Below are 56025 nucleotides of genomic sequence, written 5' to 3' on the forward strand. Positions count from 1 at the left end.
CTACGTTGCGTGTTATACCGCCATCGCGAGCAGGCTCGCTCCCACAGTTGTTTTGTGTACTAGCCGAAATTTAGCGGCGATCCGCCACAACGCCGATCAACACCAGCACCACCAACAACACCGGCGCCAGGCTGTAGTTGTTGAACTGGCTCAGGCCGCGCACGATCCACGGTGTTGCGTAGATCAATGCCGCACCGCTGCCGATCATGCACAGCAGGGCCATCAACGGGACGCGCAAGGCGCCGGCGATGCTGCCCAGGCGTTGCTCGACCCAACCTTTGATATCCGCGCCAAACAGCACCAGCAGGCAGCCCACCAACGCCAGGGCGATTTCCGACAGGTTGCTGCGGCTCCAGCGGGACACGGTGGCGAGCAGATCCAGTACCAAATCCATTCGAATTCCTTATGTCAGAAAATTCTGTAGCAAGTCATTGAGGAACAGCTGTCCGCGCATCGTCGCCGCCAGACGTGACGGTTCGACCTGCAGCAAGCCACTTTGTTCGGCCTCGCGACGGCCTTGTGCAAGGCTTTCCAGGGTCAAGCCGGTGCGCTCCGGATACAGGCGCGCTTCGACACCCTCAGTCAGGCGCAGGGCATTCATCAGGAATTCAAACGGCAGCTCTTCGTTGGTCAGGGCTTTCTCGCCAGCCTGAAAGCTCTTTGCCGGGTTGAGGTAGTCCTTCGGCAGGCGAGTCTTCCAGGTGCGGACAATACGCCCATCCGGATGGCTGAGCTTGCCGTGCGCCCCGGCACCGATGCCGATGAAGTCACCGAAACTCCAGTAATTGAGGTTATGCCGCGCCGGGCGCCCGTGTTGGGCATACGCCGAGACTTCATACTGGGCGTAACCGTGTTCGGCCAACAGCGCCTGACCCGCCTCCTGAATGTCCCACAGGGTGTCGTCTTCCGGCAGGGTCGGCGGCTGATTCCAGAATACGGTGTTCGGCTCCAGCGTCAGCTGATACCAGGACAGATGAGTCGGCTTCAGTGCAATGGCCTGACGCAGGTCGTCCAGTGCATCGTCCAGGGACTGATCGGGCAAGCCGTGCATCAGGTCCAGGTTGAAATTGTCGAACCCGGCCTGCCGGGCCATGCCAGCGGCGCGAATTGCTTCATCGCCGTTATGAATCCGCCCCAGGGCCTTGAGCTTCTCTTGCTGGAAGCTCTGGATGCCGATCGACAGTCGATTGATGCCCAATGCCCGGTAAGCGACGAATTTTTCCTGCTCGAAGGTCCCGGGGTTGGCTTCCAGGGTGATTTCGATGTCGCTGGCAAACGGGATTCGCTGCTCCACGCCTTTGAGCAAACGGCCCAACGCTTGCGCACTGAACAGGCTCGGCGTGCCGCCACCGAAGAAGATCGAGCTCAGTTCACGGCCGTAAACCGCGTGCAGGTCTTGATCAAGGTCCGCCAGCAGGGCGTCCACATACTCTTCTTCCGGCAGCACGGGGCTGGCCGTGTGGGAGTTGAAGTCGCAATAGGGGCATTTGCGTACGCACCACGGAATGTGGATGTACAACGCCAGCGGCGGCAACTGAGGCAGGGCCGCGCGGGGCGATTGCGCGCCGCCGAAGATCAGCGGCGACGCCGATGAGTCGTGGGTCATTTCAGGCTCAGACGTTGGCGCAGCAAATCCATTGCACGGGCGCGGTGGCTGAGCTGGTTTTTCTCGGCCGGGCTCAATACTGCGCTGGAGCAGTCACGCTCCGGCACCCAGAACAGCGGATCGTAGCCAAAACCGTGCTCGCCGCTGGCCTCGGTCAGGATCCGCCCGTGCCACAAGCCTTCGCAGAGAATGGGCAGTGGATCGTCGGCGTGACGCACCAGTGCCAGCACGCAGACGAACTGTGCGCCGCGTTCGGCTTCAGGTACGTCTTTGAGCGCATCAAGCAGCTTGGCGTTGTTCGCTGCGTCGCCCTGGCCGTCGGCGTAGCGCGCCGAGTAGATACCTGGCGCACCGCCAAGGAAGTCCACCGCCAACCCCGAATCATCGGCCAGCGCCGGCAAACCGGAGATGCGCGCGGCGTTGCGGGCTTTGAGGATGGCGTTTTCGACGAACGACAGGCCGGTTTCTTCGGGCTCGACGCTGCTGAACTCGCCAATCGAACGCAAGTGCACCGATTCGCCGAGCATGGCCTGGAGTTCCTTGAGTTTGCCGGCGTTATGGCTGGCCAATACGAGTTGCGTGAAGTTGATCATTCGCCGGGGAAGAGCTCTTGGTTGAAATTGATGGTGTTGATTTTGTCGCCGGTTTGCACATTGATTTCGAAGGTGCGGACTTCCTGCTGATCCACCGGGAACTGGGCGATATAGTAGACCGCTCCTGTTTCGGTGATCTGTTTGAATTTCAGCGGGACGCTTTGGCTGGTCAGGTCTTTCACTGTGCCTGTGACATTGGCGATCAGCGGTTGGCCGGCCTTGATCACTGACACATTGATCACGCCCTGATTCTTGCTGCGAATCAGCGCCGCTGCTTTGGCGATGTCCGGTTGCAGATAGGTGGAATTGAAGGTGTTGTAGTGCACCGTCACGTCACCGAAGGTTTCCTGGCGCTCGCCTTTGATGGCTTCGGCGGCCATCGCGCTGACGCTCAGGCAGGCCGTTAATAGAAACAGGGCTAGACGACCCATGATCGTTCTCCTCAAAATTACCCGGTTAGACCGCTACCTGGTGATCCTGCAGGCCAGGACTGCTGACGCGGTAGATGCCAATCTCACCTAATAGATTAGGCCATAGCTTACTGGCCCACCCGTGTCGGTGTTGTTGATCGACGGCAAGCCGATCGATGACCTTGGCTTCACGTTCGCGGCACAGCGCCTCAAAGTCTTCAAAAGTGCAGAAGTGGATGTTCGGCGTGTTGTACCAGGTGTATGGCAAAAATTCCGAAACCGGCATCCGGCCCTTGCTCGCCAGGTACCAGCGGCAGCGCCAGTGACCGAAGTTGGGGAAGGTGATAATGCACTGACGACCGACCCGCAGCATTTCGTCGAGGATCTTGTCCGGGTAATGCACGGCTTGCAGGGCCTGGGTCATCACCACGATGTCGAAACTGTTACTGGCAAAGTTGCCCAGGCCCTTATCCAGGTCCTGCTCGATGACGTTGATGCCCTTGGCCACGCATTCGGCGATATTGTCCGCATCGTTTTCCAGCCCGTAGCCGGTCACTTGCTTGTTGTCGCGCAGCCAGGTCAGCAGCTCGCCATCACCGCAACCGAGGTCGAGCACGCGGCTGCCGGCGGGGATCCATTCCTGGATGATTTCCAGATCGGCTCTCATGTCTTCCTCAAAGCGATATACGGTTCATGTAGTTGCTGAACGCCTGCAAGTAACGCGGGATCGGAATCAGGAAGGCGTCGTGGCCTTGCGGAGCGTCGATCTCCAGGTAGCAAACGTCTTTTTTGGCCGCCATCAGCGCGTCCACCAGTTCCCGTGAGCGGGCAGGGGAGAAGCGCCAGTCGGTGGTGAAGGACATCACGCAGAACTTGGCTTTGGCACCGGCGAAGGTTTTCGCCAGGTTATCGTCGAAGTTCGCCGCCGGATCGAAGTAGTCCAGCGCTTTGGTCATCAGCAGGTAAGTGTTGGCATCGAAGCGCCCGGAGAACTCCTCGCCCTGATAACGCAGGTAGCTTTCGACCTGGAACTCGACGCTGTGGAAGTCGTAGTTGAGCTTTTCACTCTTCAGGCCACGGCCGAATTTCTCGCCCATGGAGTCGTCCGACAGGTAGGTGATGTGTCCGACCATTCGCGCCAGCATCAGCCCGCGCTTGGGGATCACGCCCAGTTCCTGGAACGAACCGCCATGGAACTCTGGATCGGTGAGAATCGCCTGACGCGCCACTTCGTTGAACGCGATGTTCTGCGCCGACAGTTTGGGCGCCGAGGCAATGGCGAGGCAGTGACGGATGCGATCAGGGTAAGTGATGCTCCACTGCATCGCTTGCATACCGCCCAGACTCCCGCCGATCACGGCGGCCCACTGGTTGATGCCGATCCGGTCCGCCAGACGCGCCTGGCTGTGGACCCAGTCTTCGACGGTCAGCACCGGGAAATCAGCGCCGAACGGTTTGCCGGTGTCCGGGTTGATGCTGCTTGGGCCGGTGGAGCCGTTGCAGCCACCGAGGTTGTTCAGGCTGACGACGAAAAATTTGTTGGTATCGATCGGTTTGCCCGGGCCGATGCAGCTGTCCCACCAACCGGGTTTGCGGTCGTCAAGGCTGTGAAAACCGGCGGCGTGATGGTGACCGGACAAGGCATGGCAAATCAGCACGGCGTTACTCGCCGTGGCATTCAGCGTGCCGTAGGTTTCATAGATCAGGTCATAGGCTGGCAAAGAGCGGCCGCAGGCAAGGGCCAGGGGCTCGCTGAAGTGCGCCACTTGCGGCGTCACCAGACCAACAGAATCGGCGGGAAAGGCAGTTGGCATCGACCCTGCTCTCGTTGAAATGAGGCGTAAGTCTAATGAGCAGGGACCCCAGCGGCAAGCAAAGGCCGGGCCTGATTTCATTCAGCTGGACCGAGGCGTTGCAATCGCGAGCAGGCTCGCTCCCACAGGGGATTGCATTCCAAATGTGGGAGCGAGCTTGCTCGCGATGAACGATGACGCGGTCAGCCTGCCGGGCGCACCAGATCCGGCAACTCCGGGAGCTTTTTCGGCGAGCTGATCCGAACCCGCTTCTGCCGGTTCAGCTCACCGCTGATCAGGCTCACTTGGCTCTTGGACACCCCAAACGCCTTGGCCAGAAACGCCATCAGGTAGGCGTTGGCCTTGCCCTCGACTGGCGGTGCGGTCAGGCGGATTTTCAGCCGGTCCCCATGCAGCCCGCAGAAATCATCGCTGCGGGCCGCCGGTTGCAGGTGACACTCCAGAATCAGATCGTCACCGTCCCAGCGAAAATAGCTCATCAGATCAGACCGAGCAGCCCGTTTGGCATGAAGGCATAGTACGCAAGGCGTGGGATCACCCAGCTTTGCAGCAACTGGATCAAGATAAACGCGAAGATCGGCGAGATGTCGAGGCCGCCCAGGTTCGGAATCATGCGGCGGAACGGGGCCAGGACCGGTTCAGTAATCTGAGCGACCAGTTCAGCGCCCGGATTATGGCTCCCCGGGGCAACCCAGGACAGAATCACGCTGATGATCATCGCGTAGAACAGAATATTCAAAAACAGCGAGAAGATCGCGATCAGTGCCCATGGCACCAAAAACAGCCAGTCAACCTGGAAGCCTTTGAGAAACAGGATGATCGCGATCAGTAGCATCTGCACGATCAGGGCCAGTACCAGCGACGACATGTCCAGCCCGAACATGCTCGGGATGACCCGGCGCAGAGGCTTGAGCAGAGGTTGAGTGGCTTTCACGATGAACTGGCAGAGCGGGTTGTAAAAGTTCGCCCGAACCAATTGCAGGATGAAGCGCAGCAGCACGATCAGCAGGTACAGGCTGCCCAAGGTTTTAATGATGAAAATGGCAGCGTCATTGAGTCCGAGCATTATTGATTCCTTTGTAAGAGCTGATTAGCGACCCAGTTGTTCGGCCATTTCGGCCGAGCGGTGCGCGGCGGCACCCAGTGCTTTTTCGACCAGGGCTTCGAAGCCGCCGGCCTGGAAGGTCTTGATCGCGGCTTCGGTGGTGCCCGCAGGCGACGTCACGCGACGGCGCAACTCAGCCGCGTCGACATCACTGGCGACCGCCATGTGTGCGGCGCCCAGCGCTGTTTGCAGCGTCAACTGGGCCGCGATATCCCGTGGCAGTCCAAGTTTTTCGCCCGCAGCAGTCATGGCTTCGATCAGCAGGAAGAAGTACGCAGGGCCGCTACCGGAAACAGCGGTGACCGCGTCCAGTTGCTGCTCTTCGTTCAGCCACAGGGCGATGCCAACGGCTGACAGCAGCTCTTGAGCTTGCTGACGCTGTTCGGCAGTCACTTGGGTCGTGGCGAACAAACCGCTCACGCCCTGACGCAGCAGCGCCGGGGTGTTGGGCATGCAACGCACGATCGGCTGAGCGCCGAGCCAGTTGTTCATGCTGGCGCAGGTGATCCCGGCGGCAATCGACACCACCAGTTGATTCGGTGCAAGGCTTGGACGCAGTGCTTCGCACACGGCTTTCATCGCCTGGGGTTTGACTGCCAGTACGACTACGTCTGCGCCTTGAACGGCGTCAGCGTTATCGGCGAACACTTCGATACCGTGTTCGGCGCTTACCCGTGCACGGGTTTCAGCACCCGGATCGCTGGCGCGGATCTGCGCGGCTTCCAGGCCTTTGGCCCGCAGGCCGCCGATCAGGCTGGCGGCCATGTTTCCGGCACCGATAAAGGCAATACGTGTCTTGCTCATGTCAGGTCCTTATAGAGAGGTGTGTCAGCCACGTCAGGGCTGGCCGGCTATTGATGACCAGGGGCTCGGGCGCCAAACAGGGCCGTACCGATACGAACCCAAGTAGCGCCCATGGCGATGGCCGACTCGAGGTCGTGGCTCATGCCCATGGAAAGTGTGTCGAGTGGCAGATTCAGGCTGGCTTGTACGCTCTTGCTCAAGTCGCGCACGGTCGCAAAGGCTGCGTCTTGTGCGGCGCGATCTTCGGTCGGCTCGGGAATTGCCATCAAACCGCGCAGTTTCAACCGTGGCAACGCACTGATGGCACTGACCAGCGCCGGCAGATCGGCCGGAGTGCAGCCGGATTTGCTGGCTTCACCGCTTACATTGACCTGAATGCAGATGTTCAGTGGCGGCAGTTCGGCCGGGCGCTGTTCGGACAGCCGTTGTGCGATTTTCAAGCGATCCACGGAATGCACCCAAGCGAAGTTCTCGGCGATAGCGCGCGTCTTGTTCGATTGAATGGGGCCGATGAAGTGCCAACTCAAGGGCAGGTCGGCCAACTCGAGCTGTTTGCCCAGGGCCTCCTGCAGATAGTTCTCACCGAAGTCGTGCACACCGGCGGCGTAGGCTTCACGCACGGCGTCGCTGGGTTTGGTCTTGCTCACGGCCAGCAGCCGGACGCTGTGTTCGGCACGTTGCGCAGCCTGTTCCGCAGCGCGGATGCGCGCAGCTACCTGTGCAATGTTGTCTGCTATCGTGGACATTAAAGGGACGCCGGCAGTCTGAGGTTCGCGGCATTCTACTGGAATTGGGGAGTGCTATGGATATCACTGAACTGCTGGCTTTCTGCGCCAAACAGGGGGCTTCCGACTTGCACCTGTCGGCGGGGCTGCCGCCGATGATCCGGGTGGATGGCGATGTGCGGCGGATTAACCTGCCAGCGCTGGACGACAAGCAGGTACGCGAGTTGATCTACGCAATCATGAACGACAAGCAGCGGGTGGAGTTCGAGCAGGCACTGGAGACCGACTTTTCCTTTGAAGCGCCGGGTGTGGCGCGTTTTCGGGTCAATGCGTTCAATCAGTTTCGCGGCCCGGGTGCGGTGTTCCGCACCATCCCGTCGAAAATCCAGAGCATGGAGACGCTCGGTATGGGGGATGTGTTTCGCCGTATTACCGACGCCACTCGCGGACTGGTGCTGGTCACCGGGCCCACTGGCTCCGGCAAGTCGACCACCCTGGCGACGATGATCGATTACCTGAACAGCCACCGGCATCACCATATTCTCACCATTGAAGACCCCATCGAATTCGTCCATGAGTCGCGCAAATGCCTGATCAACCAGCGTGAGGTGCACCGCGACACGCTCAGTTTCTCGACCGCTCTGCGCTCGGCGCTGCGCGAAGATCCGGACGTGATTATGGTGGGCGAGATGCGTGACCTTGAAACCATTCGCCTTGCGCTGACGGCGGCGGAGACCGGGCATCTGGTCTTTGGCACCTTGCACACCAACTCGGCGGCGAAAACCATTGATCGGGTGGTGGACGTGTTTCCGGGTGAGGAGAAGTCGATGGTGCGCTCGATGCTCTCGGAGTCGTTGCAAGCGGTGATTTCCCAGACGCTGATCAAGAAGATCGGCGGTGGCCGGGTCGCGGCTCACGAAATCATGATTGGCACCTCGGCGATCCGTAACCTGATCCGCGAAGACAAGATTGCGCAGATGTACTCGTCTATTCAGACCGGGAGTTCGCAGGGGATGCAGACGCTGGATATGTGCTTGAAGGACCTGGTGAGCAAAGGCTTGATCAGTCGCGAGCATGCGCGGGAGAAGGCGCGGTCACCGGATAATTTCTGAGGAGATGGAATGCGGACTTGTGGCGAGGGAGCTTGCTCCCGCTGGGTCGCGAAGCGGCCCTAAAAACCTGCTAGCGAGTTTTATCAGGCAAATCGCAGTGCCCGGATTACGACTGCTTCGCAGCCGAACGGGAGCAAGCTCCCTCGCCACAATGATCTTGCTTCGGATCAGCGCTGAGCGATGCGCAGGGTGTGCGGTTCTTTCGTTTGAACCCGCTTGGCAACCACATAGTGGCTTTCCCAGTACGGTTTCTTCAGGGTGTCGATGGTCACCGACTTGCCACGACGCGGTGCGTGGATGAAGCGGTCGTTGCCCAGGTAAATGGCAACGTGATTGACCTTGCGACTCTTGATGTTGAAGAAAATCAGGTCGCCCGGCTTCAGGTCCTTACGCTCGATTTTCTGCCCGTGTCCAGCGGCCATGGCGTTGGAGGTGCGTGGCAGATCAACGGCGGCGACGTCGTTAAAGGCGTATTTCACCAGCCCGCTGCAATCGAACCCTTTACTTGGGCTGCTGCCGCCCCAACGATAAGGAGTGCCGAGCACGTTTACCGCACGGCTCAGTACATTGCTGCTCTGTTTGGCCGCCATCGGCGGGACCAGTTTGCTGTCGGCCTTGCTCAGGTGAGTCAGACCTTTTACAGCGTGCTTGTGTTTGTTGGTAGCAACAGAAACATGAGATTTAGGGGTGTAACCATTAACGTTCGGAAGACGTTGCTCACGATTGGTGGCGTGGGCGGCCAGTGGCATTAATAGGCAAATGGTTAGCCATGTCTTGAAAAATGGACGCATTAGGCAAGGCTCTATATGGGGAAGCGCGCAACTTTATAACAGCTTTTTTGTCCTTTCCGAGGCCGTTGGTCGATTCAACCTGGAGGTCAAATCCGCCAAAAGCGCGGCAAAAAGGATCAATTGTCTGGCACAAGTCAGGCGCTACAAGGCTTTGACGGGAGAGAAGGTAGCATCTGCCATATGTCGGGCGCCTGTAAAAAAGTCACAAAGAATTCAAGAATATTTATCTATCGTGTGAAAAGAGGTCCTCCATGAACACCTATCAGCAACCTGCTCCATACCAGGACACCCACAGCAAGGTGATCGGTTACCTGTTGTGGATTTTCGGTTTTACCGGTGCTCACCGGTTCTACTACGGCAAGCCGGTGACCGGAACGATCTGGTTTTTCACGTTCGGATTGCTGGGGATTGGCTGGCTGATCGACCTGTTCCTGATTCCAGCCATGGACCGTGAAGCAGACCTGCGTTTTACCGCCGGGCCTATCGAGTACAGCGTCGCCTGGATCCTGCTGACGTTCCTCGGCGTATTCGGCATCCATCGCATGTATCAAGGCAAGTGGCTGACGGGTCTGCTGTACCTGGTGACCGGTGGGTTGTTCTTTCTGGGGGTGCTGTATGACTTCTGGACGTTGAACGATCAGATTTCCGTGCGTAACGCTCAGAGCCGTTAAGCCTCCTGTGGCGAAGGGCAAGCCCTTCGCCACATTTTGTGCCCGGTGACCGGTTCACCTATCCGTACAGGTTGTAACGTATCGCTCCCGGCAAGATTTGCCCGAAGATTTCACCTTTGATAGATGTTGTTAGTTAAATATATTATTTTAATAGCTCTATCTGAAAAGCAATGAATGCAAGCATGGTGACAGTGTAGAGTGTTGAAACAATAATATGATTGGGTGCGTACCAATAATCAATGCTGCCTGCTAGAAGGAGGAAGGATAGGGCTCCTGAAATAAATGAAAGTGTTTTTAGTATGGCACCTGCGGGGCGGTTGTTTTTTATTTTTGTGCGATGAAGTAGTTGTAGAAGGTGCAGGGTTACCAAGGCTAGGCATACAAGGATTATTGCGCCGATTGGCAGGCCTATTGAATCTTGGTCTATAGGGTAAACGCCTGCTGAAAGATTATTTATGATAGCGGCTATGCCTATGCCGGATGTTGCCAGGACAAGAGTTGGGTAAGCGTAATTCAAGTGGTTTTGGAGCGTTTTCATTTTAATGGCTTCTTGAGTGCTGGAAGCAAATGACATAGGGGCTGTTTTAAATTAATTGGGCTGGAAACCAGTTCCGCTTAAGCTGATTCTGTGTTCGCCCGGTATTTCAATTTCATAACGTGTTCCTGAAAGTACCCTGCCTGCCGAAGTCAAGGTCTCCAGTAATATTGGTCTGTTGCTCTCGTTGAAATCATAAATATCATTATAAGCTTTCAAAATACCGTCGAATGTCCAGGACCCGTTCGTGTGTCTCGTAAAATTCCCTTCGGCTTTCAGCGTTATTCGGCCTAAGTAAGCACCGGTGATTGCACTGTCGAATCGCGTTTCATAGGCTACCTTGGGAGCTAATAGGTGGTAGCTTCCGGCCTCTCGTGTGCTGACTATCGTGTTGGCTAATAGTGGGATTTCATGGGCTTTTATGTCTAGGCCAATGTTATTGATGTTAACGCTGAGCTTTTCACCGTTTCCCCAAAGGTAGTGAGTGAGAGCCTTTACTGGGGTGAATGTTCCGCCCGAAAGCTCGGGTGTAAGTGCTTCATATTTTAAGCTGTATGGATGGGTCGATGACACTCGGATAAGCGCTTCTTTGCTGTCTAGTTTTTGTTGCACGGCCAACGTATCAGCGAGGCTGAAGTTTACGAGTTTGTTTTTGAAGTAGGCATGGGTGATGATGGGGGCGTTATTTAATAAGTAGTTGTCGCTTTCTGTGAGTTTCCAAAGGTCTTTTATGGCGCCAGACGCGTCATTGTAGTTGATTGCTCTGTCGAGCATTTTTAATTCGTATGTGAACGCCTGGATGCCGCTTTTCATTTCCAGCCATTCATGGAGCATATCCATTTCAGCTGAAGAGATGGCGGAGCCATCACAGAGCGGCAGTGAGTAAGTCATGCCGTCGTTGGTGATGATAGCTTCGCCGACTCCCTGCCAATCAGCTATTGCGTATTTGCCCCATTTAAAACCGGGGTCTATAGTAAACCCGCCTGAATTTCCGGTAGTGCCCATGGTGACGATTGGAGGCAGTGTCAGTCCGTTTCTCATGTGTTACTCCATTTTATAGTTTCTGCTTTCAGGGTCGTATTTAGTTGGCTTTCCTTTTACTGGTTTAATACTAAATGATGGGTTGTAAATCTGCGTCTAATAACCTTGTGGGTTGTTTCTGCTTGTGATGAAGCCCGCTTCAGGCAATCTGCATGGATGCCGAACTTTCCTTGTTGTTGGATGGCCATTTCTTCAGGGTTTAAGGAGGGGGCTTACGGATATGTGTTAGTTGGCAAAGCTATCTGCATCGGCCTGTATCAGGGCGGGGGCTGTACGGGGTGATGGGCGGGTTGGTGATGCTGGGAGGGGGGTATGACTTCTGGACGTTGAATGATCAGATTTCTGTGCGTAACGCTCAGAGTCGCTGAAAATGTGGCGAGGGGGCTTGCCCCCGTTCGACTGCACAGCAGTCGCAAAAGCAGCTAGTGGGTTCTATCTGAAAGAACTCGGCTGCTGATATGGGGCTGCTTCGCAGCCCAACGGGGGCAAGCCCCCTCGCCACAGGTGACGCGTCTTACGCCTGGTGGCTGATCCGTCCATCCACCAGGGTGTAGCGCACCACACCCGGCAGGCTATGGCCGAGGAACGGGCAGTTTTCACCCTTTGATAGCCAGTGTTCACCGGCCACGGTGGACGCGGCTGGATCGAACACCACCAGGTCCGCCGGAGCCCCCACCGCCAGCTTGCCTGCCGGCAGGCGCAGGGCCTCGGCCGGGCCGGCACTCAAGCGCGCCAGCAGCGTCGGCAGATCAAGCAAACCGTCTTCCACAAGCGTCAGGGCCAGCGGCAGCAGCAGTTCAACGCTGCTGATGCCCGGCTCGGTCGCGCCGAACGGGGCCAGCTTGGCGTCGCGTTCATGTGGCTGGTGATGGCTGGAGATGGCCTGGACCACCCCGGACTTCACAGCGGCACGCAGGCCATCGCGGTCAGCGCGGGTGCGCAGCGGCGGCTGGACGTGATACAGGCTATTGAAGTCGATCAGCGCTTCGTCGGTGAGGATCAGCTGATACAGCGCTACATCGGCGGTCACCGGCAGTCCACGAGCCTGAGCCTGAGCAATCAGAGCCACGCCGCGCGCGCTGGTGAGCTGGCTGAAGTGCGCACGCACGCCGGTTTGTTCGACCAGCAGCAGATCACGAGCCAGGGCCACGGTTTCCGCGGTTTCCGGAATCCCCGGCAAGCCGAGGAAGCTTGCGGTCGGGCCTTCGTGAGCCAGGCCACCTTCGGCCAGATCATGATCCTGGGAATGGAAGATCACCGTCAGGTCGAATGTTGCTGCGTATTCCAGCGCCCGGCACAGGGTGCGGGTGTTGCGGAAACTCTCCAGGCCGTTACCGAATGCAATACAACCGGCATCGCGCAGGGCAATGAGTTCGGCCAGTTGTTCGCCGTCCAGACCTTTGCTCAGGGCGCCAATCGGGAAGACCTTGGCATTACCGGCCTCGCGGGCGCGGTCGAGGATCAGTTCGGCCACGGCGGAGGTGTCGAGCACCGGTTTGGTCCGTGGTGGGCAGCACAGGCTGGTGACACCGCCCGCCGCAGCGGCGCGGGTTTCACTGGCAATCGTGCCTTTGCGGCTGTAACCCGGTTCGCGCAGGGCGACGTTCAGGTCAACGAGGCCGGGAGCGACCACCAGACCCTTGGCCTCAATGGTGTCGACGGCGACGAAACCGGCTGGAGCGGCGCCAATGGCGACGATCTTGCAGGCTTCGATGTGGATATCGGTCACTTGATCCAGGCCCGTGCCTGGATCGATGACGCGGGCGCCGAGAATGCTGAGCTTCACTGGGCCTTCTCCTGCTCGAATTGGCGCTGGGCAGTTTGCCCGCTCATGGCCATGGACAACACGGCCATACGAATGGCGATCCCGTAGGTCACCTGATTGAGGATCACCGAATGCGGACCGTCGGCCACCGCCGATTCGATCTCAACGCCTCGGTTGATCGGGCCGGGGTGCATGACGATGGCATCCGGCTTGGCACCGGCCAGGCGTGCGGTGGTCAGGCCGAACAGGCGATAGAACTCGCCTTCGCTCGGCAGCAGGCCGCCGGTCATGCGTTCACGCTGCAAGCGCAGCATGATCACCACGTCGACGTCTTTCAGGCCTTCGGTCATGTCGGTGTAGACCTTTACGCCGTACTGCTCGATACCGATCGGCAGCAGGGTTTTCGGGGCGATCACGCGGATGTCCGGGCAGCCGAGGGTTTTGAGCGCGAGCATGTTCGAGCGTGCGACCCGCGAGTGCAGGATATCGCCGACGATGGCCACGGAAAGGTTTTCGAAACTGCCTTTGTGCCGACGGATGGTCAGCATGTCGAGCATGCCCTGGGTCGGGTGGGCGTGACGGCCGTCACCGCCGTTAATGATCGCCACCTGTGGGCAAACATGTTCGGCGATGAAGTGTGCGGCGCCGGAGTCACCGTGGCGCACGACGAACATGTCGGCGGCCATGGCTTCGAGGTTGCGCAGGGTGTCGAGCAGGGTTTCGCCCTTGCTCGCCGACGACGTCGACACGTTCAGGGTGATCACGTCCGCCGACAGCCGCTGGGCTGCCAGTTCGAAGGTGGTGCGGGTGCGGGTGGAGTTTTCGAAGAACACATTGCACACGGTCTTGCCGCGCAGCAGCGGGACTTTCTTTACGGCCCGGGCACCGACTTCGAGGAACGAGTCAGCAGTGTCGAGGATTTCCGTCAGCAGCTCGCGGCGCAAACCGTCGAGCGAGAGGAAGTGGCGCAGCTGGCCCTGATCATTGAGCTGCAGCGGGCGCTTGGTGTCTAGAGGCGTCATCGCAATGGACTCTTTAAAAGGGCGAATTAAAGGGCGAGGTCTTGAAGTTCGAGTTGCAGCGGGTCGGGGCCGGTCAGTTTGACCCGCTCATGGGCCGCGAGCGACAGAGTTGCACCGACCACGTTCGGGCGGATGGGCAGCTCGCCGGCATCCAGATCGAGCAGGCACACCAGGGTGACGCTGGCCGGGCGGCCGTAATCGAAGAGTTCGTTCATGGCCGCGCGGATGGTCCGGCCGCTCATCAGCACGTCGTCGATCAGCACCAGGTGCTGGCCTTCGATTTCAAACGGCAGCGCCGAAGGACGGACCTGTGGGTGCAGTCCGCTCTGGCTGAAGTCGTCGCGGTAGAAGGAAACATCCAGCGTTCCCAGTGGCGAGTCGCTGCCAAGTTCTTCGAGCAAGGCCTGAGCGACCCATACGCCACCGGTGCGAATGCCGATGTAGCGCGGTTCGCTGATGCCCCGTTTGGCCAGATAGGTGTCAAGACGGGTCGCCATCTGGCTGATCAGTTCGGCAGGATTGGGCAGGCTCATGGTTGCTCCTTCATGGTCCCGAGCACGCTGCGTGCACGGTGCTCGGTTGTAGCTAAGAGAGACGCCGGGCGCCTCTTCAGGATTCGGCTTTCAGGATTCGAACAATGCACCGTTTTCGTCGAGCCAGCCTTGCAGCAGCAGGGCGGCGGCGATGGCGTCGACCGGGTTGTCGCGGTAACTGCCTTTCTGCCCGCCACGGATCAGACGTTCGCCTTTGGCTTCGAAGGTGGTCAGGCGTTCATCGTGGGTATAAAAGGGCAGGTTGTAGCGGCCATTCAGACGACGGGCGAATTTCTCGGCCCGCAAGCACATGTCACTGGGCGTGCCGTCCATGTTCAGCGGCAGGCCAACCACCACGGCGTCGGGTTTCCATTCCTTGATCAGCGCTTCGACCTGATTCCAGTCCGGAATGCCGTTTTGCGCCTTCAAGGTGCAGAGCTCGCGGGCCTGGCCGGTAATCACCTGGCCGACCGCAACGCCGATCTGTTTGGTGCCGTAGTCAAAACCCAGAATCAGACGCAGGGCCATCAGGCGTGTCCCGCCTGGCTGGTCAGCAGGCTGAGGTTGATGCCCAGTCGCTTGGCAGCCGCCTCCAGACGCAGTTCGCTGCTGGTGTTGAACAGAATGTCGGCATCGAACGGGCAGGTCAGCCAGGCGTTATCGGCCAGTTCGACCTCCAGTTGCCCGGCTTCCCAGCCGGCGTAACCGAGGGCGATCAGGCTTTTGGCCGGGCCAATGCCGTCGGCAATGGCAAACAGCACGTCCTGGGACGTGGACAGCGCCAGGCCATCGAGTTCTACCGTCGCCTGATACGTCGAGCCGATCGGGTGCAGGACAAAACCACGATCAGTCTGCACCGGGCCACCGGTGAAAATCGGCACGTGCTGGCACAGTGGCGGCGGCTCTATGTCGGGGCGCAATTGCTCGAGAATATCCGCCAGGCTCAGGTCCTGAGGGCGGTTGATGATCAACCCCATGGCACCATTGGCCGTGTGCTCGACGATGTAGGTCAAGGTGTGCGCAAAGTTCGGGTCGGCCATGTGAGGCATGGCGATCAGGAAGTGATGCTTGAGGTAGCTGGGGCTGACGTTCTTCATGTCCGCTAGTGTGGCGTTGGAGGGGCAAACTGACAAGCCGGGGATGCCGCAATTTGGCAGTCGACAGCGATCAAATGTGGGAGCGAGCCTGCTCGCGATGACGGCGGTAGATTCAAAGTTGAAGTGTCAGACAGACCGCTATCGCGAGCAGGCTCGCTCCCACAGGGGTTCTGTGGCGGTCAGTTGCTTGAGAGCTTGTCCCCACGCGCAAACTTCCACGTCCGGATGATTTCCAGCCGGTCGATGTCCGACAAGTCGCCGGTAAACGGTGCAAACGGCGCGGCCAGGCGGACGATGCGTTGCGCGGCCTGATCCAGCAGCGGCTGGCCGGAGGATTCCAGCACCAGCACTTCATACAGCGAGCCGTCACGGTTGATCGAGACCATCAGTCGCAAATTGCCGTAGATCTGCTTGCGCCGGGCTTCTTCCGGGTAATTCAGGTTGCCGATACGCTCGACCTTCTTGCGCCATTCGTCCTTATACCAGGCGCCCTTGTCGCGCATGGTCGAAGCGGCACTCAGGCGGTGGATGCGCGGGCGCTTGGCGTATAACTGTTGTTCGTTGGCCAGCTCCGCTTCCAGGCTGGCGATGTCGCTGGACAGCTGCGAGCTGTCGAACGTTGGTGTTGCGGCCTTGGGCGTCGGCTCGGCCTTGACCTCTTGTTTCTTCGTCGCGGCTTTCTTTGGCGCAGGTGCGATGGTGGTCACGGCGGCTTTTGGTGCAGCTTCCTGTACCTGGGGTTTGACCGAAGGCGGGGGTGAGACTTTTTGAACCTTGTTGTCCTGGAAAGGCGCGATCTCAGTGGTCTTGGGGATCGCCTTTTTGTCCAGGGTGCCGCTGCCTTGCTGGTTTTCCTGAGCGAGGAAATCAGCTTTCTTCGGCTTGGTTTCGCTTTTGAAGGTGGCGAGGGTGATTTCCAGGGTTTTGCTGATCTGCTTGGGTTCGACAAACGTGAACCCGACGCCCAACAGCAAAGCCAGGTGAATCAGCGCCGCGAGAAACAGGGTAAAACCGAGGCGATCGGCCGGGCGCACGCCACGTTGGGCGAGTTCGGGGGGCAGATCGGAAGGGAGTGTCATCAGCGGTTCGACATCACAAAAGGCATCACAAAAACCAACATCGCGCGTTTCACAGGCCGCGCATGATAACGCAATGTTGGTTCCTGCTTGTTTGTTCTACATCACTTGGCTTTAAGCTTCTGATCGATGGCAGCCATCAGCATTTCGCCGATGTTCGTGCCAAAAGCGTTGTCGATCTCACGGATGCAGGTCGGGCTGGTGACGTTGATTTCGGTCAGGTGCTCGCCGATCACGTCGAGGCCGACGAACAGCAAGCCTTTTTCACGCAGGGTCGGGCCGACCTGTGCGGCGATCCAGCGATCCTTGTCGGTCAGCGGGCGCGCTTCGCCACGGCCACCGGCTGCCAGGTTGCCACGGGTTTCGCCAGCCGCCGGAATTCGCGCCAGGCAGTAATCCACAGGCTCGCCGTCGATCATCAGGATGCGCTTGTCGCCATCCTTGATCGCCGGCAGGTAACCCTGGGCCATGATCTGCTGCTTGCCGTGCTGAGTCAGGGTTTCGAGGATCACCGAAAGGTTTGGATGGCCTTTGGTGTGACGGAAGATCGAGGCGCCGCCCATGCCGTCCAGCGGTTTGAGAATCACATCGCCGTGATGATCGGCGAAATCGCGCAATACATCGGGGCGGCGGCTGACCACGGTCGGTGGCGTGCACTGCGGGAACAGCGTGGCGAACAGTTTTTCATTGCAGTCGCGCAGGCTCTGCGGCTTGTTGACCACCAGCACGCCCGCGCGCTCGGCTTGCTCGAGCAGGTAGGTGGAGTAGACGAACTCCATGTCGAACGGCGGATCCTTGCGCATCAGGATCACGTCCAGATCGCTCAGCAGCGCGTCGGTTTCGGCTTCCAGTTCGAACCATTTTTCCGGGTTGGCGAAGACCTTCAGCGGACGCATGCGTGCCCGGGCTTCACCTTCGGCCTGGTACAGATCGCGCTGTTCCATATAGAACAGCGTCCAGCCGCGAGCCTGGGCGGCCAACAGCATGGCCAGCGAGCTATCCTTTTTATAGGAAATGCTGGCGATAGGGTCCATGACAATCCCGACACGAACGCTCATGGGTTTTTCCTCGAAATTTGGGTGGTCAAAGCGACATGAAAAAGTGGCGTCAGAGTGGCGCTGAGTGTGTTCCCGGTCAAGGAAAAACCACCTTGAGGGTTGCTCGATAGATTGGACTTGGAGACTGTGCTAAAAAGGCTGTCATGTCGTGCTGGCCCTTGAACATCAAGGGTTTCGAGCCCCCGGGAAGCCGGAAACGGACAAATTGATTCGCAAAGGCGACGGTAGAGCAATTATGGAACAGCATTCCAGCGCCTTGAAGGTCATGGTGATCGACGATTCGAAGACAATTCGCCGCACCGCCGAAACGCTGTTGAAGAACGTGGGCTGTGAGGTGATCACCGCCATCGATGGTTTTGATGCCCTGGCCAAGATTGCCGACAATCATCCCGGCATCATTTTTGTCGACATCATGATGCCGCGTCTGGATGGCTATCAGACCTGCGCTTTAATCAAGAACAACAGCGCGTTCAAGTCCACGCCAGTGATTATGCTGTCGTCCAAGGACGGGTTGTTCGACAAGGCCAAGGGGCGCATCGTTGGCTCTGACCAGTTTTTGACCAAACCTTTCAGCAAGGAAGAACTGCTGAACGCGATCCAGGCCCATGTACCGGGCTTTGCCGTCGTTTCGCCGCAGTAGGACACGCACAGTGACGCTCGGCCAACGGGCCCGGCGTCTATAAGAATGGGGAAGACCATGGCACGTATTCTGATCGTCGATGATTCGCCGACTGAAATGTACAAACTGACCGGCATGCTGGAAAAGCACGGTCACGAAGTGTTGAAAGCCGAAAACGGCGCCGACGGCGTAGCGCTGGCCCGTCAGGAAAAACCCGACGCGGTGCTGATGGACATCGTCATGCCTGGCCTCAATGGCTTCCAGGCCACCCGCCAATTGACCAAAGACGCTGAAACCAGCCACATCCCGGTGATTATCATCACCACCAAGGATCAGGAAACCGACAAAGTCTGGGGCACCCGCCAAGGCGCCAAGGATTACCTCACCAAGCCGGTGGACGAAGACACCCTGATCAAAACCCTGAACTCCGTTCTGGCTGGCTGACGGCCGACCCATGGCCGAGTCGCTGACTGCCTTCGAACTGCTGCTGCAGATCGATCAGCGCTGCCGTCTGCTGGCGGCGGATCTGCCTTCGCAGCAAACCCGCAACCATGGCTGGAGCGGGATCGGCTTTCGCCTCGGCGAGCGCTGGTACGTGGCGCCCATGGGCGAGGTCAGCGAAGTCCTGCACGAGCCGCGTTGTACTCAGTTACCGGGGGTCAAGTCGTGGGTCAAGGGCGTGGCCAACCTGCGCGGGCGGCTGCTGCCGATCATGGACCTGTGCGGTTTCCTTGGCACTGAATTGTCTGCGCTGCGCAAGCAGCGGCGCGTACTGGTGGTTGAGTATAAAGAGGTGTTTGTCGGGTTGATGGTCGATGAGGTGTTCGGTATGCAGCACTTTGACCAGGCCAGTTTCGAGCCGGCGTCACTGGACGCGCAGGACGGCCCGGCGGGTGCTTTCATAAAGGGACAGTTCGTGCGCGAGCAGCGTTGGCAGGTCTTCAGCCCGTTTGCCCTGGCGCAGTCACCTCGATTCATGGATGTGGCCCTGTAAACGCAATGGGTGCGTCGACGCGCACCCTGCAGCTGGCGAAGCCTGCGTTCGAGGGCGAAGCACTCGCAAAATCAGGCACCGCGTAGTGTCAGGTTGACAGGGTTGGCAGGGTTTACGACCGCTTCGCGGCCGAACGCAGGCTTCGCCAGCTGCTACGGATCGCGATCTTTTAGGCGAGGATCGATGATAAAAGCAAAAACAGGCAAGGCTACGGAAGGGTCGCGCAGTCGCTCGCAGATCATTGTGCTGTTCATCGCGCTGATCGTGTTCATCATGCTGCTGTTCGCCAACTTCGCTTACCTCAACACCCAGGCGTCCTATGACAAACAGTACATCGGCCATGCCGGTGAGCTGCGCGTGCTGTCCCAGCGCATTGCCAAAAACGCCACCGAAGCGGCCGCTGGCAAAGCGGCTGCGTTCAAGCTGCTGAGCGACGCCCGTAATGACTTCGCCCAGCGCTGGGGCTACTTGAAAAAAGGTGACCCGGCCACCGGCCTGCCGCCCGCACCGCCGGCGGTACGTCCGGAAATGCACGCGGTGCAACTGGACTGGGAGCGCCTGCTGAAGAATACCGACGCAATCCTTTCCAGCGAGCAGACCGTGTTGTCGCTGCATCAGGTCGCCGCGACCCTGGCCGAGACCGTGCCGCAGTTGCAGGTCGAGTACGAAAAAGTCGTCGAAATTCTGCTCCAGCGCGGCGCGCCTGCCGCTCAGGTGGCCATGGCCCAGCGCCAGTCGTTGCTGGCCGAGCGAATCCTTGGCGCGGTCAACACCGTGCTCGCCGGCGACGAAAACGCCCAGCAGGCCGCCGACGCCTTTGGCCGTGATGCAGCGCGCTTTGGTCAGGTGCTCAACGGCATGCTGCAGGGCAATCCGTCACTGAAAATCAGTCAGGTCGAAGACCACGATGCCCGCGCCCGGCTGGCCGAAATTGCCGAACTGTTCGAATTCGTCTCGGGCTCGGTCGACGAAATCCTCGAAACCTCACCTGAACTGTTCAAGGTCCGCGAGTCGGCGGGCAACATCTTCAATTTGTCGCAGACCCTGCTCGATGAGGCTTCGCACCTGGCCAGCGGTTTCGAAAATATGGTGGGAGGTCGTTCGACCGATACCATCGGCGGTTACGTGCTGGGCTTGCTGGCGCTGACTTCAATTATCCTGATCGGCCTGGTGATGGTCCGCGAAACCAATCGCCAATTGCGGGAAACCGCCGAGAAGAACGAGCGTAACCAGAACGCGATCATGCGCTTGCTCGATGAGATCGAAGACCTCGCCGATGGCGACCTGACGGTGACGGCCTCGGTGACCGAAGACTTCACCGGGACCATTGCCGACTCGATCAATTACTCGGTCGATCAGCTGCGCGATCTGGTCGCGACCATTAACCTGACGGCCGGTCAGGTGGCTGCCGCCGTACAGGAAACCCAGGCGACGGCGATGCACCTGGCCCAAGCCTCGGAGCACCAGGCACAGCAGATTTCCGAAGCCTCGACCGCGATCAACGAAATGGCCCAGTCCATCGACCAGGTGTCGGCGAATGCCGCCGAGTCTTCTGCGGTTGCCGAGCGCTCGGTGGAAATCGCCAACAAGGGCAACGAGGTGGTGCACAACACCATTCACGGCATGGACAACATCCGTGAACAGATTCAGGACACGGCCAAGCGGATCAAACGTTTGGGCGAGTCTTCCCAGGAAATTGGCGACATCGTCAGCCTGATCGACGACATTGCCGACCAGACCAACATCCTCGCGCTGAACGCCGCGATCCAGGCCTCCATGGCCGGTGACGCCGGGCGCGGTTTTGCCGTGGTTGCCGATGAAGTCCAGCGCCTGGCAGAGCGCTCGTCGGCGGCCACCCGGCAGATTGAAACCCTGGTGCGGGCGATTCAGACTGACACCAATGAAGCGGTGATTTCCATGGAACAGACCACCACCGAAGTGGTGCGCGGCGCGCGACTGGCGCAGGATGCCGGAGTGGCCCTGGAAGAAATCGAAGGCGTATCGAAAACCCTCGCGGCGTTGATCCAGAGTATTTCCAATGCGGCGCAGCAACAGACGTCTTCGGCGGGTCAGATTTCCTTGACGATGAACGTGATCCAGCAGATCACCACGCAGACCTCGTCGGGCTCCACGGCCACCGCCGAGAGCATCGGCAACCTGGCGAAGATGGCCAGCCAGCTGCGGCGTTCGGTGTCTGGTTTCACCTTGCCGGCTGTCGCTGAGCGCAGTGCCGACAAGGCTTGAACGATGCCTGCTGGGAACGCATTTTGACTGGAGTGGTTATGGGTGATCGGCACGACTATGTGGCCCTCGAATGGGTCAAGGGCGAAATTGCCGAAACGCTGAAGCAGGCGTTTGCTGCCCTTGAAAGCATGGCCCTCGACAACCGGGTCGAAGAGCCGCTGACGGCGCACGCGATCGACGAGTGCCTGGCGGGGATCCATCAGGTCCACGGCAGTTTGCAGATGGTCGAGTTCTACGGCGCGGCGCTGCTCGCCGAAGAGATGGAGCAGCTCGCGGCGGCGTTGCAGCAAAACCGTGTCAGCCATCGCGATGAAGCCATTCGCCTGTTGCAACAAGCCCTCGGCCAGTTACCGATTTACCTCGACCGCGTGCAGAGCGCCCGTCGCGACTTGCCGTTGGTGGTTTTGCCGCTGATCAACGACCTGCGCAGCGCCCGCGGCGAAAGCCTGTTGTCGGAAACCAGCCTGTTCAGCCCACAGTGGCAGGACCTGCCCGCGCTGGACGAAGACACCCAGGCGATGCTTGAACCCGCCGAGCTGCCAAATGTGCTGCGCAAATTGCGGCAAATGTTGCAGATGGGGCTGGTGGGCTTGCTTCGCGAGCAGGACGACAACACCAATCTCGGCTATCTGGCCAAGGTCTTTGCGCGCCTTGAAGCGCTGTGCGGTGACGCGCCATTGAGTCCGTTGTGGCAAGTGGCTTCGGCGCTGGTCGAAGGCATGGTCAGTGGCAGCATCGCCAATAGCCCGGCGCTGCGCAGTCTGTTCAAGGACGCCGACAAGGAACTCAAACGCCTGCTGGAACAAGGCATGCCGGGCATCAATCAGCCGGCACCGCCCGAGCTGCTGAAAAGCCTGCTGTTCTACATTGCCAAGGCACAACAGCCCACTGCGCAGATGCAAATCATGAAAGATCGCTACGCGCTGGATGACGCATTGCCCGACAGCGCGATGGTCGATGAAGAGCGCGCCCGCCTGGCGGGTCCAGACCGCGACGCGATGCGTTCGGTGTTGGCCGCGCTCTGTGAAGAGCTGGTGCGGGTCAAGGAGCGCCTCGACCTGTTCGTGCGCAGCGACCGTCAACATGTCTCGGACCTCGACAGCCTGCTGGCGCCGCTGCGGCAAATCGCCGACACCCTGGCGGTGCTCGGTTTCGGCCAACCGCGCAAGGTGATCATCGATCAACTGGCAGTGGTCCTGAGCCTTGCCCAGGGCCAGCGAGAGCCGAATGACGCGATCCTGATGGACGTCGCCGGTGCCCTGCTTTACGTCGAGGCGACGCTGGCCGGGATGGTCGGCACCGTTGAGGAACGCCGCGAAGAAAGCCGGTTGCCAACCACCGACTTGACCCAGATCCACCAGATCGTCATCAAGGAAGCGCGCATCTGCCTGCAACAGGCCAAGGACATGATCGTCGACTACATTGACGCCGACTGGGACCGTCAGGCCTTGCAGCCGCTTCCGGCCGTGCTGACCCAGGTGCGTGGCGCGCTGGCGATGATCCCGTTGAACCGTGCCGCGAGCCTGCTGGAAGCCTGCAACAGCTTCATTCGCGAGCATCTGCTGGTGGATCAGACACCGCCTGACTGGCAGCAACTCGATAACCTGGCCGACGTGATTACCAGCATCGAGTATTACCTGGAGCGCTTGAGCGAAGACCATGAGGCGCCCGGCGAACAGATTCTCGACGTCGCCGAGCAAAGCCTGGCGGCACTGGGTTATTTCCCCAACGAAGTGCATGTGCCGCAGCTCGAAGAAATACTGAGCCCGGGCTTGGCGTCAGTGCTGCAGGATGTGCAGGTGCCGGATAACCCGCAGACCGCCCAGTCGCTGGCAGAGGTGTTGGCCAACCCGATCTGCGCCGTCAACCCGCCCGCACTGATCACGCCGGGCAGTCTGTTGCCGCCGCCGGCCGATGAAGAGCCGGTGGATGATGAACTGCGAGAAGTCTTTCTTGAGGAGACCGACGAGGTCCTCGAAATCCTGCGCGAATACCAGCCGCGCTGGTTGGCCAGCCCCGACAGCGCCTCTGCCCTGAGCGAGTTGCGCCGCGCCTTCCACACCTTGAAAGGCAGTGGCCGAATGGTGCGCGCACTGGTGCTGGGCGAACTGGCCTGGGCGCTGGAGAACCTGCTCAACCGGGTGCTGGAGCGCAGCGTCGAACCGGGCCCAAAGGTGCATCAACTGCTGGCTGATGTGCTGCAACTGCTGCCTGAGCTGATCGCCGAGTTTGCCGCCAACACCCAGCGCCAGCGCGAAGATGTCGATCGCCTGGCGGCTCGCGCCCATGGGTTGGCGAAGGGCGCTGAAACCTTGCCGGACGCGGCGCAGCAGAATGTTGCGCCGCTCGATCCACAGTTGCTGGAGATTTTCCGCAACGAAGCCGAAACCCACCTCAACAGCCTCAATCGCTTTCTCGATCAGGCCGCCGAGCACGCGCCGTTGCAGGCCAGTGATGAGTTGCAGCGCGCGTTGCACACCCTCAAGGGCAGCGCTTCGATGGCGGGTGTGTTGCCGATTGCCGAACTGGCGGCGCCGTTCGATCAACTGGCTCGCGAGTACAAGGCGCACCAGATTGCGCTGGACCTGGACGAAGTCGAACTGCTGCTCGAAGCCAGCGACCTGTTGCGGCGCGGCTTGAAGCACTTGAACAGTGATCCGCTGACGCCCATCAGCGGTGCCGAAAGCCTGATCGAGCGCACTCAGGCGCTGCTCGGCGAGCGCCTGGAAGCGATCCTCAACGCACCGAATACTGGGCTGCGGATCAAGCGTGATCCGCAATTGATCAACAACTTCCTCGCCCAGGGCATGGACATCCTGCTGGACGCCGAAAGCCTGTTGCAGCGCTGGCAGCAGCACCCCGGTGAACGGCAGGAACTCAGCGCGCTGCTGGATGAACTGACCACCCTGGGCGAAAACGCGCACCTGGCCGATCTGCATCCGGTGGATGAGCTGTGCGAGGCCTTGCTCGACCTCTATGGCGCGGTGGAAGAAAGCAGCCTGGCGGTTAGCGAGCGGTTCTTCCACGAGGCTCAAAGTGCTCACGAAGCGCTGATCAACATGCTCGACGAACTGGCCGCCGGCCAGGAAGTCGGCTCGCAGCCGGCGCGGGTGCGCGCCTTGCGTGATCTGCTTCACGAAGGCCTTGATCCATCGGCCACGGGGCTGATCCGCAGCGATGGCAGCCGCACCCTGAGCATCACCGAACTGGGCAGCGCCACCGAGTTGGCGCAGGCGCAGGCATCGACGCTGGAGATGGACGACGAAATTGTCTCGATCTTTCTTGAAGAGGCGGTGGATATCCTCGAAAGCGCCGGGCAAGCCTTGCAGCGTTGGCTCAATGATCCGGAAAACGCTGCGCCGCTGTCGTCATTGCAACGCGACTTGCACACCCTCAAGGGCGGAGCGCGGATGGCCGAAGTCGGGCCGGTCGGTGATCTGGCCCATGAACTGGAAAGCCTTTATGAAGGCCTGGTGGACCGGCGCTTCAGTCATTCGCAAGCGCTGGGCGCGCTGCTACAACAGAGCCATGACCGCCTCGCGGTGTTGCTCGAACAGTTGCAAAACCATCAGCCGCTGGGCGACCCGAGTGCACTGATCGAGGCGATCCAGCAGTTCCGGCAAAGCAGTGGCAGTACGGCCGATGTGGTCGAAGCGGCGGCCGCGAATGACTCGGCGAGCAACGATCCAGAGTTGCTGGAGATCTTCCTTGAGGAAGGTTTCGACATCATCGACAGCTCTGGCGCGGCGTTGTCGCGCTGGCAGGCAGACCCGCAAAACCGTCAGGAAATGGAAACCCTGCTGCGCGACCTGCACACCCTCAAGGGTGGTGCACGGATGGTGGAAATCGCCCCGATTGGCGACCTGGCCCATGAGCTGGAGTTTCTTTACGAAGCGCTGTCGACTGGCTTGCTGCAGGCAACGCCAGCGTTGTTCGATCTGTTGCAGCGCAGTCATGACCGGCTGGCGCAGATGCTCGACGCGACCCGTGCCGGTCAGCCGGTGCTGCCGGCCGACGGGTTGCTCGACGCGATCAAAACCTTTACTCACCCGACCGTCGACAAGACCCCGGCTCCGGTGGTTGAAGTTGCACCGGTGGGCAAGCCGGAGATACCAGCGCTGCAACCTGATGCCGGCGCCGACATGGTCAAGGTGTCGGCCGAGCTGCTCGACGATCTGGTCAACCTGGCGGGTGAAACGTCGATCTTCCGGGGGCGCATCGAGCAGCAAGTCAATGATGCGCAGGTCGCTCTGAGCGAGATGGAAACCACCATCGAGCGTATGCGCGATCAGCTGCGCAGGCTCGACACCGAGACCCAGGGTCGGATTCTCAGCCGTCAGCAGGTTGAGGCCGAACGTCTGGGCTACGAAGAATTCGACCCGCTGGAGATGGACCGTCATTCGCAGTTGCAGCAGTTGTCGCGGGCGTTGTTCGAGTCGGCTTCCGACTTGCTTGACCTCAAGGAAACCCTCGACCGGCGTAACCACGATGCCCAGAACCTGCTGCAACAACAGGGGCGGATCAACACCGAACTGCAAGAAGGGCTGATGTGTACGCGCATGGTGCCGTTCGAGCGGATGCTGCCGCGCTTGAAGCGTATCGTCCGGCAGGTTTCCGGCGAGTTGGGCAAGGACGTCGAGTTCATTGTCGGTAACGCCGAAGGCGAGATGGACCGCAATGTTCTGGAGCGCATGGCGGCGCCGCTTGAACACATGCTGCGCAATGCCGTCGACCATGGTCTGGAGTCGGCCGAAGCACGCCGTGCCGCTGGCAAACCCGAGCAGGGCCGAATCACCCTGGACCTGTCCCGTGAGGGCGGTGACATCATTTTCGACATCCGCGACGACGGTGCCGGCGTGCCGCTGGATGCAGTGCGGCGCAAGGCGATCAAGCGCGGGTTGCTCGACCCCGGCAGTGACATGAGCGACCGCGACGTGTTGCAGTTCATTCTGCAGCCGGGGTTTTCCACCGCCGAGAAAATCACCCAGATCTCCGGGCGCGGCGTCGGTATGGACGTGGTTCACGAAGAAGTGCGGCAACTCGGCGGTTCGATGAGCATCGACTCTGTGCCTGGGCAGGGCGTGCATTTCCGTATTCGGCTGCCGTTCACCGTGTCGGTCAACCGGGCGTTGATGGTGCAGTGTGCCGAGGATCAGTACGCGATCCCGCTGAACACCATCGAAGGCATTGTGCGGGTGTTGCCCTTTGAACTGGACGGTTATTACCAGCTCGATCCGCCGTCGTACGAGTACGCCGGGCAACGCTATGAATTGTGCTACCTCGGTGAGCTGCTGAAGACCAGCGTGCGCCCGAAACTGTTGGGCCAGGGCCTGCCGTTGCCGGTGTTGCTGGTGCAGTGCCACGAGCGGCACATCGCGGTGCAGGTCGACGCAATGGCCGGCACCCGGGAAATCGTGGTGAAAAGTCTCGGCCCGCAGTTCGCGGCGGTGCAGGGGCTGTCCGGCGCGACCATTCTGGGTGATGGCCGGGTGGTGCTGATTCTCGACCTGCTGGCGCATATCCGTGCAATGCAGGCGCATGTGCCTGCGCAGCATGTTACTCAGGAGCCGGCTACCGAGGCCGAACCGCAGCGTTCGATGCTGGTACTGGTGGTCGACGATTCGGTCACCGTGCGCAAGGTCACCAGTCGACTGCTCGAACGCCACGGCATGAACGTGCTGACCGCCAAGGACGGTGTCGATGCCATGCTGTTGCTGGAAGAGCACATGCCCGACCTGATGCTGCTGGACATCGAAATGCCGCGTATGGACGGTTTCGAAGTGGCGATGCAGGTGCGCAACGATCCACGTTTGCAGCACCTGCCGATCATCATGATCACCTCGCGCACCGGTCAGAAACACCGCGACCGGGCGATGGCCATCGGCGTGAACGACTACCTTGGTAAGCCGTACCAGGAATCGGTGTTGCTCGAAAGCATCGCCTTGTGGAGCAAAACCCATGCTTGAGCACCGCACCAGCAACCTGACCGGGCTGCTGCTGCCCCTGGCCGATCGCAACCTGATACTGCCCAATGTCGCTGTCGCCGAGCTGATCGACTACCAGCCTGGCACTTTCGACCTCGATTCGCCGCCCTGGTACTTGGGCCTGGTGAGCTGGCGCGACCGGCAAATCCCGCTGCTGAGCTTCGAGTCGGCCTGCGGCAACAAGACCGTGATCGGCGACCGCGCCCGCATCGTCGTCGTCAACGCCCTTGGCGGGCGCCCGCAGCTCAAATTCATCGCCTTGCTGGTGCAAGGGATTCCACGTTCCTACAAACTCGACAGCCAGTTGAGCTACGTCGACGTGCCGTTGTGCTCGCTGGAGCGCGCAGCGGTACAGGTCGCTGAACAAGTGGCGAAAGTCCCGGATCTGCTGGCGCTGGAAGAGTTGCTGGTGGGGGCGGGGTTGGTTCAACCATGAGTGATCGCTCCTGCACTGCTCGCGGGAATGATCTATTCGCGGACAATAGCGCTGACATTTGATTTGAAACATTGCGCTCTCAGGCTACAACCCTGAGCCTTGCGCGATGTCGCAGTGATTTTGAGGTTGGAAACACATGTACCACGGGGAAAGATTCAACGCCTGGAGCCATTTGTTCGGGGCGGTTGCGGCGATTGTCGGGGCGGTCTGGTTGCTGGTGATTGCCAGCCTGGACGGTAACCCCTGGAAGATCGTCAGTGTGGCGATTTACGGGTTTACCTTGCTGGTGCTGTACAGCGTTTCGACGGTTTATCACAGCGTGCGCGGACGGGCGAAGGTGATCATGCAGAAGGTCGATCACCTGTCGATCTATCTGTTGATCGCCGGCAGCTACACGCCGTTTTGTCTGGTCACCCTGCGCGGGCCGTGGGGCTGGACGCTGTTCGGGATTGTCTGGGGACTGGCGGTCATCGGCATGCTGCAAGAGATCAAACCGCGCTCCGAGGCGCGGATTCTGTCGATCGTGATCTACGCGGTGATGGGCTGGATCGTGCTGGTGGCGGTCAAACCGCTGCTCGCGGCGCTGGGCACCGTCGGTTTTGCCTGGCTGGCGGCGGGCGGGGTGTTTTATACCGTCGGCATCATCTTCTTTGCCCTCGACAGCCGGCTGCGCCACGCCCACGGCATCTGGCACCTGTTTGTCATCGCCGGCAGTTTGCTGCACTTCGTGGCGATCCTGTTTTACGTGCTTTAGACCGAGGTGCGGCTATCGCGAGCAGGCTCGCTCCCACAGGTACAGCGGCGTTCTTGTGGGAGCGAGCCTGCTCGCGATAGGGGACTAGAAGTCGCCCCAAAGCTGCTGGGCCACGGCCAACGCCACCACAGGCGCGGTTTCGGTGCGCAGCACGCGTGGGCCGAGGCGGGCGGAATGGAATCCGGCGCTTTGCGCCTGATCGACTTCAGCATCCGACAACCCGCCTTCCGGGCCGATCAGGAACGCCAGTGTCGAAGGTTTGGCATGGCTGACCAGCGGCTCGGCCACCGGGTGCAGCACCAGCTTCAGTTCGGCCTCGGTTTGTTTCAGCCAGTCGGCCAACAGCAACGGCGGGTGAATCACCGGCACACGCGAGCGACCGCACTGTTCGCAGGCGCTGATCGCCACCTGACGCCAGTGTTGCAGGCGTTTGTCGGCGCGTTCGTCCTTGAGCCGGACTTCGCAGCGGTCAGTGAAAATCGGGGTGATTTCAGTCACGCCCAGTTCGGTGGCTTTCTGAATCGCCCAGTCCATCCGCTCGCCCCGGGACAAACCCTGGCCCAGATGAATCTGCAACGGCGACTCGACTTGCCCGGCGAAGCTTTCCGTCAACGCCACCCGCACGCGCTTCTTGCCGACTTCCGCCAGGGTGCCGCGAAATTCCTGACCTGAACCGTCGAACACTTGCAGCGCATCGCCCTCGGCCATGCGCAGCACGCGGCTGATGTAATGCGCCTGGGCTTCCGGCAATTCATGCTCGCCGAGGCTCAAGGGGGCGTCGATAAAGAAGCGGGACAGTCTCATTCTGGGTCTCTGTAAAAAATTGAATGTGCGGCTTGGCAATGATCTGTGGCGAATAGCTTTTGTGGCGAGGGAGCTTGCTCCCGCTGGGGCGCGAAGCGGCCCCAAAACCTGCGACCGCGTTTTTTCAGTCAATACGCATCTGCCGGGTTACGACTGCTTCGCAGCCGAGCGGGAGCAAGCTCCCTCGCCACAGTCGATCTTCGGCATGCCCTAGCCCGGATCGCGGAACCCCGGATGGAAGTCCTTCGGCACCGCTACGCTGACCTTGTTGCTGGTAGCGATATCGATCCCTTCGCTGGCGACCTCGGCGAGGAAGTCGATCTGTTCGGGGGTAATCACATACGGCGGCAGGAAATACACCACGCTGCCCAATGGCCGCAACAGGGCACCACGTTCCAGGGCGTGCTGGAACACCTTCAGCCCACGGCGTTCCTGCCACGGGTAGGCGGTCTTGCTGGCCTTGTCCTGAACCATCTCGATAGCCAGCACCATACCGGTCTGGCGCACTTCCGAGACGTGCGGATGATCGACCAGATGCGCGGTCGAGCTGGCCATGCGCTGGGCAAGGGCCTTGTTGTTCTCGATCACGTTGTCTTCTTCGAAGATATCCAGTGTCGCTAACGCCGCCGCACAGGCCAGCGGGTTGCCGGTGTAGCTGTGGGAATGCAGGAAGGCGCGCAGGGTTGGATAGTCGTCGTAGAAAGCGCTGTAGACCTCGTCCGTGGTGACGCAAGCCGCCAATGGCAGATAACCGCCGGTCAATGCCTTGGACAGGCACAGGAAATCCGGGCGGATGCCGGCCTGTTCGCAGGCGAACATCGTTCCGGTGCGGCCGAAGCCGACGGCGATTTCGTCGTGGATCAGGTGCACGCCGTAACGGTCGCAGGCTTCGCGCAGCAATTTCAGGTACGCCGGGTGGTACATGCGCATGCCGCCAGCGCCCTGGATCAGCGGCTCGACGATTACCGCGGCGACAGTGTCGTGGTTTTCCGCCAGGGTCTGCTCCATTGCGGCGAACATATTGCGCGAGTGTTCTTCCCAGCTCATGCCTTCGGGACGCAGGTAGCAGTCCGGGCTCGGCACTTTGATGGTGTCCAGCAGCAGCGCTTTGTAGGTTTCAGTGAACAGCGGCACGTCGCCGACCGACATCGCGGCCATGGTTTCGCCGTGGTAGCTGTTGGTCAGGGTGACGAAGCGCTTCTTGTTCGGCTGGCCGCGATTGAGCCAGTAGTGAAAGCTCATTTTCAGCGCGACTTCGATGCAGGACGACCCGTTATCGGCGTAGAAACACCGTGTCAGGCCTTCCGGTGTCATCTTCACCAGGCGTTCGGACAACTCGATCACCGGTTGATGGCTGAAGCCGGCAAGGATCACGTGTTCCAGTTGATCGACCTGATCCTTGATCCGCTGGTTGATCCGCGGGTTGGCGTGGCCAAACACGTTGACCCACCAGGAGCTGACCGCGTCGAGGTAGCGTTTGCCTTCGAAGTCTTCGAGCCATACGCCTTCGCCGCGCTTGATCGGGATCAGCGGCAGTTGTTCGTGGTCTTTCATCTGGGTGCAGGGATGCCACAACACCGCGAGATCGCGTTGCATCCACTGATTATTCAGGCCCATTTTCACTCTCCTCGAGGCGGCTCGCGACGTGCGCGGGCAAACAGTCGCGCAAGCCTATGCAATGCCGGGCAAGCGGACAACCTATTGTGGTGTTTTCAAGTGCCTGTAGTGACGAGCAAGCGGTCTTATAGGGCACGCTTGATGCGCTTGCGATGACACGCCTGACACGTGGTTAATCTTTCCTTAACCAACCGGCTTCAGACTCTTGATCGTATTTCTCGATATTTCAAAGCGAAATTTTCGGCTTTAATTCGATAGATAACTCGATAGTCTTGGTCGCAGTTCTTACAGGATTTGGGCAATGCAGCTACGTAACTCTTCCGCCCGCTACGGCGGAGTCAGCATCTTTCTGCACTGGGGCGTGGCACTGGCAGTCTTCGGTCTGTTTGCTCTGGGCTTATGGATGGTAGGTCTCGACTACTACAGCAGCTGGCGCAAAGAAGCGCCGGATTTGCACAAAAGCATCGGCCTGATGCTGTTCGCGATCATGCTGTTGCGGGCGCTCTGGCGTTTTGTCAGCCCACCACCACCGCCGCTGCAAAGCTATAGCCGCATGACACGTCTCGGCGCCACGCTCGGCCATGCCTTCCTCTATCTCAGCCTGTTCGCTGTGATGATTGCCGGTTATCTGATTTCCACCGCAGACGGTGTCGGTATTCCGGTGTTTGGTCTGTTTGAAATTCCTGCGCTGATTTCCGGTCTACCGGATCAGGCAGACATAGCCGGTGCGATTCATCTGTATCTGGCCTGGGCGCTGGTCATTTTTTCCGGTCTCCATGCGTTGGCAGCACTGAAACACCACTTTATCGACCGTGATGCGACCCTGACGCGAATGCTGGGACGCAAAGCCTGATGTTCAACCTCGACTCCAAGGAATAGAAAGCATGTTGAAAAAGACTCTCGCCGCTCTGGCAATCGGTACTGCGCTGTTGTCAGCCGGTCAGGCGATGGCCGCGGAATACAAGATCGACAAGGAGGGTAATCATGCCTTCGTCGACTTCAAGATCAGCCACCTGGGCTACAGCTTCATCCACGGTACTTTCAAGGATTGGGACGGCAAGTTCAGCTTCGACGCCAAGGCTCCAGAAGCCAGCAAAATCGATGTTGTGCTGAAAACCGCCAGCATTGATACCAACCACGCTGAACGTGACAAGCACATCCGTACCCCGGACTTCCTGGACGCAGCGAAATTCCCTGAAGCCAAGTTCGTTTCCACCAGTGTTAAATCCACTGGCGAAAAAACCGCCGACGTGACCGGCGACCTGACCCTGCACGGTGTGACCAAGCCAGTCGTGTTCAAGGCAACCTTCAACGGCGAAGGCAAGGATCCATGGGGCGGCTACCGTGCCGGCTTCAACGGTACTACCACGCTGCAGCTGAGCGAGTTCGGCATCAAAGGCCCGGGCCCTACTTCCCAGACCCTGGACCTGGACATCTCGTTTGAAGGTGTTCAAGCGAAATAATTTTCGCTGCTGACACAAAAACGCCCCCGATCTCGCGATCGGGGGCGTTTTTGTTAGCGGGAGAAATCAGCGGTTGCGAGTCAGCAACGCTGGTTTCTCGCCGCGTGGACGGCTTGGCAGTTGATCGAGCTGCTCAGGCGTCGGAAAGCGATCAGCCTTGGACTCCTTGTGCATGATCTTCGGCTGGGGGGTACCGCGCGGGTTTTGCACTGCGGGTTCCTGACGCGGCTGGTCGTCACGGGCCGGGCGACGGGTGCGCGACTCTTCGCGACGGGCCTGGCCGTCGCGTGGAGCGCCGCTGCGTGGACCGCTGCGTTTGGCGGGCGGGGTGCCAGTGCTGGCGCCGCTGCTGTTACGCGGGCCGTTCTGACGACCCTGTGGCTGGCCGGTGCGTGGAGCAGCTGCACCGGCGCCCGTGCCTTGTGCCGGAGCACCTGGACGGCGGCCACGACCCTGAGGAGCCTTTTGCTGCGGAACGTAGTCGACGCGGTTACCGAAGTTATCGACATCGTCGTCCAGGAACTCGTCCGGTGCACGATCAGCAGCGGCGCGAGGTGCCGGGCGCTGCTGTTCGCGGGCCGGAGTGCCTTCACGCGGCTTTTGAGCCGGGCGTTCACCACGGCCGGCAGCCGGTTTTTCCTTGCCGCCCTTGTCCTTGCCTTTGTCTTTACGACCGCCGCCACCGCCGCTGCCATTCGGACCGTCGCCGCGCGGGCCACGTGGGTTGCGCGGGTTACGCACATCCGGACGCTCGCGAACTTCTGGCTTCTCGGCTTCTACAGCGCTGGAATCAAAACCCATCAGGTCGCCATCGGCGATTTTCTGCTTGGTCATGCGCTCGATGCTTTTCAGCAGTTTTTCTTCGTCCGGGGCCACCAGCGAGATCGCCTCGCCCGAACGACCGGCACGGCCAGTACGGCCGATACGGTGCACGTAGTCTTCATCGACGTTTGGCAGCTCGAAGTTGACCACGTGTGGCAACTGGTCGATATCCAGGCCGCGAGCGGCGATATCGGTGGCGACCAGGATGCGCACTTCACCGGCCTTGAAGTCGGCCAGGGCTTTGGTGCGAGCGTTCTGGCTCTTGTTACCGTGGATCGCGACGGCGCTCAGGCCGTGTTTGTCCAGGTACTCGGCCAGGCGGTTGGCGCCGTGCTTGGTGCGGGTGAAGACCAGAACCTGTTCCCAGGCGCCGGCGGTAATCAGGTGCGCCAACAGCGAGCGCTTGTGGCTGGCGGCCAGACGGAACACGCGTTGCTCGATGCGCTCGACCGTGGTGTTCGGCGGCGTGACTTCGATGCGTTCCGGGTTGTGCAGCAACTTGCCGGCAAGGTCAGTGATGTCCTTGGAGAAGGTTGCCGAGAACAGCAGGTTCTGACGCTTGGCGGGCAGGCGGGCGAGGACTTTTTTCACGTCATGGACGAAGCCCATGTCGAGCATCCGGTCCGCTTCGTCCAGTACCAGGATTTCCACGTGGGACAGGTCGACGCTGCCTTGGCCGGCCAGGTCGAGCAAGCGACCCGGGCAGGCTACCAGCACATCAACACCGCGGGACATGGCCTGAACCTGTGGGTTCATGCCAACGCCGCCGAAGATGCAGGCACTGACGAATTTCAGGTCACGGGCATAGACCTTGAAGCTCTCATGCACTTGAGCCGCGAGTTCGCGAGTCGGGGTCAGGACCAGGACGCGCGGTTGACGCGGACCGTGACGCTGGGATTTGTCCGGGTGACCGTTGGGGAACAAACGCTCCAGAATCGGCAGGGCGAAGCCGCCGGTTTTGCCAGTACCTGTCTGTGCCGCAACCATCAGGTCGCGACCTTGCAACACGGCGGGAATGGCCCGCTGTTGCACCGGAGTAGGCTCGGTATAGCCCGCTGCCTCGATGGCGCGGACTAAAGCCTCGGAGAGACCGAGGGAAGCAAAGGACATGAGTAATCCTGTTTTAGTTAGGGCTTGGCCCAATGGGATAGTCTTGCCTGGCGCGAATGGCGTTTAAGAGAAGCGCAATCGCGTCCGGTCCTGCTGGGTCTTGAAGGCTTATCTTCGAGTGCCCGCGCGGGCTGAAAGCTGCGCTGTAGCGGTGTCGAGATGCCTTAAACAAGACCGAGCGTCCGGGCGTGAGCCTGGCGGGAAGGCCGGAGTATAACAGAGCAATCAAGGAGCGCTGCTTTCCTGCTGCTCAACGGTTTTTCCGTTGCTGGCTTGCGGAGTGATCAAAGGGTCGGGACTTACCGGGCTGGCGCCGTAGCGTGCACTCAGTTGGGCGTAGGCCGGTTCACGCTTGAAGCGCCTGAGTTCGGCACCGAAACGCTGCACCAGCAGGTCCATGCCGGCATTGCGGCGCACGGCCAAAAACTGGCTTTGGTGGCTGATGACCGTCGGGCTCTCGCTGATCTGGTCGCGCAACTTCAAGGTGTCGAGCAGGGTCTGGCCTACCCGGCGATCGGTGATCAGCAAGTCGATGCGCCCACGTGCAAGCTTGCCGAAGTTGGCTTCATGGGTCGGGGCAGGCTCGCGGGTGAACAGGGTCGAGTCCCTGAAGTCCTGGCTGTACAGGTAGCCGGGCGAGGTACCGATGGTCAGGCCGCGCAGGTCTTCAAGGGTGTGGAAAGGGTGAGGGCGATCATTGGCATAGAACATCACGAACTCGACTTCTGACAGCGGTTCGCTGGGATAGAGCAACGTGGCGTCGCGTTCGTTGCTGTGGAAGATATCCAGCGCACCGTCGGCCAACCCTTGATCCAGCATGGCCAGGCAGCGTTTCCAGGGCAGGAACTGCCACTGCACCTCAATCCCCAGCCGCTGGAAGACGATCGCCGTGGTTTCGTAATCCAGCCCGAGGGCCTGGCCGTTTTCCTCGTAGACGTAGGGCGCCCAGGGCTCGGTGACAAGGCGCAATTTCTCGCCCCGGGCGGTAAAGCTCAGGCAAGCAAAAAGCACGGCTGTCAGCAATTGGGCAATGACGGGCATCGCTGGAGATTACGACGAGAGCCGGTGCCATGGCTAGCCCGAGGGTCAGGCGCCTTTTGTCTGCACCAGATGCAGGTAGATGGCCTTGCGGCGTTCACCCAGAACCAGACGAATCATCGGGTGGTTGAACCAGTGTTCGAGTTGATGGTTTTCGAGGGGGCTTTCAAGGCGGCTTTCGACGTTGTCACGGGCCTTTTCCCACCAGACTGGCGTGCAGGCCTGATCGAACGGGTTGGCGTGCTGGTAGCAGCCATAGAGGATTTCACGCATGAATTGGCGCTGGTGCCTGGGCAGGGCCAGGGTCGCGATTTTATAGGCCAGGCGCTGGAGTGTCGGTGGCCGCGGCAGTGTCGCGGTCACCAGGCGGGTTTCATCCAGCGCGAAGGTGCTGATCGGGTCGGCGCGATGTTTGTCCAGCCAGGCGTTGATCTTGGCGCGAAACAGCTGCTTGCGGCTCCAGTAGTGATGGATCAGGTCCGGGCACTCGCGTACCTGTGTTGTACGGTAGGCCGCAACCGACAGGCAGAACTCTTCAAGGGTATAGGCACCCTGCGCCAGGGGATACAGTTCATCCATCAAGGCGATCGAATGATCCAGAACACCGGCATCCGCGCAATCAAGGCCGATGACGCCGGAGTTCAGCAGCGGCATCTGATTATCTGCCAGGTTTCTTTGTTGCAGCACGCCGGCCAGCGTCTGATATAGCCCCGCCTCTTTGTTGGCGCCGTATTGCAGGCCGAAGGCGTTGCACAGCAGGGTGCCGGGTTCGACGCGACGGAACAGCTCCAGCGGCGAGCAGTGGAAGAACGTGTCGGTGTCGATCAACAGCGCCCGTTCAGACTCGCGCAGCACTTGCTGCATCACCACATGCTTGGCGCGGAAGTGATAACCATGAGGGGCGATCCACGCCTGACGGGTACTTTCATCGAACTCACGAACCCGAACCGGCAAGTCGCGGTAAGGCGCAGGGTTGTCGGTGAAGACTTGAATGTCCAAACCTTCGCCCGGAGTTTCGCGCAGGCCTGCCAAGGCACTGGCGATACTGAACACGGCTTCCTGGTGATAGGTGTTGGCACCGTAAACCAGATAAATCAGCTGTGGGTTTGTGACTGGGCGAGTTATGGACATCTGCTGCGATCATTCCTGGCGAGTTGGGAGAGTGAAAAAAAAAGGCCCTGGATTTCGCCAGAGCCTCATTCTGATGCTAAGGGTATATCAGCGCGGCAGCTTCAGGTTACTCCATACCGCCAGGCTGGGTTCAGCCTGGTTCAAGGTATAGAAATGCAGCCCTGGAGCACCACCTTGCAACAAACGTTCACACATTTCGGTGATCACTTGCTCGCCGAAACCCTGAATGCTCTGGGTGTCGTCGCCGTAGGCTTCCAGTTGCTTGCGGATCCAGCGCGGGATTTCCGCACCGCAGGCGTCGGAAAAACGGGCCAGCTTGCTGTAGTTGGTGATCGGCATGATGCCCGGAACAATCGGGATGTTCACGCCCATCGCCCGTACACGCTCGACGAAGTAGAAGTAGCTGTCGGCGTTGAAGAAGTACTGGGTGATCGCACTGTCGGCACCGGCGTTGGCCTTGCGCACGAAGTTGGTGAGGTCGTCTTCGAAATTGCGCGCTTGCGGGTGCATTTCCGGGTAGGCGGCGACTTCGATGTGGAAGTGGTCGCCGGTTTCTTCACGAATGAAGCTCACCAGGTCATTGGCGTGACGCATTTCGCCGCTGGCCATGCCCATGCCCGAAGGCAGGTCACCGCGCAAAGCGACGATCCGCTTGATGCCGGCTGCCTTGTATTGAGCCAGCAGGCCGCGCAAGTCAGCCTTGCTGTCGCCAACGCAAGACAGATGCGGTGCGGCAGGGATTTTGACTTCGCTTTCGAGCTGCAACACGGTGTTGAGGGTGCGATCACGGGTCGAACCACCAGCGCCATAAGTGCAGGAGAAGAAATCGGGGTTGTACGTGGCCAACTGACGGGCAGTGGCGAGGAGTTTTTCATGCCCAGCGTCGGTCTTCGTAGGGAAGAACTCGAAGCTGTAGCGACGGTCTTGGGACATGGTCATATCCTTGGAAGCGCGTAAGCCTGTGAGGCTTGCACATCCTATGTGGGAGCGGGCTTGCTCGCGAAGGCGTCGGGTCAGTCGACATCAATGTTGAATGATTGACCGCTTTCGCGAGCAAGCCCGCTCTCACACAGGAGAGCAGGCAGCAGGACTGATCAGTAACGGTAAGCGTGCGGCTTGAACGGGCCTTCAACGGTCACGCCGATGTAGTCAGCCTGTTGCTTGGTCAGTTGAGTCACCACGCCACCGAAACCGCGGACCATTTCCAGGGCCACTTCTTCGTCGAGTTTCTTCGGCAGTACTTCGACGGTCAGGCGCTCGGCTTTCTGGGCTGGCGACAGGTCGGCGTACTTCTGGCCGAACAGGAAGATCTGCGCCAGAACCTGGTTGGCGAACGAACCGTCCATGATGCGGCTTGGGTGGCCAGTGGCGTTACCCAGGTTAACCAGGCGGCCTTCGGCCAACAGGATCAGGTAGTCGTCGTTCTGTGCGTCGAAATCGCCAGGGCCGGTACGGTGAATCTTGTGAACCTGTGGCTTCACTTCTTCCCATGCCCAGTTCTTGCGCATGAAAGCGGTGTCGATTTCATTGTCGAAGTGACCGATGTTGCAGACAACGGCGCGCTTCTTCAGGGCTTTGAGCATGTTCGCGTCGCAAACATTGACGTTGCCGGTAGTGGTCACGATCAGGTCGATCTTGCCCAGCAAGGCTTTATCAATACTGGCAGCGGTGCCGTCGTTAATACCGTCGATGAACGGCGAAACCAGTTCGAAGCCGTCCATGCAGGCTTGCATGGCGCAGATCGGGTCAACTTCGGACACTTTGACGATCATGCCTTCCTGACGCAGGGACTGGGCCGAACCCTTGCCCACGTCACCGTAACCGATGACCAGCGCTTGCTTGCCGGACAGCAGGTGGTCAGTACCGCGCTTGATCGCGTCGTTCAGGCTATGACGGCAGCCGTACTTGTTGTCGTTCTTGCTCTTGGTCACCGAGTCGTTGACGTTGATGGCCGGGATTTTCAATTCGCCCTTGGCCAGCATGTCCAGCAGGCGATGAACGCCGGTGGTGGTTTCTTCGGTCACGCCGTGGACGCGGTCCAGAATCGCCGGGTACTTCTTGTGCAGCAGCTCGGTCAGGTCACCGCCGTCGTCGAGGATCATGTTGGCATCCCAAGGCGCGCCATCCTTGAGGATGGTTTGCTCAAGGCACCACTCGTACTCTTCTTCGGTTTCGCCTTTCCAGGCGAAAACCGGGATACCGGCAGCGGCGATAGCGGCAGCGGCCTGGTCCTGAGTCGAGAAAATGTTGCAGGACGACCAGCGTACTTCGGCGCCCAGGGCAACCAGGGTTTCGATCAGTACGGCAGTCTGAATGGTCATGTGGATGCAGCCGAGGATTTTTGCGCCCTTGAGCGGCTGCTCACCGGCGTACTTGCGGCGCAGACCCATCAGGGCCGGCATTTCCGATTCGGCGATGATGGTTTCGCGACGACCCCAGGCAGCCAGGGACATGTCGGCAACTTTGTAATCGGTAAAATCTGCAGGCGTGTTGACAGCGCTCATGAAGAGCCTCCATTCGTAAGTATGCGAATGGGCGCCGTTGTGCGTTAAGTGTTCGTGCAGGGAGCCCCGTACAAACAACGCCCCATCCGAGCCTGACAGGTCGAACCTGCTGCAGCGCCCCTCGGACAGGTGGCGGGAAAACGGTACCAAGTGAATGTGACCGTTCTGAAACGGGGCCGATTATAGCTGTGTGCGCAATACTTCCAAAGGGTTTCTGTCGGCCAAATGAAGATCGCCAATAGCGACCATAGTCCAAGCCTCATGGAGCATGACTGCCCGGTCTGCCATGATGGCCGGCATCAATCGGCAAGACGGTCAGGAGTGAGCATGAATTTCCACACCCGCAAATGGGTAAAACCCGAAGACCTCAACCCCAACGGCACGTTGTTCGGCGGCAGCCTGCTGCGCTGGATCGACGAAGAAGCGGCGATCTATGCGATCGTTCAGCTGGGTAATCAGCGCGTGGTCACCAAGTACATTTCCGAGATCAACTTCGTCAGCGCCTCACGCCAGGGCGACATCATCGAGCTGGGCATCACCGCCACCGAGTTCGGTCGAACCTCGATCACCCTGACTTGCGAGGTGCGCAACAAAATCACCCGCAAAAGCATCCTCACGGTCGAGAAGATGGTTTTCGTCAATCTGGGCGAAGACGGCTTGCCGGCGCCACATGGCCGGACCGAGATCAAGTACGTGAAGGACCAGTTCCAGGACGACGCTACCGTTGAGTGACTGCGGTCCCCGTGGCGAGGGAGCTTGCTCCCTCGCCACGGGGTTTTGCTTCATTGCATAGAGGGCTCAGCCGGGGACATTGACCGTCGCCGCGCTGCGACGTTGCAGGTAGATGAAAAACAGCGCGGTGAACACGGTCAGCCCGCCGACCAGTGCGCCGGTCCACGGCAGGTCTGCCAGATCAGCGCCGCTGGCGACCACCAGCCCGCCGATCCACGCACCGGCTGCGTTGCCCAGGTTGAAAGCGCTTTGGTTCAGGGTTGAGCCCAGATTTGGCGCCTCAGAGGCCTGGTCGATGATCAGCAGTTGCAGGATCGGGCACAGCGCGAAGGCGAACACGCCCCACAGCACAAGGGTGATAGCGGCCGGAATCACCGAGCGGCTGGTCTGGCTGAACGCGGCCAGCACCAGCACGATAGCGAGCGCCATGCCCACCAATGACGGTAGCAATCGGCTGTCGGCCAAACGCCCGCCGAGCACGCTGCCGGCGGTCAACCCGACACCGAACAACAACAGCATGACGGTCACGCCGTGAGGGCTGACGCCGGTGATGTCCTGCAGGATCGGTGCGATATAGGTGAACACGCTGAACAGGCTGGTGGATGCCAGCACACTCATGCCCAACGCCAGCAACACATTGGGTTTGCCCAGCACCTTGAATTCGCTGGCCAGGTTGGCCTTGTCCATGGCGATCTCTTTCGGCAGCCAGGCCCATTGGGCGATGGCCGCAATCACACCAATCACCGACACCGCCCAGAAGGTCGAACGCCAGCCAGCGTATTGCCCGAGCGCAGTGCCCAGCGGTACGCCGAGTACGTTGGCCAGAGTCAGGCCGGTGAACATCATCGCAATCGCCTGAGCGCGCTTGTTCGGCGCCACCAGTCCTGCGGCGACCACCGAGCCGATGCCGAAGAATGCGCCGTGGCACAAAGCAGTAATCACGCGCGCGGCCATCAACGTGGCGTAGTTCGGTGCCAGCGCGCAGAGAATGTTGCCGAGGATAAACATCAGCGTCATGCCCAGCAGCGTGGCTTTGCGCGGCATGTTGGCGGTGCCGACCGCGAGGATCGGCGCGCCGAACACCACGCCCAGGGCGTAGCCGGTAATCAGTAGGCCGGCCTCGGGAATGCTCACGGCGAGGTCGCGGGCGACATCGGGCAGTAAGCCCATGATGACGAATTCAGTGGTGCCGATGCCGAAGGCGGCAACAGCCAGTGCAAGCAAGGCGAGTGGCATGCGCAAGGTCTCTGTCGGTAGTCTTGACGCTCTGATCAGGCATACGCATGCGAACTCCCGGTTCCGTGAGGAGTCGGGTAGCAGCAGAAATTTATTGGAATAAGTATGTGCGCAACTGAGTGCGGCGTGGTCGGTTGCAGTATAAACAGCTGCTGACATATGGCGAATCAATTCTATTGATGCGGACAAGGAGGTCGTGTGCTCGCGACGGTTCTGGTGTTGGTGGCAGCGTTGTTGCACGCGGCCTGGAATACCCTGATCAAATTCAGTGCTGAACGGTTATTGGTCGTGGCCTGCATGGACAGCGTGGCGATGCTGTTTGTCGCGCTGATGCTGGGTTTCGTCGCGCTGCCACCCCTGGACATCTGGCCGTGGATTCTTGCCTCGGCGACCTTCGAGTTGCTCTATCGCTATCTGTTGATCCAGGCCTATCGGGTCGGAGATCTCGGGTTGGTCTATCCACTGATGCGCGGTTTGTCGCCATTGGTGGTGTTGGCGCTGACGCTGATTTTTGCCGGCGAGGTGCTGACGACTCGGCAGATACTCGGCATTTTGCTGATCCCGTTTGGCATGCTGTGCCTGGTCTGGCAGGGCGGTGGCGGGGAGCGTTTACCGTGGTCGATGTTGCCGGTGGTGGCGCTGATCGGCTTGTGTATCGGCTGCTACACCTTTATCGATGGGCAGGCATTGCGGCGCTGGTCGCACCCGCTCGATTACCTGGTTTGGGTTACGCTGCTCAGTGCCTGGCCGTTTCCGCTGTTGGCGCTGGTGCGCAAGCGTTCGGCCTTTACGCTGTTCTGGCGAGAGCAGTGGCGATTGGGTTTGAGCGTCGGGTTCTGCGTGTTGTTCAGCTACGCTTTGGTGCTCTGGGCCATGCAGTTGGGGTCGATTGCCGAAGCGGCTGCGTTGCGCGAGATCAGTGTGATTCTGGTGGTGCTGTTTGGCATGCGTTACCTCAAAGAACCTTTCGGCAGGCCCAGGCTCTTGGCCTGTGGGCTGGTGCTGACCGGCATGCTCGTGATGAAGGTCTGAGCGAACGTTGAAAAAACTCTAAAAAGGAATCTGCAATGACTGTTGCTCTGTGGTGTGTATTGATCGCGATTTTCTTGCCGTACGTGTGCACCTCCATCGCCAAGATTGGGGGCAAGTTCGGGCTTCGGGATAATCATGATCCGCGAGATTTTCTTGAATCCCTCGACGGGTTTGCCAGGCGTGCGCACTGGGCTCAGCTGAACAGCTTTGAAGTGACCCCGGCGTTTGCCGCTGCGGTCATTGTTGCGCATCTGGCCGGCAATGCAGAGTTGGTGACGATCAACGTGCTATCGGTGCTGTTCATCACCAGTCGTCTGCTTTACATCATCTGTTATCTCGCGGATTGGGCGATCCTGCGTTCGCTGGTGTGGTTTGTCGGCATGGGGCTGATTGCCAGTTTCTTTTTTGTATCGATTTGAGGTTCAGTAGCTGAAATTTTCGGTGTTTGTGCGGGCCTCATCGCGAGCAGGCTCGCTCCCACAGGGGAATGCATTCCTATGTGGGAGCGAGCCTGCTCGCGATAGCTATCTATCAGCCGAAACTAGGCTCAAGGTTTAACCGCGTCAGCCACCTGCGGCAGTTGCGGCAGCGCCGCGCCTTTTGGCCAGAGCATCCAGATCTGCCCTTGCTGTTTCATGTCGCCGGCCAGTTGCCCGGCGGCTTCACCCGTGCCCCAGAACAGGTCGGCACGCACTTCACCGGTGATCGCGCCGCCGGTGTCCTGCGCTGCGACCGGTCGCACCAGTGCGCTGCCATCAGGGCGAGTGGTGGATAACCACAGCAGGCTGCCCAGCGGAATGACCTTGCGATCCACCGCCACGCTGTAGCCCGAGGTCAGCGGCACGTTCAGCGAGCCGCGCGGGCCTTCGTTGCTGTCGGGGTTGCGATTGAAGAACACGTAGCTCGGGTTGCTGCCGAGCAATTCCGGGATGCGCGTCGGGTGGGCCTTGGCCCAGGCGCTGATTGCGCCCATGGTCACTTCTTCTTTTTTCAACTCGCCCTGATCCACCAGCCAGCGGCCGATAGGGCGGTAAGGGTGACCATTCTGGTCGGCATAGCCGATGCGCAATTGGCGGCCGTCTTCCAGTTGAATGCGGCCCGAGCCCTGGATCTGCAGAAATTGCAGGTCCATCGGGTCGGTCAGCCAGGCCAGTACCGGGGCCTTCACCCCTTTGGTTTCAATGGCGGCGGCATCGTCGTAAGGCTTGAGCACCCGGCCTTCAAGGCGACCGCGCAGGCGCTTGCCTTTGAGCTCCGGGTAAATGCTCTCCAGGGAGACGATGATCATGTCATCCGGCACGCCGTAAACCGGCACGTTGGCCGCCGGGTTCTGCGTCAGGCTGCCCGGATAGACCGGCTCGTAATAGCCGGTGATCAGGCCATTGGCATTGCCGCCGGAAGAGCGCAGGCCGTAGACCTCCAGGTGTTCCTTGAGGAAACCCCGGATGGCGTCGGCGGCTTGCGGTACGTTGGTGGCCGCCGCGCAAGTCGCGCCCCAGACCGGGTCGGCCTTGAGGCGGGTGCAGGCGCTGCGCCAGGATCCGAAGCCGGCCAGCAAGTCGTTATCGGACACCGTCGGCAAGGCTTCCCAGGTCGCGCTGGAATAGGTGGCGATGGCGTGGGTTTGAGGTTTCGCGTTGTCGCCACTGTTGCAACCGGCGAGCAGGGCGACCATCGGAAGGGTCCAGGCCAGAGTGTTGCGCCAGGACTTGAAACGGCTGTTCATGCGGTACTTCCTTTACGGGTTGTTCGAGCGCTTCCAGCGTTCAAGCAACCCTTATTGTTAATAGGGCTATTGGTCTTTGCCGGCGACGCGAGGATACTGGCCGCCGTTTCCCGTGACCTGAAGCCACCATGACTCTTAAAATACTTTCTGTTGTATTGCTGGCCTGCCTGACGCTGTCCGCCTGCGGCGGTGTCGATCCAAACTCGCCGCTGGGTCAGCGCAAGGCGATCTTCAAGCAAATGCTCAAGACTGGCGAAGAGCTGGGCGGCATGTTGCGTGGACGCATTCCGTTCGACGGGCCGCGCTTTACCGATGGTGCGGTCAAACTCGACGCCTTGTCCCATGAGCCGTGGAAGCATTTCCCACAGGTTCGCGAGGACGGCAAAACCAGCGCCAAAGACGATGTCTGGCAACAGCAGGCGCGCTTCCAGGACATGGCCCGCACACTTGAGGCCGCCACCGGTGAATTGGTGATTGCCAGCCAGGTTCAGCCGTACAAGGCCAGTAACCTGGGCCCGGCGGTGCAGAAAGTCGAAGACGCCTGTAGCGCGTGCCATAAACAGTTTCGTGATCACTGATTCACTGAGTTGTAGATAACCTGTGGCGAGGGAGCTTGCTCCCGCTGGGTGGCGAAGCCGCCCCAAAATCGGCTATCGCGATTATCCCGGGAAATCGCGTCAGCCGGACTGCGAACGCTACGCGTCCGAGCGGGAGCAAGCTCCCTCGCCACAAAAGCACTGTGCTCAGTGAACTCATCTCGCCCCTTGTTACTTATCCAACTCATCCAGCGCTTGCTGCAATTCCTTACGGGACTCGGCGAGTTTGTCTTTGCGATTGTTGATCTTGTCGGCGTCACCCTTTTTCATGGCCTTGTCGAGGTCGGCCTGACGACGGCTGACTTCGCGCTTGGCGTCGAGCACCTTGTTCTCGCGCTCTTTCTTCAGGGCGGCGTCGGTGCAGTGGTCGGTGACTTCGCTCAGGGCTGTTTCCAGGCCAGCTTGCTGATCGGCATTGCCATGGGCCCTGGCCTGTTCGATCTGAGTGCTGATGGACTGGCGCTTGGCGGCGCATCCGGTGAGTTCCGGGGTTTCTTCGGCCGCCATCAGCGGTGCGGCCATGACGCCGCAAAGGATCAACACGGCGAGCGGTGAAAGAAACTTCATAAAGGCTCCGTTTAAAAAACATCAGGTCGGCGAGCCGATGGGCTGTTGGAGCGCATCGATACCCATTGGGTTCAAAACTGCCGGCTCTTTGATCATTCAGAAACCGTCTATTCCGGCAGCGCGTAATTGTTCGCTCAAGGCCAGCACCTGCGGGTCGCGGAAAAATGCGCTCAATTGCGCAGCGCGCCCCGGGCCGATTCCGGCTTCGGTCTGCCATTGCTCAGTGTCTCGTTGCGCCAGTAATTGCCATGAGTCTGCAAGTCGGGCCTCACCCGTGGGTGGCAAGCCCAACGCCTTCAGCCAGCGTGAAAAGGGCTGTTGCCGGGCGCTTTGCAGGCTGTTCAGCAGGCGGCCACTGCTGCGCTCGCCGAAGCCGTCAATGTTAGCAAGCTCTTGGGCATCGAGGGTCAACCAATCGAGCAGCCCCTTGAGACGCCCGGCGCTGATCAGTTTTTCCCAGGTTCCGGGGCCTATATGCTGCAGCGCCAGTCCTTGTTTGCCGCTGAGCCAGGTCAGCCGTGCGAGAAACTGGCTTTCGCAGCCCGGTGTCGGTTGCCAGCAACTGAGGTGATGAAAGTCTTCTGCGCGGGGCGCGGTTATGTCGGGCCGCTGGGCGCTGCGTAACACGACACTGTCGAGCCGTGGGATGGTCAGTCCCGCAAGGCTGATGGCGACCTGATCGCCGGGTCGGATATCCAGGGTCTGCCAGCGCTGCAGCGAACTGACGCTCACGCGTTTGATCTGCCGGTCATCCAGCATGACCGGAGCCAGTTCCAATACCGGGGTAATGCGCCCGGTACGACCGATTTTGAAATTGACCTTGCGTACTTCGGCCAACGCCTGGGCGAAAGGGTATTTCCAGGCCATGCTCCAGGAAGGCGTTTTAGCCTGCCAGCGTTCAGCCGCCGGGCGCTGGCTCTGACGCAGGACAATGCCGTCGCTGGCAAACGGCAGGGGCGTGCGGTACCAGTGATCGCGCCAACGCTCGGCATCGGCAAACGCGCTGATGGGCTGGCTGTAGGGCTCACTGTCGGGGAAGCCTGATGCCTTCAGAAAGGCCAGGCGCGCCGGCAAACTGGCCGGACCTTGCGGCCAGTCCCAGACGAACAACCCTATCCCGTTGGCGTCCTCCGGGCTCAGCTCTTTACGGGCCATCAACCCGGCCACGGTGCTGCGGGCATTCAGGCTGCCACGTTTGGCTTGCACATGATCCGGCAGGCGCCAATAGAGCTCACCTTGCAACAGCAGGTCCAGCGGTTGTGGCAGTTGCTGGGGAATCGCGGCGACCTTGCGCACCGAGGTGGTCCAGTCTTGACCGTAGAGGCCGTCCCCGCGGCTGATCGCTTGCTGGAGCTGGCCCTCGCGGTAAATCAGCGTGACCGCCACACCATCGACTTTGGGCTGGGCCCACACCTCGCTGCGCGACTTGAGCCAGGTTTCGACGGCGTGACTATCGGTGAGTTTTTCGAGGCCCGTATGGGGGATCGGATGGGCAACCGTGCCACGGGCGGTGCGCAGTGGATGTTCAGGTGTCGTGGTCAGGTCAAAGCATGCTTGCCAGGAAGCGAGGCGGGCGCGGGATTGGTCATAGAGTTCGTCGCTAACCAGCGAGCGTCCCTGTCGGTGATAGCTGTCGTCCCAATGATCGATTTGCTGTTGTAGTGCAGCTATTTCGGTTTGAACCCGGATGGGTGGCCAGTCGGGGCAGGTGTTCGCGTTAACGGTCTGACAAGCAACGATCAGCCAAAAGCCGATCAACGAACGAAGCGTGGGCAGCATCATGAGCATCCTTGCTCGAGGGGGATGCTTGAAGGCTAGATCAGGTGCGAAGCCTGCGGGCGTGGGTAGTTTTCAGGGTGTGTCTAGCCCCGATCCGCGCCCATGAAAAAGCCCCGCACGGCGAACCGTGCGGGGCTTTTTGTGCAGCCAGGAAAGTCTTACAGACCGGCAGCAGCGCGCAGAGAATCGGCGCGGTCGGTTTTTTCCCAAGTGAAGGTGGTGAAGGTATCGTCACCCACAGTCTTGGTTTGCGGCGTGCGACCGAAGTGGCCGTAGGCTGCGGTTTCCTGGTACATCGGGTGCAGCAGGTCGAGCATGGTAGTGATCGCGTATGGACGCAGGTCGAACACTTCGCGGACCAGTTTGACGATTTTGTCATCGCTGATCTTGCCGGTGCCGAAGGTGTTCAACGAAATCGAAGTCGGCTGGGCGACGCCGATGGCGTAGGAAACCTGAATCTCGCAGCGCTCGGCCAGGCCGGCAGCGACGATGTTCTTGGCGACATAACGACCAGCGTAAGCCGCGGAACGGTCAACCTTCGATGGATCTTTACCGGAGAACGCGCCACCGCCGTGACGGGCCATGCCGCCGTAGCTGTCAACGATGATCTTGCGACCGGTCAGGCCGCAGTCGCCAACCGGGCCACCGATGATGAAGTTGCCGGTCGGGTTGATGTGGAACTGGGTGTCCTTGGTCAGCAGCTCGGCTGGCAGCACGTGCTTGACGATCAGTTCCATCACGCCTTCGCGCAGGTCTTTGTAAGACACTTCCGGGTTGTGCTGGGTCGACAGCACGATCGCGTCGATAGCCACAACCTTGCCGTTTTCATAGCGGCAAGTGACTTGCGACTTGGCGTCCGGGCGCAGCCATGGCAGCAGGCCGGATTTGCGGGCTTCAGCCTGACGCTGAACCAGCTGGTGCGAGAAGGTGATCGGTGCTGGCATCAGCACGTCGGTTTCGTTGCTGGCGTAGCCGAACATCAGGCCCTGGTCGCCGGCGCCCTGATCTTCTGGCTTGCTGCGGTCAACGCCCTGGGCGATGTCTACCGACTGCTTGCCGATGATGTTCATCACGCCGCAGGTCGCGCCGTCGAAGCCGACATTCGAGCTGTTGTAGCCGATGTCGAGGATCACATTACGGACGATGTCTTCCAGGTCGACCCAGGCCGAGGTGGTGACTTCGCCGGCGATGATCGCCACGCCCGTTTTCACCAGAGTCTCGCACGCCACACGGGCGAACTTGTCTTCAGCAATGATGGCGTCCAGCACCGCATCAGAAATCTGGTCGGCGATTTTGTCCGGATGCCCTTCAGACACGGACTCGGAGGTGAAAAGGGAGTATTCGCTCATCTCGATGTTTTCCTACAATTTACCGATGGTGAGTGTCGCCAGCCGGTCGCTGAAAATGGCGGACCTGGATCTGGAAACCATTACGTAAGCCTACATAGAGGCTTTCCCCGGGAACGAGTCCCGCAGCGGTGGCCCAACGGGCCAAATCGTCCTGTTCAAACCCCAACCAAAGATCACCGCAGGCCTCCCTGGCCCAACTTTGGTTGTGGCTACATAACTCTGTCACTAACAGGCTACCGCCTGGTTGCAGCAAACCAGCCATGTGCTTGAGCGCATCGGCTGGCGCGGCGAAATGGTGCAACACCATGTTCAGTACAACGCAATCGGCCGTCAGGCTCACGCCATTCAATGCATCGGCCAATTGCAGGCTGACGTTAGCCAGCTTTTCACGTTCGCAGACCTGACGCGCCAGTTCGAGCATCGCCGGGCTGTTGTCGAGCGCCGTGACCCGAGTGAAACGGCGCGCCAGCTCCGGCAGAAAACTGCCGTCGCCGGGGCCGACTTCAATCGCTGTGGCGTCTTCGTTGAAACTCAACTTGTCGAGCAGCGCCAGCACGCTTTCGCGGTACTGCGCGAGACTGGCGATCAAGTCTTGCTGGGCGCGAAACTTTTCCGCAACCCGTGAGAAAAAATCCTGGCTGGCAGCGGCTCGTTGCCCGTGGACCTGGCTGATTCGCGCTTGCACATCACTTGGCAAGCTCAGGTTGTCCACTTCTTCGAGCAGTGCGGCGTGCAGCTTGCCCCCCAGTTGTTCGGTGTGGGGCAGTGCGCGACGGTAAAAAATCGCGTTGCCTTCGCGACGGGTCGCTACCAGATCGGCCTGGGCCAGCACCTTCAAGTGGTGACTCATGCCCGATTGGCCAGTGGCGAAGATCTGCGCCAGCTCCAGTACGCCGAACGAATCGTTGGCCAGAGCGCGCAAAACGTTCAGCCGCAATGGATCGCCGCCGGCCTTGCACAGGGCCGCCAGCTCATCGCAATCGTCATGGCGAATGGAAGGCACGCGTAAATTCATAAGGCCAGCAGTCTAGTGATGCACCGAAACCACCGCAAGGCCAATATCAAAAAGTTTTGATATTGCTCGATAAATGGCACTTCCAGGGCTGCGCTTCACTCTACAAACGAAGCGCGGAAAGGTTTCACCCGACGAATCCGCATTTATCCACAGGAAAAACACTTCGGATCGACTATCTGTCATTGCCCCGAGGCTGTCCGCTGAGGGAAAATGCTCGCCTTTTTTCCGTTTCGTTTTATTCACTCTCGATTCAATTCCCGCAGGAGAACAGCGATGCCCAGCCGTCGTGAGCGTGCCAACGCCATTCGTGCCCTCAGCATGGATGCCGTGCAAAAAGCCAACAGCGGCCATCCCGGTGCCCCTATGGGTATGGCGGATATCGCCGAAGTGCTTTGGCGTGACTACCTCAAGCACAACCCGAGCAATCCATCCTTTGCCGACCGCGACCGGTTCATCCTGTCCAATGGTCACGGCTCGATGTTGATTTACTCGCTGCTGCACCTGACCGGCTACGACCTGTCGATCGATGACCTGAAAAGCTTCCGTCAACTGCACAGTCGCACCCCGGGCCACCCGGAACTCGGCTACACCCCGGGTGTTGAAACCACCACTGGCCCGCTGGGTCAGGGCCTGGCCAACGCTGTGGGTTTTGCCTTGGCAGAAAAAGTCCTGGCGGCGCAGTTCAACCGTCCTGGCCATAACGTTGTCGACCACCACACCTACGTGTTCCTGGGTGATGGCTGCATGATGGAAGGCATTTCGCACGAAGTCAGCTCCCTGGCCGGTACGCTGGGCCTGGGCAAACTGATCGCCTTCTACGATGACAACGGCATCTCCATCGACGGCGAAGTCGAAGGCTGGTTCACCGATGACACCCCTAAGCGTTTCGAAGCCTACAACTGGCAAGTGATCCGCAACGTCGACGGTCACGACCCGGAAGAGATCAAAACCGCGATCGACACTGCACGCAAAAGCGAGCAACCAACGCTGATCTGCTGCAAAACCATCATCGGCTTCGGCTCGCCGAACAAGCAAGGCAAGGAAGACTGCCACGGCGCTGCCCTGGGTGACGCGGAAGTCGCTTTGACCCGTGCTGCGCTGAAGTGGAACCACGGCCCGTTCGAAATCCCGGCCGACATCTACGCCGAGTGGGACGCCAAGGAAGCCGGCCGCGCCGCCGAAGCCGAATGGGACCAGCGTTTCGCTGCCTACTCCGCCGAATTCCCTGAACTGGCCAACGAGCTGGTTCGTCGTCTGAGCGGTGATCTGCCGGAAGACTTCTCGGAAAAAGCCTCGGCCTACATCGCTGAAGTCGCGGCCAAAGGCGAAACCATCGCCAGCCGTAAAGCCAGCCAGAACGCCCTGAACGCGTTTGGCCCGCTGCTGCCGGAACTGCTGGGTGGTTCGGCTGACCTGGCCGGCTCCAACCTGACCCTGTGGAAAGGTTGCAAAGGTGTCAGCGCTGAAGACGCCAGCGGCAACTACATGTACTACGGCGTTCGCGAGTTCGGCATGACCGCCATCATGAACGGCGTTGCCCTGCACGGCGGCCTGGTGCCTTACGGCGCGACCTTCCTGATGTTCATGGAATACGCCCGCAACGCCGTGCGCATGTCCGCCCTGATGAAGCAGCGGGTGATCCACGTCTACACCCACGACTCCATCGGTCTGGGCGAAGACGGCCCGACTCACCAGCCAATCGAGCAACTGGCCAGCCTGCGTTGCACGCCGAACCTCGACACCTGGCGTCCAGCCGATGCCGTTGAGTCGGCCGTGGCCTGGAAGTGCGCCCTGGAGCGTAAAGACGGTCCTTCGGCACTGATCTTCTCGCGTCAGAACCTGCAGCACCAAACCCGTGACGCGGTGCAGATCGAACTGATCAACCGTGGTGGTTACGTGCTCAAGGATTGCGCAGGTGAGCCTGAGTTGATCCTGATCTCGACCGGTTCGGAAGTCGGTCTGGCCGTTCAGGCCTACGACAAACTGACGGAACAGGGCCACAAGGTGCGCGTGGTTTCCATGCCTTGCACCAGCGTGTTCGATGCTCAGGATGCCGGCTACAAGCAAGCGGTCCTGCCGTTGCAGGTCAGCGCCCGTATCGCCATCGAGGCTGCTCACGGCGACTACTGGTACAAGTACGTGGGCCTGGAAGGCCGCGTCATCGGCATGACCACCTACGGCGAGTCGGCGCCTGCGCCTGCCTTGTTCGAAGAGTTCGGCTTCACCCTGGAAAACATCCTGGGTCAGGCTGAAGAACTGCTGGAAGACTGATCCAGAAAATGTGTCGTCTGATCTGACGTCATCGCGAGCAGGCTCGCTCCCACAAGGATCTTCACCGACCCTGTGGGAGCGAGCCTGCTCGCGATAGCGGTGGTTCGGGCAATGTTGCAGTACCTGAATCACCACGGTAATCGAGAACCCCATGCCTCAACCGCGTCCTTACAAAGTTGCACTCAACGGCTACGGCCGGATTGGTCGTTGCGTCTTGCGTGCTTTGTTCGAGCGAGGGGCGGCGGCCGGGTTTGAAATTGTCGCGATCAACGATTTGGCCGACATGGCCAGCGTCGAATACCTGACACGCTTCGACTCCACCCACGGGCGTTTTCCCGGTGAGGTGAAGGTCGATGGCGATTGTCTGCATATTAATGGCAACTGCGTGAAGGTCCTGCGCAGTGCCTCCCCCGAAGGCATCGATTGGGCGTCGCTGGGCGTCGATCTGGTGCTGGAGTGCTCCGGCGCGTATCACACCCGCGCAGATGGCCAGCGTTTCCTCGACGCCGGCGCACCGCGCGTGCTGTTTTCCCAGCCGATGGCCAGCGAAGCGGATGTCGACGCCACCATCGTCTACGGCGTCAATCAGGATTGCCTGACCGGCGATGAACTGCTGGTGTCCAACGCGTCCTGCACCACCAACTGCGGCGTGCCGCTGTTGCGTCTGCTGGATCAGGCCTTTGGTCTGGATTACGTGTCGATCACCACCATTCACTCGGCAATGAACGACCAGCCAGTGATCGACGCTTATCATCACGAAGACCTGCGCCGCACCCGTTCGGCGTTTCAGTCGGTGATCCCGGTGTCCACCGGTCTGGCGCGCGGCATCGAACGCCTGCTACCGGAACTGGCCGGACGAATTCAGGCCAAAGCCGTGCGCGTGCCGACGGTCAACGTGTCGTGCCTCGACATCACGATGCAAACCGTCACCGACACCGACGCTGCCGAGGTCAACCGGATCCTGCGCGAAGCGGCCACCAGCGGCCCGCTCAAAGGCCTGCTGGCTTACACCGAATTGCCTCACGCCAGTTGTGATTTCAACCATGACCCACACTCGGCGATCGTCGATGCCAGTCAGACCCGTGTTTCCGGCCCAAGGCTGGTGAACGTGCTGGCCTGGTTCGACAACGAATGGGGTTTTGCCAACCGAATGCTGGATGTTGCAGAACACTATCTGCAAACAGCGATTTCACCTGTCTCTCAGCTTTCTACTTCTCAACTCTCTATCTCTAAAGAACAGTAACCCAGGAAATGCGACCCATGACCGTGTTGAAGATGACCGACCTCGATCTGCAAGGTAAGCGCGTATTGATCCGCGAAGACCTCAACGTCCCAGTCAAGGACGGTGTTGTCACCAGCGATGCGCGAATCCTGGCCTCGCTGCCGACCATCAAGCTGGCCCTGGAAAAAGGCGCGGCCGTGATGGTCTGCTCGCACCTTGGCCGTCCGACCGAAGGTGAATTCTCGGCCGAGAACAGCCTCAAGCCAGTCGCCGACTACCTGAGCAAGGCTCTGGGTCGTGAAGTGCCGCTGGTGTCCGACTACCTGGGCGGTGTTGACGTGAAAGCGGGCGACATCGTGCTGTTCGAGAACGTGCGCTTCAACAAAGGCGAGAAAAAGAACGCTGACGAACTGGCCCAGCAATACGCCGCCCTGTGCGACGTGTTCGTGATGGACGCCTTCGGCACCGCTCACCGTGCCGAGGGTTCGACCCATGGCGTGGCCAAATTCGCCAAAGTCGCGGCGGCTGGCCCGCTGCTGGCTGCCGAACTGGATGCACTGGGCAAAGCCCTGGGGGCTCCGGCCCAGCCAATGGCGGCCATCGTTGCAGGTTCCAAGGTCTCGACCAAACTCGACGTGCTGAACAGCCTGAGCCAGATCTGCGACCAACTGATCGTCGGTGGCGGCATCGCCAACACCTTCCTGGCCGCTGCCGGTCACCCGGTTGGCAAATCGCTGTACGAGCCAGACCTGCTGGACACCGCCCGCGCCATCGCCGCCAAAGTCAGCGTGCCATTGCCGGTTGACGTGGTGGTTGCCAAGGAATTCGCTGAAAGCGCCGCTGCCACCGTCAAGCTGATCGCTGACGTGGCTGCCGACGACATGATCCTGGACATCGGCCCACAGACCGCAGCGCATTTCGCTGAACTGCTGAAGTCGTCGAAAACCATTCTGTGGAACGGCCCGGTCGGCGTATTCGAGTTCGACCAGTTCGGTAACGGCACCAAAGTCCTGGCCCAGGCCATCGCAGACAGCTCGGCGTTCTCCATCGCGGGCGGCGGCGACACCCTGGCAGCCATCGACAAATATGGCGTTGCCGAGAAGATCTCCTACATTTCTACCGGTGGTGGCGCGTTTCTCGAATTCGTCGAAGGCAAAGTGCTGCCCGCCGTTGAAGTCCTGGAAAGCCGGGCAAAGGCCTAAGGGCCATCCATTGGCCAGGCAAAGGAGTGTTGACATGGTCAAGACGTTAGCGACATTGATCGCAGCGGGTGTGCTGGCCGGCTGTGGGAGTCACCCCACAGCTGCGCCGGAACCGGAAGCCGGCGCGTCAGACAAAGGCTGTTACCAGGCCGACTGGCAAGCGGAAACCAACCCGGTGATCAACAAGCGCTCCGGGCCGGATGGCCTGGATAAATACGAGACACGGACCCCGGCCAAGGAACATGGTTGCCCTTGACCGGTCTGACTCACAAACCCCAGCGCTGGTGGCGTGTGTCGCCAGCCGAGGAACACAGATGAAAGGCTTGATAGCCGTGGCATCGCTGGCAGTGCTTGCCGGTTGCGCCACTATGAACCCGTTCGCGTCATCGCCCGCCGCGTCCGATAACTGGACGAGCTGGGTCTGTGACAGCCAGGCGCAAGTGCACTGGCGCTACACCGACACCACGCGCAACACCGTTGATGTACGGCTGAGCGACGATCAGGTTCACCGCTTGAAGCTGGATCCCGCAGGCAGCGGTTCGCTGTACAGCGATGACAAACTGGCGTTTCACATAAAAGGTGAGGAAGGCCTGGTGTACTGGGTCGCCACCAACGATTTGATTGGCCGGGGCTGTAAAGCCAAGTAACACGATTGAGCTGACTCACCGAGATCTACATGTGGGAGCGAGCCTGCTCGCGATGACGGCAGTCCATTCAACATCAGCGTTGACTGACCCACCGCTTTCGCGAGCAGGCTCGCTCCCACAGGGTTTCAGTGTTGTTTTTTAGAACTTGCACCACCGAATTCGCAGACCGGCCTTACCCCCGATCTGCAATAACTTGAATAGCAGCCGCCGCTACGGCAGGCTTGCACGATTAACGACCCTCAACCGGGAGAGACACACACAATGGCACTTATCAGCATGCGCCAGATGCTGGACCACGCAGCCGAGTTCGGCTACGGCGTTCCAGCCTTCAACGTCAACAACCTTGAGCAGATGCGCGCCATCATGGAAGCCGCTGACAAGACTGACTCCCCGGTGATCGTCCAGGCTTCGGCCGGCGCCCGTAAATACGCTGGCGCGCCATTCCTGCGTCACCTGATCCTGGCGGCGATCGAAGAATTCCCGCACATTCCGGTGTGCATGCACCAGGACCACGGCACCAGCCCTGACGTCTGCCAGCGCTCCATCCAGCTGGGCTTCAGCTCGGTGATGATGGACGGCTCCCTGGGCGAAGACGGCAAGACCCCGACCGACTACGACTACAACGTCCGTGTTACCCAACAAACCGTGGCTATGGCTCACGCCTGCGGCGTATCGGTAGAAGGCGAGTTGGGCTGCCTGGGTTCGCTGGAAACCGGCATGGCCGGTGAAGAAGACGGTATCGGTGCAGAAGGCGTGCTTGATCACAGCCAAATGCTGACCGACCCGGAAGAAGCCGCTGACTTCGTCAAACGCACGCAGGTCGACGCCCTGGCCATCGCCATCGGCACCAGCCACGGCGCTTACAAGTTCACCAAGCCACCGACTGGCGACGTGCTGGCCATCGACCGCATCAAAGAAATCCACAAACGCATCCCGAACACCCACCTGGTGATGCACGGTTCGTCTTCGGTTCCGCAAGAGTGGCTGGCGATCATCAACCAGTACGGCGGCGACATCAAAGAAACCTACGGCGTACCGGTTGAAGAAATCGTCGAAGGCATCAAGCACGGCGTGCGCAAGGTCAACATCGACACCGACCTGCGCCTGGCGTCCACCGGTGCGATGCGTCGCCTGATGGCCACCAATCCGAGCGAATTCGACCCACGTAAATTCTTCGGCGCCACCGTGACGGCCATGCGTGATGTGTGCATCGCTCGTTATGAGCAGTTTGGTACGGCGGGTAATGCTTCGAAGATCAAGCCTGTTTCGTTGGAAGCAATGTTCCAGCGTTATCTGAAGGGTGAGTTGAACGCCAAGGTTAACTAAGACCTGAACGTTTAATCGCACTAACGAAAAACCCGCCGAGAGGCGGG

At 59.9% G+C, this 56025-nt stretch carries 54 protein-coding genes and 1 riboswitch; of the genes, 21 read left to right on the plus strand and 33 right to left on the minus strand.

The window, feature by feature from the left end; genetic code table 11:
• Nucleotides 1-70: 70 nt before the first annotated feature.
• From NTD87_RS24430 to NTD87_RS24475, 10 genes are all read right to left on the minus strand, one after another.
• Nucleotides 71-394, minus strand: a complete 324-nt coding sequence (locus NTD87_RS24430; protein ID WP_262116759.1) for a DUF3392 domain-containing protein — start codon at nt 392-394, stop codon at nt 71-73.
• 9 nt (nt 395-403) lie between these two features.
• Nucleotides 404-1606 carry a radical SAM family heme chaperone HemW gene (gene hemW, locus NTD87_RS24435; protein ID WP_262116760.1) on the minus strand — a complete coding sequence of 401 codons (1203 nt, stop codon included), beginning with the start codon at nt 1604-1606 and terminating at the stop codon, nt 404-406.
• Nucleotides 1603-2199, minus strand: a complete 597-nt coding sequence (gene rdgB, locus NTD87_RS24440; RefSeq protein WP_262116761.1) for an RdgB/HAM1 family non-canonical purine NTP pyrophosphatase — start codon at nt 2197-2199, stop codon at nt 1603-1605. The genes hemW and rdgB overlap by 4 nt, the downstream gene beginning before the upstream one ends.
• Nucleotides 2196-2630, minus strand: a complete 435-nt coding sequence (locus NTD87_RS24445; RefSeq protein WP_262116762.1) for a DUF4426 domain-containing protein — start codon at nt 2628-2630, stop codon at nt 2196-2198. The genes rdgB and NTD87_RS24445 overlap by 4 nt, the downstream gene beginning before the upstream one ends.
• 25 nt (nt 2631-2655) lie before the next feature.
• Nucleotides 2656-3276 carry a methionine biosynthesis protein MetW gene (gene metW / locus NTD87_RS24450; protein WP_071552963.1) on the minus strand — a complete coding sequence of 207 codons (621 nt, stop codon included), beginning with the start codon at nt 3274-3276 and terminating at the stop codon, nt 2656-2658.
• 7 nt (nt 3277-3283) lie between these two features.
• Nucleotides 3284-4423 (minus strand): homoserine O-acetyltransferase, encoded by a 1140-nt coding sequence (locus tag NTD87_RS24455; RefSeq protein WP_262116763.1) that lies wholly within the window; start codon nt 4421-4423, stop codon nt 3284-3286.
• Between the two features lie 182 nt (nt 4424-4605).
• Entirely contained in the window at nt 4606-4902 is a 297-nt protein-coding gene (locus NTD87_RS24460; RefSeq protein ID WP_262116764.1) for a DUF167 domain-containing protein, read from the minus strand.
• Nucleotides 4902-5489, minus strand: coding sequence for a YggT family protein (locus NTD87_RS24465; RefSeq protein WP_262116765.1), 588 nt, complete (start codon nt 5487-5489; stop codon nt 4902-4904). The genes NTD87_RS24460 and NTD87_RS24465 overlap by 1 nt, the downstream gene beginning before the upstream one ends.
• Before the next feature lie 24 nt (nt 5490-5513).
• A complete protein-coding gene (gene proC, locus NTD87_RS24470; protein WP_262116766.1) occupies nt 5514-6332 on the minus strand; it encodes a pyrroline-5-carboxylate reductase in 819 nt (272 codons plus the stop codon).
• Between the two features lie 47 nt (nt 6333-6379).
• Nucleotides 6380-7078, minus strand: coding sequence for a YggS family pyridoxal phosphate-dependent enzyme (locus tag NTD87_RS24475; RefSeq protein ID WP_262116767.1), 699 nt, complete (start codon nt 7076-7078; stop codon nt 6380-6382).
• Between the two features lie 56 nt (nt 7079-7134).
• On the opposite strand from NTD87_RS24475, the gene NTD87_RS24480 reads away from it, so the two are divergent.
• On the plus strand, nt 7135-8169 hold the full coding sequence (locus NTD87_RS24480) for a type IV pilus twitching motility protein PilT (protein WP_262116768.1): 1035 nt from the start codon (nt 7135-7137) through the stop codon (nt 8167-8169).
• A 167-nt stretch (nt 8170-8336) separates the two neighbouring features.
• Here the strand turns inward: NTD87_RS24480 and NTD87_RS24485 are convergent, their stop codons facing one another.
• A complete protein-coding gene (locus NTD87_RS24485; protein WP_262116769.1) occupies nt 8337-8960 on the minus strand; it encodes a C40 family peptidase in 624 nt (207 codons plus the stop codon).
• Nucleotides 8961-9211: 251 nt separating this feature from the next.
• Between NTD87_RS24485 and NTD87_RS24490 the strand changes: the two genes are divergently transcribed.
• The gene (locus tag NTD87_RS24490) at nt 9212-9631 is read left to right on the plus strand and encodes an NINE protein (protein WP_262116770.1); all 420 of its coding nucleotides are present in this window, start codon (nt 9212-9214) and stop codon (nt 9629-9631) included.
• 142 nt (nt 9632-9773) lie between these two features.
• On the opposite strand, the gene NTD87_RS24495 is transcribed toward NTD87_RS24490, so the two are convergent.
• From NTD87_RS24495 to gshB, 9 genes are all read right to left on the minus strand, one after another.
• Nucleotides 9774-10205, minus strand: a complete 432-nt coding sequence (locus NTD87_RS24495) for a hypothetical protein (protein ID WP_262116771.1) — start codon at nt 10203-10205, stop codon at nt 9774-9776.
• Between the two features lie 15 nt (nt 10206-10220).
• Nucleotides 10221-11207 (minus strand): lipid II-degrading bacteriocin, encoded by a 987-nt coding sequence (locus NTD87_RS24500; protein ID WP_262116772.1) that lies wholly within the window; start codon nt 11205-11207, stop codon nt 10221-10223.
• Between the two features lie 514 nt (nt 11208-11721).
• Nucleotides 11722-12993: a dihydroorotase gene (locus NTD87_RS24505; RefSeq protein ID WP_262116773.1), complete on the minus strand. Its 1272-nt coding sequence runs from the start codon at nt 12991-12993 to the stop codon at nt 11722-11724.
• Nucleotides 12990-13994 carry an aspartate carbamoyltransferase catalytic subunit gene (locus NTD87_RS24510; RefSeq protein WP_019694074.1) on the minus strand — a complete coding sequence of 335 codons (1005 nt, stop codon included), beginning with the start codon at nt 13992-13994 and terminating at the stop codon, nt 12990-12992. Before NTD87_RS24510 ends, NTD87_RS24505 begins: the two co-directional genes overlap by 4 nt.
• Before the next feature lie 26 nt (nt 13995-14020).
• The gene (gene pyrR, locus NTD87_RS24515; RefSeq protein ID WP_123426441.1) at nt 14021-14527 is read right to left on the minus strand and encodes a bifunctional pyr operon transcriptional regulator/uracil phosphoribosyltransferase PyrR; all 507 of its coding nucleotides are present in this window, start codon (nt 14525-14527) and stop codon (nt 14021-14023) included.
• A 90-nt stretch (nt 14528-14617) separates the two neighbouring features.
• Nucleotides 14618-15055, minus strand: coding sequence for a Holliday junction resolvase RuvX (ruvX, locus tag NTD87_RS24520; protein WP_262116774.1), 438 nt, complete (start codon nt 15053-15055; stop codon nt 14618-14620).
• Nucleotides 15055-15624 carry a YqgE/AlgH family protein gene (locus tag NTD87_RS24525; protein ID WP_262116775.1) on the minus strand — a complete coding sequence of 190 codons (570 nt, stop codon included), beginning with the start codon at nt 15622-15624 and terminating at the stop codon, nt 15055-15057. Before NTD87_RS24525 ends, ruvX begins: the two co-directional genes overlap by 1 nt.
• Before the next feature lie 179 nt (nt 15625-15803).
• Nucleotides 15804-16703 (minus strand): energy transducer TonB, encoded by a 900-nt coding sequence (locus NTD87_RS24530; protein ID WP_262116776.1) that lies wholly within the window; start codon nt 16701-16703, stop codon nt 15804-15806.
• A 101-nt stretch (nt 16704-16804) separates the two neighbouring features.
• Nucleotides 16805-17758: a glutathione synthase gene (gene gshB / locus NTD87_RS24535; protein WP_262116777.1), complete on the minus strand. Its 954-nt coding sequence runs from the start codon at nt 17756-17758 to the stop codon at nt 16805-16807.
• A 235-nt stretch (nt 17759-17993) separates the two neighbouring features.
• Between gshB and pilG the strand changes: the two genes are divergently transcribed.
• The 7 genes from pilG (at nt 17994) to trhA (ending at nt 28789) form a co-directional block, all read left to right on the plus strand.
• Nucleotides 17994-18398, plus strand: a complete 405-nt coding sequence (pilG, locus tag NTD87_RS24540; protein WP_019694068.1) for a twitching motility response regulator PilG — start codon at nt 17994-17996, stop codon at nt 18396-18398.
• 57 nt (nt 18399-18455) lie between these two features.
• Nucleotides 18456-18821, plus strand: a complete 366-nt coding sequence (gene pilH / locus NTD87_RS24545) for a twitching motility response regulator PilH (protein ID WP_007929961.1) — start codon at nt 18456-18458, stop codon at nt 18819-18821.
• A 10-nt stretch (nt 18822-18831) separates the two neighbouring features.
• Nucleotides 18832-19371: a chemotaxis protein CheW gene (locus tag NTD87_RS24550; RefSeq protein WP_262116778.1), complete on the plus strand. Its 540-nt coding sequence runs from the start codon at nt 18832-18834 to the stop codon at nt 19369-19371.
• A 183-nt stretch (nt 19372-19554) separates the two neighbouring features.
• Nucleotides 19555-21615, plus strand: coding sequence for a methyl-accepting chemotaxis protein (locus NTD87_RS24555; RefSeq protein WP_262116779.1), 2061 nt, complete (start codon nt 19555-19557; stop codon nt 21613-21615).
• Nucleotides 21616-21653: 38 nt separating this feature from the next.
• The gene (locus tag NTD87_RS24560; protein ID WP_262116780.1) at nt 21654-27581 is read left to right on the plus strand and encodes an Hpt domain-containing protein; all 5928 of its coding nucleotides are present in this window, start codon (nt 21654-21656) and stop codon (nt 27579-27581) included.
• Nucleotides 27574-28035 (plus strand): chemotaxis protein CheW, encoded by a 462-nt coding sequence (locus NTD87_RS24565; RefSeq protein WP_262116781.1) that lies wholly within the window; start codon nt 27574-27576, stop codon nt 28033-28035. The genes NTD87_RS24560 and NTD87_RS24565 overlap by 8 nt, the downstream gene beginning before the upstream one ends.
• Nucleotides 28036-28171: 136 nt before the next feature.
• A complete protein-coding gene (gene trhA / locus NTD87_RS24570; RefSeq protein ID WP_262116782.1) occupies nt 28172-28789 on the plus strand; it encodes a PAQR family membrane homeostasis protein TrhA in 618 nt (205 codons plus the stop codon).
• A gap of 84 nt (nt 28790-28873) precedes the next feature.
• On the opposite strand, the gene NTD87_RS24575 is transcribed toward trhA, so the two are convergent.
• Both NTD87_RS24575 and NTD87_RS24580 read right to left on the minus strand, forming a co-directional pair.
• Nucleotides 28874-29593: a 16S rRNA (uracil(1498)-N(3))-methyltransferase gene (locus NTD87_RS24575; protein ID WP_262116783.1), complete on the minus strand. Its 720-nt coding sequence runs from the start codon at nt 29591-29593 to the stop codon at nt 28874-28876.
• Between the two features lie 210 nt (nt 29594-29803).
• The gene (locus NTD87_RS24580; RefSeq protein WP_262116784.1) at nt 29804-31210 is read right to left on the minus strand and encodes an adenosylmethionine--8-amino-7-oxononanoate transaminase; all 1407 of its coding nucleotides are present in this window, start codon (nt 31208-31210) and stop codon (nt 29804-29806) included.
• A 301-nt stretch (nt 31211-31511) separates the two neighbouring features.
• Here NTD87_RS24580 and NTD87_RS24585 point away from each other — a divergent pair, with 301 nt between their 5' ends.
• Together NTD87_RS24585 and NTD87_RS24590 are read left to right on the plus strand one after the other, a co-directional pair.
• Entirely contained in the window at nt 31512-32063 is a 552-nt protein-coding gene (locus NTD87_RS24585; protein ID WP_262116785.1) for a cytochrome b, read from the plus strand.
• Nucleotides 32064-32094: 31 nt separating this feature from the next.
• The gene (locus NTD87_RS24590) at nt 32095-32673 is read left to right on the plus strand and encodes a YceI family protein (protein WP_262116786.1); all 579 of its coding nucleotides are present in this window, start codon (nt 32095-32097) and stop codon (nt 32671-32673) included.
• 66 nt (nt 32674-32739) lie between these two features.
• Here the strand turns inward: NTD87_RS24590 and NTD87_RS24595 are convergent, their stop codons facing one another.
• The 5 genes from NTD87_RS24595 to ahcY all read right to left on the minus strand — a co-directional run bounded on the left by NTD87_RS24595 (nt 32740) and on the right by ahcY (nt 39278).
• Nucleotides 32740-34605, minus strand: coding sequence for a DEAD/DEAH box helicase (locus NTD87_RS24595; protein WP_262116787.1), 1866 nt, complete (start codon nt 34603-34605; stop codon nt 32740-32742).
• A gap of 225 nt (nt 34606-34830) precedes the next feature.
• Complete coding sequence (locus NTD87_RS24600) at nt 34831-35646, minus strand: substrate-binding periplasmic protein (RefSeq protein WP_262116788.1); 816 nt, start codon at nt 35644-35646, stop codon at nt 34831-34833.
• A 45-nt stretch (nt 35647-35691) separates the two neighbouring features.
• A complete protein-coding gene (locus NTD87_RS24605; RefSeq protein WP_262116789.1) occupies nt 35692-36774 on the minus strand; it encodes a hypothetical protein in 1083 nt (360 codons plus the stop codon).
• Between the two features lie 87 nt (nt 36775-36861).
• A complete protein-coding gene (metF, locus tag NTD87_RS24610; RefSeq protein WP_262116790.1) occupies nt 36862-37707 on the minus strand; it encodes a methylenetetrahydrofolate reductase [NAD(P)H] in 846 nt (281 codons plus the stop codon).
• Between the two features lie 161 nt (nt 37708-37868).
• Nucleotides 37869-39278 (minus strand): adenosylhomocysteinase, encoded by a 1410-nt coding sequence (gene ahcY / locus NTD87_RS24615; protein WP_262116791.1) that lies wholly within the window; start codon nt 39276-39278, stop codon nt 37869-37871.
• Nucleotides 39279-39300: 22 nt separating this feature from the next.
• Nucleotides 39301-39407: riboswitch (S-adenosyl-L-homocysteine riboswitch) on the minus strand.
• A gap of 198 nt (nt 39408-39605) precedes the next feature.
• On the opposite strand from ahcY, the gene NTD87_RS24620 reads away from it, so the two are divergent.
• A complete protein-coding gene (locus NTD87_RS24620) occupies nt 39606-40010 on the plus strand; it encodes an acyl-CoA thioesterase (RefSeq protein ID WP_123426459.1) in 405 nt (134 codons plus the stop codon).
• Between the two features lie 66 nt (nt 40011-40076).
• Here NTD87_RS24620 and NTD87_RS24625 read toward each other — a convergent pair whose 3' ends face one another.
• A complete protein-coding gene (locus NTD87_RS24625) occupies nt 40077-41246 on the minus strand; it encodes an MFS transporter (RefSeq protein WP_262116792.1) in 1170 nt (389 codons plus the stop codon).
• A 198-nt stretch (nt 41247-41444) separates the two neighbouring features.
• Between NTD87_RS24625 and NTD87_RS24630 the strand changes: the two genes are divergently transcribed.
• Nucleotides 41445-42278 (plus strand): EamA family transporter, encoded by an 834-nt coding sequence (locus NTD87_RS24630; protein WP_262116793.1) that lies wholly within the window; start codon nt 41445-41447, stop codon nt 42276-42278.
• Nucleotides 42279-42313: 35 nt separating this feature from the next.
• The gene (locus NTD87_RS24635) at nt 42314-42697 is read left to right on the plus strand and encodes an MAPEG family protein (RefSeq protein ID WP_123426462.1); all 384 of its coding nucleotides are present in this window, start codon (nt 42314-42316) and stop codon (nt 42695-42697) included.
• A gap of 128 nt (nt 42698-42825) precedes the next feature.
• Here NTD87_RS24635 and NTD87_RS24640 read toward each other — a convergent pair whose 3' ends face one another.
• A complete protein-coding gene (locus tag NTD87_RS24640; protein ID WP_262116794.1) occupies nt 42826-44004 on the minus strand; it encodes a murein transglycosylase A in 1179 nt (392 codons plus the stop codon).
• 128 nt (nt 44005-44132) lie between these two features.
• Between NTD87_RS24640 and NTD87_RS24645 the strand changes: the two genes are divergently transcribed.
• Nucleotides 44133-44582 carry a c-type cytochrome gene (locus NTD87_RS24645; RefSeq protein WP_262116795.1) on the plus strand — a complete coding sequence of 150 codons (450 nt, stop codon included), beginning with the start codon at nt 44133-44135 and terminating at the stop codon, nt 44580-44582.
• A gap of 189 nt (nt 44583-44771) precedes the next feature.
• Here NTD87_RS24645 and NTD87_RS24650 read toward each other — a convergent pair whose 3' ends face one another.
• The 4 genes from NTD87_RS24650 to NTD87_RS24665 all read right to left on the minus strand — a co-directional run bounded on the left by NTD87_RS24650 (nt 44772) and on the right by NTD87_RS24665 (nt 49310).
• The gene (locus tag NTD87_RS24650) at nt 44772-45167 is read right to left on the minus strand and encodes a DUF1090 domain-containing protein (RefSeq protein WP_262116796.1); all 396 of its coding nucleotides are present in this window, start codon (nt 45165-45167) and stop codon (nt 44772-44774) included.
• Nucleotides 45168-45263: 96 nt separating this feature from the next.
• Nucleotides 45264-46946, minus strand: a complete 1683-nt coding sequence (ligB, locus tag NTD87_RS24655) for an NAD-dependent DNA ligase LigB (RefSeq protein ID WP_262116797.1) — start codon at nt 46944-46946, stop codon at nt 45264-45266.
• A 158-nt stretch (nt 46947-47104) separates the two neighbouring features.
• On the minus strand, nt 47105-48295 hold the full coding sequence (gene metK / locus NTD87_RS24660; RefSeq protein WP_262116798.1) for a methionine adenosyltransferase: 1191 nt from the start codon (nt 48293-48295) through the stop codon (nt 47105-47107).
• 19 nt (nt 48296-48314) lie between these two features.
• Nucleotides 48315-49310, minus strand: a complete 996-nt coding sequence (locus NTD87_RS24665; protein ID WP_262116799.1) for an ArsR/SmtB family transcription factor — start codon at nt 49308-49310, stop codon at nt 48315-48317.
• A 273-nt stretch (nt 49311-49583) separates the two neighbouring features.
• On the opposite strand from NTD87_RS24665, the gene tkt reads away from it, so the two are divergent.
• The 6 genes from tkt (at nt 49584) to fba (ending at nt 55978) form a co-directional block, all read left to right on the plus strand.
• Complete coding sequence (gene tkt / locus NTD87_RS24670) at nt 49584-51581, plus strand: transketolase (RefSeq protein WP_262116800.1); 1998 nt, start codon at nt 49584-49586, stop codon at nt 51579-51581.
• Nucleotides 51582-51732: 151 nt separating this feature from the next.
• Nucleotides 51733-52824 (plus strand): erythrose-4-phosphate dehydrogenase, encoded by a 1092-nt coding sequence (epd, locus tag NTD87_RS24675; protein ID WP_262116801.1) that lies wholly within the window; start codon nt 51733-51735, stop codon nt 52822-52824.
• A gap of 17 nt (nt 52825-52841) precedes the next feature.
• Nucleotides 52842-54005: a phosphoglycerate kinase gene (locus NTD87_RS24680; RefSeq protein ID WP_262116802.1), complete on the plus strand. Its 1164-nt coding sequence runs from the start codon at nt 52842-52844 to the stop codon at nt 54003-54005.
• Nucleotides 54006-54039: 34 nt separating this feature from the next.
• Nucleotides 54040-54261 carry a hypothetical protein gene (locus tag NTD87_RS24685; protein ID WP_262116803.1) on the plus strand — a complete coding sequence of 74 codons (222 nt, stop codon included), beginning with the start codon at nt 54040-54042 and terminating at the stop codon, nt 54259-54261.
• Between the two features lie 58 nt (nt 54262-54319).
• Nucleotides 54320-54652, plus strand: a complete 333-nt coding sequence (locus tag NTD87_RS24690; protein WP_262116804.1) for an MliC family protein — start codon at nt 54320-54322, stop codon at nt 54650-54652.
• Between the two features lie 261 nt (nt 54653-54913).
• Nucleotides 54914-55978, plus strand: coding sequence for a class II fructose-bisphosphate aldolase (gene fba / locus NTD87_RS24695; protein ID WP_262116805.1), 1065 nt, complete (start codon nt 54914-54916; stop codon nt 55976-55978).
• Nucleotides 55979-56025: the final 47 nt, after the last annotated feature.

Source organism: Pseudomonas sp. 6D_7.1_Bac1, from assembly GCF_025465945.1.
Lineage (GTDB): Bacteria > Pseudomonadota > Gammaproteobacteria > Pseudomonadales > Pseudomonadaceae > Aquipseudomonas.

What these genes read in the sequence shown, in the direction of transcription:
- NTD87_RS24430 (WP_262116759.1), bottom strand. Translation starts at nt 394, where the DNA reads ATGGATTTGGTACTGGATCTGCTCGCCACCGTGTCCCGCTGGAGCCGC.
- hemW (WP_262116760.1), bottom strand. Translation starts at nt 1,606, where the DNA reads ATGACCCACGACTCATCGGCGTCGCCGCTGATCTTCGGCGGCGCGCAA.
- rdgB (WP_262116761.1), bottom strand. Translation starts at nt 2,199, where the DNA reads ATGATCAACTTCACGCAACTCGTATTGGCCAGCCATAACGCCGGCAAA.
- NTD87_RS24445 (WP_262116762.1), bottom strand. Translation starts at nt 2,630, where the DNA reads ATGGGTCGTCTAGCCCTGTTTCTATTAACGGCCTGCCTGAGCGTCAGC.
- metW (WP_071552963.1), bottom strand. Translation starts at nt 3,276, where the DNA reads ATGAGAGCCGATCTGGAAATCATCCAGGAATGGATCCCCGCCGGCAGC.
- NTD87_RS24455 (WP_262116763.1), bottom strand. Translation starts at nt 4,423, where the DNA reads ATGCCAACTGCCTTTCCCGCCGATTCTGTTGGTCTGGTGACGCCGCAA.
- NTD87_RS24460 (WP_262116764.1), bottom strand. Translation starts at nt 4,902, where the DNA reads ATGAGCTATTTTCGCTGGGACGGTGACGATCTGATTCTGGAGTGTCAC.
- NTD87_RS24465 (WP_262116765.1), bottom strand. Translation starts at nt 5,489, where the DNA reads ATGCTCGGACTCAATGACGCTGCCATTTTCATCATTAAAACCTTGGGC.
- proC (WP_262116766.1), bottom strand. Translation starts at nt 6,332, where the DNA reads ATGAGCAAGACACGTATTGCCTTTATCGGTGCCGGAAACATGGCCGCC.
- NTD87_RS24475 (WP_262116767.1), bottom strand. Translation starts at nt 7,078, where the DNA reads ATGTCCACGATAGCAGACAACATTGCACAGGTAGCTGCGCGCATCCGC.
- NTD87_RS24480 (WP_262116768.1), top strand. Translation starts at nt 7,135, where the DNA reads ATGGATATCACTGAACTGCTGGCTTTCTGCGCCAAACAGGGGGCTTCC.
- NTD87_RS24485 (WP_262116769.1), bottom strand. Translation starts at nt 8,960, where the DNA reads ATGCGTCCATTTTTCAAGACATGGCTAACCATTTGCCTATTAATGCCA.
- NTD87_RS24490 (WP_262116770.1), top strand. Translation starts at nt 9,212, where the DNA reads ATGAACACCTATCAGCAACCTGCTCCATACCAGGACACCCACAGCAAG.
- NTD87_RS24495 (WP_262116771.1), bottom strand. Translation starts at nt 10,205, where the DNA reads ATGTCATTTGCTTCCAGCACTCAAGAAGCCATTAAAATGAAAACGCTC.
- NTD87_RS24500 (WP_262116772.1), bottom strand. Translation starts at nt 11,207, where the DNA reads ATGAGAAACGGACTGACACTGCCTCCAATCGTCACCATGGGCACTACC.
- NTD87_RS24510 (WP_019694074.1), bottom strand. Translation starts at nt 13,994, where the DNA reads ATGACGCCTCTAGACACCAAGCGCCCGCTGCAGCTCAATGATCAGGGC.
- pyrR (WP_123426441.1), bottom strand. Translation starts at nt 14,527, where the DNA reads ATGAGCCTGCCCAATCCTGCCGAACTGATCAGCCAGATGGCGACCCGT.
- ruvX (WP_262116774.1), bottom strand. Translation starts at nt 15,055, where the DNA reads ATGGCCCTGCGTCTGATTCTGGGTTTTGACTACGGCACCAAACAGATC.
- NTD87_RS24525 (WP_262116775.1), bottom strand. Translation starts at nt 15,624, where the DNA reads ATGAAGAACGTCAGCCCCAGCTACCTCAAGCATCACTTCCTGATCGCC.
- NTD87_RS24530 (WP_262116776.1), bottom strand. Translation starts at nt 16,703, where the DNA reads ATGACACTCCCTTCCGATCTGCCCCCCGAACTCGCCCAACGTGGCGTG.
- gshB (WP_262116777.1), bottom strand. Translation starts at nt 17,758, where the DNA reads ATGAGCGTTCGTGTCGGGATTGTCATGGACCCTATCGCCAGCATTTCC.
- pilG (WP_019694068.1), top strand. Translation starts at nt 17,994, where the DNA reads ATGGAACAGCATTCCAGCGCCTTGAAGGTCATGGTGATCGACGATTCG.
- pilH (WP_007929961.1), top strand. Translation starts at nt 18,456, where the DNA reads ATGGCACGTATTCTGATCGTCGATGATTCGCCGACTGAAATGTACAAA.
- NTD87_RS24550 (WP_262116778.1), top strand. Translation starts at nt 18,832, where the DNA reads ATGGCCGAGTCGCTGACTGCCTTCGAACTGCTGCTGCAGATCGATCAG.
- NTD87_RS24555 (WP_262116779.1), top strand. Translation starts at nt 19,555, where the DNA reads ATGATAAAAGCAAAAACAGGCAAGGCTACGGAAGGGTCGCGCAGTCGC.
- NTD87_RS24560 (WP_262116780.1), top strand. Translation starts at nt 21,654, where the DNA reads ATGGGTGATCGGCACGACTATGTGGCCCTCGAATGGGTCAAGGGCGAA.
- NTD87_RS24565 (WP_262116781.1), top strand. Translation starts at nt 27,574, where the DNA reads ATGCTTGAGCACCGCACCAGCAACCTGACCGGGCTGCTGCTGCCCCTG.
- trhA (WP_262116782.1), top strand. Translation starts at nt 28,172, where the DNA reads ATGTACCACGGGGAAAGATTCAACGCCTGGAGCCATTTGTTCGGGGCG.
- NTD87_RS24575 (WP_262116783.1), bottom strand. Translation starts at nt 29,593, where the DNA reads ATGAGACTGTCCCGCTTCTTTATCGACGCCCCCTTGAGCCTCGGCGAG.
- NTD87_RS24580 (WP_262116784.1), bottom strand. Translation starts at nt 31,210, where the DNA reads ATGGGCCTGAATAATCAGTGGATGCAACGCGATCTCGCGGTGTTGTGG.
- NTD87_RS24585 (WP_262116785.1), top strand. Translation starts at nt 31,512, where the DNA reads ATGCAGCTACGTAACTCTTCCGCCCGCTACGGCGGAGTCAGCATCTTT.
- NTD87_RS24590 (WP_262116786.1), top strand. Translation starts at nt 32,095, where the DNA reads ATGTTGAAAAAGACTCTCGCCGCTCTGGCAATCGGTACTGCGCTGTTG.
- NTD87_RS24595 (WP_262116787.1), bottom strand. Translation starts at nt 34,605, where the DNA reads ATGTCCTTTGCTTCCCTCGGTCTCTCCGAGGCTTTAGTCCGCGCCATC.
- NTD87_RS24600 (WP_262116788.1), bottom strand. Translation starts at nt 35,646, where the DNA reads ATGCCCGTCATTGCCCAATTGCTGACAGCCGTGCTTTTTGCTTGCCTG.
- NTD87_RS24605 (WP_262116789.1), bottom strand. Translation starts at nt 36,774, where the DNA reads ATGTCCATAACTCGCCCAGTCACAAACCCACAGCTGATTTATCTGGTT.
- metF (WP_262116790.1), bottom strand. Translation starts at nt 37,707, where the DNA reads ATGTCCCAAGACCGTCGCTACAGCTTCGAGTTCTTCCCTACGAAGACC.
- ahcY (WP_262116791.1), bottom strand. Translation starts at nt 39,278, where the DNA reads ATGAGCGCTGTCAACACGCCTGCAGATTTTACCGATTACAAAGTTGCC.
- NTD87_RS24620 (WP_123426459.1), top strand. Translation starts at nt 39,606, where the DNA reads ATGAATTTCCACACCCGCAAATGGGTAAAACCCGAAGACCTCAACCCC.
- NTD87_RS24625 (WP_262116792.1), bottom strand. Translation starts at nt 41,246, where the DNA reads ATGCCACTCGCCTTGCTTGCACTGGCTGTTGCCGCCTTCGGCATCGGC.
- NTD87_RS24635 (WP_123426462.1), top strand. Translation starts at nt 42,314, where the DNA reads ATGACTGTTGCTCTGTGGTGTGTATTGATCGCGATTTTCTTGCCGTAC.
- NTD87_RS24640 (WP_262116794.1), bottom strand. Translation starts at nt 44,004, where the DNA reads ATGAACAGCCGTTTCAAGTCCTGGCGCAACACTCTGGCCTGGACCCTT.
- NTD87_RS24645 (WP_262116795.1), top strand. Translation starts at nt 44,133, where the DNA reads ATGACTCTTAAAATACTTTCTGTTGTATTGCTGGCCTGCCTGACGCTG.
- NTD87_RS24650 (WP_262116796.1), bottom strand. Translation starts at nt 45,167, where the DNA reads ATGAAGTTTCTTTCACCGCTCGCCGTGTTGATCCTTTGCGGCGTCATG.
- ligB (WP_262116797.1), bottom strand. Translation starts at nt 46,946, where the DNA reads ATGCTGCCCACGCTTCGTTCGTTGATCGGCTTTTGGCTGATCGTTGCT.
- metK (WP_262116798.1), bottom strand. Translation starts at nt 48,295, where the DNA reads ATGAGCGAATACTCCCTTTTCACCTCCGAGTCCGTGTCTGAAGGGCAT.
- NTD87_RS24665 (WP_262116799.1), bottom strand. Translation starts at nt 49,310, where the DNA reads ATGAATTTACGCGTGCCTTCCATTCGCCATGACGATTGCGATGAGCTG.
- tkt (WP_262116800.1), top strand. Translation starts at nt 49,584, where the DNA reads ATGCCCAGCCGTCGTGAGCGTGCCAACGCCATTCGTGCCCTCAGCATG.
- epd (WP_262116801.1), top strand. Translation starts at nt 51,733, where the DNA reads ATGCCTCAACCGCGTCCTTACAAAGTTGCACTCAACGGCTACGGCCGG.
- NTD87_RS24680 (WP_262116802.1), top strand. Translation starts at nt 52,842, where the DNA reads ATGACCGTGTTGAAGATGACCGACCTCGATCTGCAAGGTAAGCGCGTA.
- NTD87_RS24685 (WP_262116803.1), top strand. Translation starts at nt 54,040, where the DNA reads ATGGTCAAGACGTTAGCGACATTGATCGCAGCGGGTGTGCTGGCCGGC.
- NTD87_RS24690 (WP_262116804.1), top strand. Translation starts at nt 54,320, where the DNA reads ATGAAAGGCTTGATAGCCGTGGCATCGCTGGCAGTGCTTGCCGGTTGC.
- fba (WP_262116805.1), top strand. Translation starts at nt 54,914, where the DNA reads ATGGCACTTATCAGCATGCGCCAGATGCTGGACCACGCAGCCGAGTTC.